The sequence below is a fragment of the Roseibium sp. 10G30-5 genome, assembly GCF_055809635.1.
Genome location: NZ_CM147918.1, coordinates 1,145,903 through 1,203,326 on the forward strand (window position 1 = coordinate 1,145,903; position 57,424 = coordinate 1,203,326).

Annotated in this window: 51 protein-coding genes and 11 pseudogenes (2 of these 62 cut by a window edge); 44 read left to right on the forward strand and 18 right to left on the reverse strand. The window is 55.5% G+C overall.

All coding sequences use genetic code 11. The features are described 5' to 3' along the window. Together AC0L7U_RS05850 and AC0L7U_RS05855 are read right to left on the reverse strand one after the other, a co-directional pair. On the reverse strand, positions 1–218 hold the start of the coding sequence (locus AC0L7U_RS05850) for a MerR family transcriptional regulator (protein ID WP_473694533.1). It extends 226 nt beyond the left edge of the window; only the first 218 of its 444 coding nucleotides appear in the window; its start codon is at positions 216–218; its stop codon lies beyond the left edge, outside the window. Between the two features lie 742 nt (positions 219–960). Next, a complete protein-coding gene (locus AC0L7U_RS05855) occupies positions 961–2,040 on the reverse strand; it encodes a helix-turn-helix transcriptional regulator (protein ID WP_473694535.1) in 1,080 nt (359 codons plus the stop codon). A 538-nt stretch (positions 2,041–2,578) separates the two neighbouring features. Here AC0L7U_RS05855 and carB point away from each other — a divergent pair. Further along, positions 2,579–5,940: pseudogene (carB, locus tag AC0L7U_RS05860) on the forward strand (carbamoyl-phosphate synthase large subunit). 113 nt (positions 5,941–6,053) lie between these two features. Next, the gene (gene greA / locus AC0L7U_RS05865; RefSeq protein ID WP_473694537.1) at positions 6,054–6,527 is read left to right on the forward strand and encodes a transcription elongation factor GreA; all 474 of its coding nucleotides are present in this window, start codon (positions 6,054–6,056) and stop codon (positions 6,525–6,527) included. A gap of 91 nt (positions 6,528–6,618) precedes the next feature. On the opposite strand, the gene AC0L7U_RS05870 is transcribed toward greA, so the two are convergent. Next, the gene (locus AC0L7U_RS05870) at positions 6,619–7,101 is read right to left on the reverse strand and encodes an Lrp/AsnC family transcriptional regulator (protein ID WP_473695679.1); all 483 of its coding nucleotides are present in this window, start codon (positions 7,099–7,101) and stop codon (positions 6,619–6,621) included. Between the two features lie 155 nt (positions 7,102–7,256). Here AC0L7U_RS05870 and AC0L7U_RS05875 point away from each other — a divergent pair, with 155 nt between their 5' ends. Genes AC0L7U_RS05875 through AC0L7U_RS05885 form a run of 3 tightly spaced genes read left to right on the forward strand, consistent with a single transcriptional unit; the run spans position 7,257 to position 10,250 of the window. After that, the gene (locus AC0L7U_RS05875; protein WP_473694539.1) at positions 7,257–8,291 is read left to right on the forward strand and encodes a mitochondrial fission ELM1 family protein; all 1,035 of its coding nucleotides are present in this window, start codon (positions 7,257–7,259) and stop codon (positions 8,289–8,291) included. Between the two features lie 54 nt (positions 8,292–8,345). After that, complete coding sequence (gene trxB / locus AC0L7U_RS05880) at positions 8,346–9,314, forward strand: thioredoxin-disulfide reductase (protein WP_473694541.1); 969 nt, start codon at positions 8,346–8,348, stop codon at positions 9,312–9,314. Positions 9,315–9,353: 39 nt separating this feature from the next. Next, the gene (locus AC0L7U_RS05885) at positions 9,354–10,250 is read left to right on the forward strand and encodes a LysR family transcriptional regulator (protein ID WP_473694543.1); all 897 of its coding nucleotides are present in this window, start codon (positions 9,354–9,356) and stop codon (positions 10,248–10,250) included. 112 nt (positions 10,251–10,362) lie between these two features. Here the strand turns inward: AC0L7U_RS05885 and AC0L7U_RS05890 are convergent, their stop codons facing one another. Together AC0L7U_RS05890 and msrP are read right to left on the reverse strand one after the other, a co-directional pair. Further along, positions 10,363–10,875 carry a GNAT family N-acetyltransferase gene (locus AC0L7U_RS05890; RefSeq protein ID WP_473694545.1) on the reverse strand — a complete coding sequence of 171 codons (513 nt, stop codon included), beginning with the start codon at positions 10,873–10,875 and terminating at the stop codon, positions 10,363–10,365. 630 nt (positions 10,876–11,505) lie between these two features. Then, positions 11,506–12,495, reverse strand: a complete 990-nt coding sequence (gene msrP / locus AC0L7U_RS05895) for a protein-methionine-sulfoxide reductase catalytic subunit MsrP (protein WP_473694547.1) — start codon at positions 12,493–12,495, stop codon at positions 11,506–11,508. 351 nt (positions 12,496–12,846) lie between these two features. On the opposite strand from msrP, the gene AC0L7U_RS05900 reads away from it, so the two are divergent. After that, a complete protein-coding gene (locus AC0L7U_RS05900; RefSeq protein WP_473694549.1) occupies positions 12,847–13,173 on the forward strand; it encodes a hypothetical protein in 327 nt (108 codons plus the stop codon). 119 nt (positions 13,174–13,292) lie between these two features. Here AC0L7U_RS05900 and AC0L7U_RS05905 read toward each other — a convergent pair whose 3' ends face one another. The 4 genes from AC0L7U_RS05905 to AC0L7U_RS05920 form a co-directional block, all read right to left on the reverse strand. Next, positions 13,293–13,778 carry a DUF992 domain-containing protein gene (locus tag AC0L7U_RS05905; RefSeq protein ID WP_473694551.1) on the reverse strand — a complete coding sequence of 162 codons (486 nt, stop codon included), beginning with the start codon at positions 13,776–13,778 and terminating at the stop codon, positions 13,293–13,295. Positions 13,779–14,009: 231 nt separating this feature from the next. Beyond that, positions 14,010–15,209, reverse strand: a complete 1,200-nt coding sequence (locus tag AC0L7U_RS05910) for a pyridoxal phosphate-dependent aminotransferase (RefSeq protein WP_473695681.1) — start codon at positions 15,207–15,209, stop codon at positions 14,010–14,012. Positions 15,210–15,392: 183 nt separating this feature from the next. Then, positions 15,393–16,127, reverse strand: coding sequence for a PAS domain-containing protein (locus AC0L7U_RS05915; protein WP_473694553.1), 735 nt, complete (start codon positions 16,125–16,127; stop codon positions 15,393–15,395). Then, positions 16,049–16,540, reverse strand: coding sequence for a hypothetical protein (locus AC0L7U_RS05920; RefSeq protein WP_473694555.1), 492 nt, complete (start codon positions 16,538–16,540; stop codon positions 16,049–16,051). Before AC0L7U_RS05920 ends, AC0L7U_RS05915 begins: the two co-directional genes overlap by 79 nt. A gap of 559 nt (positions 16,541–17,099) precedes the next feature. On the opposite strand from AC0L7U_RS05920, the gene AC0L7U_RS05925 reads away from it, so the two are divergent. The 4 genes from AC0L7U_RS05925 (at position 17,100) to AC0L7U_RS05940 (ending at position 19,429) form a co-directional block, all read left to right on the forward strand. Further along, positions 17,100–17,387: a hypothetical protein gene (locus AC0L7U_RS05925; protein WP_473694557.1), complete on the forward strand. Its 288-nt coding sequence runs from the start codon at positions 17,100–17,102 to the stop codon at positions 17,385–17,387. Positions 17,388–17,546: 159 nt separating this feature from the next. Then, positions 17,547–17,828 carry a hypothetical protein gene (locus AC0L7U_RS05930; protein WP_473694558.1) on the forward strand — a complete coding sequence of 94 codons (282 nt, stop codon included), beginning with the start codon at positions 17,547–17,549 and terminating at the stop codon, positions 17,826–17,828. Next, positions 17,776–17,970, forward strand: a complete 195-nt coding sequence (locus AC0L7U_RS05935) for a DUF3775 domain-containing protein (RefSeq protein ID WP_473694560.1) — start codon at positions 17,776–17,778, stop codon at positions 17,968–17,970. Before AC0L7U_RS05930 ends, AC0L7U_RS05935 begins: the two co-directional genes overlap by 53 nt. Positions 17,971–18,244: 274 nt before the next feature. After that, positions 18,245–19,429 (forward strand): acetyltransferase domain-containing protein, encoded by a 1,185-nt coding sequence (locus tag AC0L7U_RS05940; protein WP_473694562.1) that lies wholly within the window; start codon positions 18,245–18,247, stop codon positions 19,427–19,429. A gap of 65 nt (positions 19,430–19,494) precedes the next feature. Here the strand turns inward: AC0L7U_RS05940 and AC0L7U_RS05945 are convergent, their stop codons facing one another. Together AC0L7U_RS05945 and AC0L7U_RS05950 are read right to left on the reverse strand one after the other, a co-directional pair. Continuing rightward, positions 19,495–20,436, reverse strand: coding sequence for a phosphotransferase (locus tag AC0L7U_RS05945; RefSeq protein WP_473694564.1), 942 nt, complete (start codon positions 20,434–20,436; stop codon positions 19,495–19,497). A 152-nt stretch (positions 20,437–20,588) separates the two neighbouring features. After that, a pseudogene (locus AC0L7U_RS05950) lies at positions 20,589–21,828 on the reverse strand (MFS transporter). Positions 21,829–22,252: 424 nt separating this feature from the next. Here AC0L7U_RS05950 and AC0L7U_RS05955 point away from each other — a divergent pair. From AC0L7U_RS05955 to AC0L7U_RS05975, 5 genes and pseudogenes are all read left to right on the forward strand, one after another. Beyond that, positions 22,253–22,553 (forward strand): annotated as a pseudogene (locus AC0L7U_RS05955) (Rdx family protein). A 173-nt stretch (positions 22,554–22,726) separates the two neighbouring features. Continuing rightward, positions 22,727–24,244 (forward strand): choline-sulfatase, encoded by a 1,518-nt coding sequence (gene betC / locus AC0L7U_RS05960; protein WP_473694566.1) that lies wholly within the window; start codon positions 22,727–22,729, stop codon positions 24,242–24,244. A gap of 355 nt (positions 24,245–24,599) precedes the next feature. After that, positions 24,600–25,361: an amino acid ABC transporter substrate-binding protein gene (locus AC0L7U_RS05965; protein WP_473694567.1), complete on the forward strand. Its 762-nt coding sequence runs from the start codon at positions 24,600–24,602 to the stop codon at positions 25,359–25,361. Between the two features lie 23 nt (positions 25,362–25,384). Beyond that, on the forward strand, positions 25,385–26,059 hold the full coding sequence (locus tag AC0L7U_RS05970; protein ID WP_473694569.1) for an amino acid ABC transporter permease: 675 nt from the start codon (positions 25,385–25,387) through the stop codon (positions 26,057–26,059). Further along, entirely contained in the window at positions 26,056–26,805 is a 750-nt protein-coding gene (locus AC0L7U_RS05975) for an amino acid ABC transporter ATP-binding protein (RefSeq protein WP_473694571.1), read from the forward strand. The genes AC0L7U_RS05970 and AC0L7U_RS05975 overlap by 4 nt, the downstream gene beginning before the upstream one ends. 33 nt (positions 26,806–26,838) lie before the next feature. Here the strand turns inward: AC0L7U_RS05975 and AC0L7U_RS05980 are convergent, their stop codons facing one another. Then, complete coding sequence (locus AC0L7U_RS05980; RefSeq protein WP_473694573.1) at positions 26,839–27,030, reverse strand: hypothetical protein; 192 nt, start codon at positions 27,028–27,030, stop codon at positions 26,839–26,841. A gap of 694 nt (positions 27,031–27,724) precedes the next feature. Here AC0L7U_RS05980 and AC0L7U_RS05985 point away from each other — a divergent pair. The 8 genes and pseudogenes from AC0L7U_RS05985 to AC0L7U_RS06020 all read left to right on the forward strand — a co-directional run bounded on the left by AC0L7U_RS05985 (position 27,725) and on the right by AC0L7U_RS06020 (position 37,531). Further along, positions 27,725–28,234, forward strand: a complete 510-nt coding sequence (locus AC0L7U_RS05985) for an HNH endonuclease (RefSeq protein WP_473694575.1) — start codon at positions 27,725–27,727, stop codon at positions 28,232–28,234. A gap of 72 nt (positions 28,235–28,306) precedes the next feature. Beyond that, the gene (gene uvrB / locus AC0L7U_RS05990; RefSeq protein ID WP_473694577.1) at positions 28,307–31,369 is read left to right on the forward strand and encodes an excinuclease ABC subunit UvrB; all 3,063 of its coding nucleotides are present in this window, start codon (positions 28,307–28,309) and stop codon (positions 31,367–31,369) included. Between the two features lie 199 nt (positions 31,370–31,568). Continuing rightward, positions 31,569–31,749: pseudogene (locus tag AC0L7U_RS05995) on the forward strand (LacI family DNA-binding transcriptional regulator); the annotation flags it as partial. Positions 31,750–32,120: 371 nt separating this feature from the next. Next, complete coding sequence (gene ytfQ / locus AC0L7U_RS06000) at positions 32,121–33,083, forward strand: galactofuranose ABC transporter, galactofuranose-binding protein YtfQ (RefSeq protein WP_473694579.1); 963 nt, start codon at positions 32,121–32,123, stop codon at positions 33,081–33,083. Between the two features lie 198 nt (positions 33,084–33,281). After that, positions 33,282–34,840: pseudogene (ytfR, locus tag AC0L7U_RS06005) on the forward strand (galactofuranose ABC transporter, ATP-binding protein YtfR). Next, the gene (locus tag AC0L7U_RS06010; protein ID WP_473694581.1) at positions 34,837–35,862 is read left to right on the forward strand and encodes an ABC transporter permease; all 1,026 of its coding nucleotides are present in this window, start codon (positions 34,837–34,839) and stop codon (positions 35,860–35,862) included. Before ytfR ends, AC0L7U_RS06010 begins: the two are co-directional and overlap by 4 nt. After that, positions 35,859–36,836 carry a galactofuranose ABC transporter, permease protein YjfF gene (gene yjfF / locus AC0L7U_RS06015; protein ID WP_473694583.1) on the forward strand — a complete coding sequence of 326 codons (978 nt, stop codon included), beginning with the start codon at positions 35,859–35,861 and terminating at the stop codon, positions 36,834–36,836. The genes AC0L7U_RS06010 and yjfF overlap by 4 nt, the downstream gene beginning before the upstream one ends. Positions 36,837–36,961: 125 nt before the next feature. Beyond that, the gene (locus AC0L7U_RS06020) at positions 36,962–37,531 is read left to right on the forward strand and encodes a chalcone isomerase family protein (RefSeq protein WP_473694585.1); all 570 of its coding nucleotides are present in this window, start codon (positions 36,962–36,964) and stop codon (positions 37,529–37,531) included. Positions 37,532–37,622: 91 nt separating this feature from the next. Here AC0L7U_RS06020 and AC0L7U_RS06025 read toward each other — a convergent pair whose 3' ends face one another. From AC0L7U_RS06025 to AC0L7U_RS06035, 3 genes and pseudogenes are all read right to left on the reverse strand, one after another. Continuing rightward, complete coding sequence (locus tag AC0L7U_RS06025) at positions 37,623–38,087, reverse strand: EamA family transporter (protein ID WP_473694587.1); 465 nt, start codon at positions 38,085–38,087, stop codon at positions 37,623–37,625. A 60-nt stretch (positions 38,088–38,147) separates the two neighbouring features. Beyond that, positions 38,148–38,360 (reverse strand): hypothetical protein, encoded by a 213-nt coding sequence (locus AC0L7U_RS06030; protein ID WP_473695933.1) that lies wholly within the window; start codon positions 38,358–38,360, stop codon positions 38,148–38,150. Between the two features lie 58 nt (positions 38,361–38,418). Beyond that, a pseudogene (locus tag AC0L7U_RS06035) lies at positions 38,419–38,463 on the reverse strand (hypothetical protein); the annotation flags it as partial. A 530-nt stretch (positions 38,464–38,993) separates the two neighbouring features. Here AC0L7U_RS06035 and AC0L7U_RS06040 point away from each other — a divergent pair. After that, positions 38,994–39,923 (forward strand): DUF1402 family protein, encoded by a 930-nt coding sequence (locus tag AC0L7U_RS06040; RefSeq protein ID WP_473695683.1) that lies wholly within the window; start codon positions 38,994–38,996, stop codon positions 39,921–39,923. Between the two features lie 62 nt (positions 39,924–39,985). Here the strand turns inward: AC0L7U_RS06040 and AC0L7U_RS06045 are convergent. Further along, positions 39,986–40,665 (reverse strand): annotated as a pseudogene (locus AC0L7U_RS06045) (MBL fold metallo-hydrolase). A 176-nt stretch (positions 40,666–40,841) separates the two neighbouring features. Here AC0L7U_RS06045 and AC0L7U_RS06050 point away from each other — a divergent pair. The 6 genes and pseudogenes from AC0L7U_RS06050 (at position 40,842) to AC0L7U_RS06075 (ending at position 45,373) form a co-directional block, all read left to right on the forward strand. Next, positions 40,842–41,588, forward strand: coding sequence for a DUF1176 domain-containing protein (locus tag AC0L7U_RS06050; RefSeq protein WP_473694589.1), 747 nt, complete (start codon positions 40,842–40,844; stop codon positions 41,586–41,588). Next, a complete protein-coding gene (locus tag AC0L7U_RS06055) occupies positions 41,470–41,991 on the forward strand; it encodes a DUF1176 domain-containing protein (RefSeq protein WP_473695685.1) in 522 nt (173 codons plus the stop codon). The genes AC0L7U_RS06050 and AC0L7U_RS06055 overlap by 119 nt, the downstream gene beginning before the upstream one ends. A gap of 224 nt (positions 41,992–42,215) precedes the next feature. Next, complete coding sequence (locus AC0L7U_RS06060; protein ID WP_473694591.1) at positions 42,216–42,968, forward strand: cold-shock protein; 753 nt, start codon at positions 42,216–42,218, stop codon at positions 42,966–42,968. 281 nt (positions 42,969–43,249) lie between these two features. Beyond that, complete coding sequence (locus AC0L7U_RS06065) at positions 43,250–43,753, forward strand: GNAT family N-acetyltransferase (RefSeq protein ID WP_473694592.1); 504 nt, start codon at positions 43,250–43,252, stop codon at positions 43,751–43,753. 11 nt (positions 43,754–43,764) lie between these two features. Then, a pseudogene (locus tag AC0L7U_RS06070) lies at positions 43,765–44,613 on the forward strand (23S rRNA (adenine(2030)-N(6))-methyltransferase RlmJ). Between the two features lie 235 nt (positions 44,614–44,848). Next, entirely contained in the window at positions 44,849–45,373 is a 525-nt protein-coding gene (locus AC0L7U_RS06075; RefSeq protein ID WP_473694594.1) for a glutathione S-transferase family protein, read from the forward strand. Between the two features lie 189 nt (positions 45,374–45,562). Here AC0L7U_RS06075 and AC0L7U_RS06080 read toward each other — a convergent pair whose 3' ends face one another. Together AC0L7U_RS06080 and AC0L7U_RS06085 are read right to left on the reverse strand one after the other, a co-directional pair. Beyond that, positions 45,563–45,910, reverse strand: coding sequence for an outer membrane protein (locus tag AC0L7U_RS06080; RefSeq protein ID WP_473694596.1), 348 nt, complete (start codon positions 45,908–45,910; stop codon positions 45,563–45,565). Further along, entirely contained in the window at positions 45,864–46,232 is a 369-nt protein-coding gene (locus AC0L7U_RS06085) for a hypothetical protein (RefSeq protein ID WP_473694598.1), read from the reverse strand. Before AC0L7U_RS06085 ends, AC0L7U_RS06080 begins: the two co-directional genes overlap by 47 nt. Positions 46,233–46,564: 332 nt before the next feature. On the opposite strand from AC0L7U_RS06085, the gene AC0L7U_RS06090 reads away from it, so the two are divergent. The 14 genes and pseudogenes from AC0L7U_RS06090 to AC0L7U_RS06155 form a co-directional block, all read left to right on the forward strand. Further along, the gene (locus AC0L7U_RS06090; protein WP_473694600.1) at positions 46,565–47,257 is read left to right on the forward strand and encodes a sodium:calcium antiporter; all 693 of its coding nucleotides are present in this window, start codon (positions 46,565–46,567) and stop codon (positions 47,255–47,257) included. A 23-nt stretch (positions 47,258–47,280) separates the two neighbouring features. Further along, on the forward strand, positions 47,281–47,586 hold the full coding sequence (locus tag AC0L7U_RS06095) for a sodium:calcium antiporter (protein ID WP_473694602.1): 306 nt from the start codon (positions 47,281–47,283) through the stop codon (positions 47,584–47,586). A 48-nt stretch (positions 47,587–47,634) separates the two neighbouring features. Then, positions 47,635–48,414 (forward strand): SDR family oxidoreductase, encoded by a 780-nt coding sequence (locus AC0L7U_RS06100; protein WP_473694604.1) that lies wholly within the window; start codon positions 47,635–47,637, stop codon positions 48,412–48,414. Between the two features lie 83 nt (positions 48,415–48,497). After that, positions 48,498–50,485 (forward strand): annotated as a pseudogene (uvrC, locus tag AC0L7U_RS06105) (excinuclease ABC subunit UvrC). Between the two features lie 108 nt (positions 50,486–50,593). Next, entirely contained in the window at positions 50,594–51,721 is a 1,128-nt protein-coding gene (locus AC0L7U_RS06110) for an endonuclease/exonuclease/phosphatase family protein (protein ID WP_473694606.1), read from the forward strand. Between the two features lie 191 nt (positions 51,722–51,912). Beyond that, complete coding sequence (locus AC0L7U_RS06115) at positions 51,913–52,494, forward strand: thymidine kinase (RefSeq protein WP_473694608.1); 582 nt, start codon at positions 51,913–51,915, stop codon at positions 52,492–52,494. Positions 52,495–52,617: 123 nt separating this feature from the next. After that, positions 52,618–52,902 carry an HlyU family transcriptional regulator gene (locus tag AC0L7U_RS06120; protein ID WP_473694610.1) on the forward strand — a complete coding sequence of 95 codons (285 nt, stop codon included), beginning with the start codon at positions 52,618–52,620 and terminating at the stop codon, positions 52,900–52,902. A gap of 188 nt (positions 52,903–53,090) precedes the next feature. Beyond that, a pseudogene (gene pgsA / locus AC0L7U_RS06125) lies at positions 53,091–53,662 on the forward strand (CDP-diacylglycerol--glycerol-3-phosphate 3-phosphatidyltransferase). A 40-nt stretch (positions 53,663–53,702) separates the two neighbouring features. Continuing rightward, positions 53,703–53,954, forward strand: a complete 252-nt coding sequence (gene moaD, locus AC0L7U_RS06130) for a molybdopterin converting factor subunit 1 (protein WP_473694612.1) — start codon at positions 53,703–53,705, stop codon at positions 53,952–53,954. Between the two features lie 2 nt (positions 53,955–53,956). Further along, positions 53,957–54,475: a molybdenum cofactor biosynthesis protein MoaE gene (locus AC0L7U_RS06135; RefSeq protein WP_473694613.1), complete on the forward strand. Its 519-nt coding sequence runs from the start codon at positions 53,957–53,959 to the stop codon at positions 54,473–54,475. Between the two features lie 71 nt (positions 54,476–54,546). Beyond that, positions 54,547–55,791, forward strand: a complete 1,245-nt coding sequence (locus tag AC0L7U_RS06140; protein ID WP_473694615.1) for a multidrug effflux MFS transporter — start codon at positions 54,547–54,549, stop codon at positions 55,789–55,791. A 345-nt stretch (positions 55,792–56,136) separates the two neighbouring features. Continuing rightward, complete coding sequence (locus tag AC0L7U_RS06145; protein WP_473694616.1) at positions 56,137–56,520, forward strand: MarR family winged helix-turn-helix transcriptional regulator; 384 nt, start codon at positions 56,137–56,139, stop codon at positions 56,518–56,520. Between the two features lie 11 nt (positions 56,521–56,531). Further along, positions 56,532–57,222 (forward strand): annotated as a pseudogene (locus AC0L7U_RS06150) (response regulator). A gap of 51 nt (positions 57,223–57,273) precedes the next feature. Further along, positions 57,274–57,424: the 5' end (the start) of an ATP-binding protein gene (locus AC0L7U_RS06155; RefSeq protein ID WP_473694617.1), read on the forward strand. 1,244 nt of this gene lie beyond the right edge of the window; only the first 151 of its 1,395 coding nucleotides appear in the window; its start codon is at positions 57,274–57,276; its stop codon lies beyond the right edge, outside the window.

Genomic DNA, 57,424 nt, shown 5'->3' on the forward strand with positions numbered 1-57,424 from the left:
CGCATACGCGCCACATCCCGACTTCTGTAAAAGCGACGTGCGCCACGACGAATAGGGCTCAACAAGCCCTTTTCTTCATAGAAACGCAGCGTCCGCAAGGTCACGCCATACATTTCCGACATTTCGGAAATGGACAACGGCTCGTCTTGAAAATCCGTCACGACTTCCGGTCCCGCAAGATCGGGAACGGCCACCATGTCCGTAGCTAGTTTGTTCATTGGTTATTTGCCCGCAAGTTGTTTTTATTTGTTGGACGCAATCACCCCACAATGCACATCCGGAAAGTCTAGCCACCTCCCCGATCCGAACATCACCGCAGACCACCCAGCACGCTTCAAAACCGAAACGTTCTCGGCAAAATTCGAAAGAAAACGAAAACTGATCACGTAGATGTTATTATGACATCTACGTCAGGCATTATCATTATCCAAACACGCCATTTTTTTATCTTAAGGCGCTACGAGTAATAAAATATCAGGATAGATACAATAAAAATCATGGCCCAATCGACTTCCTGCATAATCCATCTACGGATCCAGTCAGTAAATTAAACGCAAATGCCTTAAAGAAAAAAATGGTTTACGGAGCATATTTCACATCTATTGTATTTATATTCAGAAACAATGCCTGTATTAAATATACTTAAGCGCATCAAATCATATAAACTACAAAATCATAAAGCCAAAAAAACCAATAAACCTTGGCATTTTTCATGAGCACAGCAAGTGATTAAGCGTTAAATCAAACGAAAATTCTGAAACAAAAGTGAAGTTACATCTTCGGTCTGACATAAGTCTTTTAAATCTGACGAATTCATTTAGTGATTAAAATATTAAGCAAACTCGCAAAAGATGGCACTCTGCCATTTTGCAAGATGCCGTGAAGGAATGGAGGTGATTAGCGGCTGACGTCCAGGTCACATCGAAAGGAAACAGTTTTCGAAATAACGAAACCTGTATTTTACAAATCACTACGATCCTGCTGACGCAGCTGACGCGGCGACACACCGAACCAGCGCTTGGCGGCGCGGGTGAAATTACCTACCGCCGAAAAGCCCAGTCGATAAGCAATTTCAGAGATGGAAATATTGGTGTTTTGCAGAAGCTCCAGCGCCAGTGTCTGTCTCGCTCGGTCATGCAATTGCTGAAAACTGGTCAGATGCTCGGCGAGCCGTCTTTGCAGCACACGCCCGCTCAAGCCCAGCTCCTTGGCCGTTCCTTCAAGCGTTAGATCCGGCAAGGACAGCCGGCGCAAGATGGCATTGCGAACAAGATCAACAAATTCCACCGTCTCGACGCGATCCCCCAACCGTCGCTCGCACAACTCCACCAGCGCGTCATGCAAGCCCTGATCCGCCTTCGGATTTGGTTTCATCAAGGCCTCTAGAGAATAGACGATGCTGTTACGGGCGGCATGAAACTCAACATCATCGCCCAGAAGTCGTCGATGCAGCGAGCGGCGCGCTGGGGCGGGACGCCGCAGGCTGACCTGTAACGGTTCAATGCCCAAACCCGGAAAGGCGTAGTGCATCCGCTGCACATACTCACCGGCAAACCTGTCGGTCAGTTGAAAGGGCTCGACCACATAGGGGGAAAACTCCCAGGAATACCGAAATTCGGTTTCACCAAGCTCGAGGTTGCTCTCGTGCAGATTTAAAGCCGATGTCATGAGCCGATTGATAAGTTGCAACGCATCAAACGGCGTGGCGGCAAACTGACAGGCTTGCATCATCTGCGGCAAGCCACGGCCCTGCGTCGCCAGGCTCCACCGCGCGGCAAACAACGGATCATCAAAGAAAATCGCCAGCCTTTCCAAAAAAAGCGAGTAGTCCTGCAACGATAGAAACGTTCCTAGCCAATTTTCCTGCGCGCCGAAGGAAATACCAAAGCCGGACGCAAGCTGTTGCAAATCCTGACCGATGGACTTGAGATAGCTATCAAGCGACAGCAGAACTCTGCCATAGATCTTCAGGTTCTCGGCGCGAAAAGCATCAAAAACCGGCGCGCCAAGGCGCGTATCGATCGGCACGCCGCCGCTCATAATGCCCTCCGCCAGAAAAGAGTGTAGCGAGAACACTGGTCCATGATCCAAACACCCCTTTCGCGTTTCCGGCCCCATTCTCGGCCCTGTTTGGGGTCCGCTGCAAGTTCGGCTCAGATCTCAGGGCCGGACCGAACGAAGCAGAGACCCTCAGGCAGTCCTGCACTCACGCTCGCAGTCCCCGATGCAAGATAACGACAGTATGAGCGAAGACCCTTGCGACAGTTTTTAGAATCAGCCTCTTCAACAGAATTTGTTTCTCACGTGCAGCGTTCACGTCACACCCCTTATCAAATGCCAGAAGGCATGACCTGACAGCGACACCGCGCCTATATTTTTCCATTTTGCGACAAAAATCCGCCAGTTTTTCGCCCTTCAACGCGGAACGACAGGGCAACCTTGAAAATAAACGCGCTACGGGGTTCCTTCTTCCAGCGCTTTTGCTATAAGACGCGCTCAGCCGACATTGTTATTCAAATCAGGAACGAGCCAGCCCGAAGCCCCCTGTGGTCACATCGGATGGCCGCTGCGAGCCCGAATGCCAAAACGTACTGATCTCTCGTCCATCCTCATCATTGGCGCCGGCCCGATCATCATCGGTCAGGCATGTGAGTTTGATTACTCAGGGACACAGGCCTGCAAGGCACTCCGAGAGGAAGGCTACCGCATCATTCTGGTGAATTCCAATCCGGCCACCATCATGACCGACCCGGATCTTGCGGATGCGACCTACATTGAACCGATCACGGCCGAGACAGTCGCCAAGATCATCGAGAAGGAGCGTCCCGACGCTCTGCTGCCAACCATGGGTGGACAGACCGCACTGAACTGCGCTCTCGAACTCGAAGAAATGGGTGTTCTCGAGCAATTTGGTGTCGAGATGATTGGTGCACGCGCCGAGGTCATCGAGAAGGCGGAAGATCGTGAGAAATTCCGCGCGGCCATGGATGCCATCGGGCTGGAAAACCCACGCGCCACAATCGCCTCGTCTCCGGCCATCCGCGACGCCACCGGCCACATCACCGGCTATGACCGCGCAACCGGCTATGCCTCTGCAATGAAGGCACTGGACGACATCGGCCTGCCCGCCATTATCCGCCCTGCTTTCACCATGGGCGGAACCGGCGGAGGCGTGGCCTACAACCGCGAAGAATTCGAAACCATCGTGCGCTCCGGCATCGATGCGTCCCCGGTTGGGCAGGTGCTTATCGATGAAAGCCTGCTCGGCTGGAAGGAATACGAGATGGAAGTTGTCCGCGACACAGCGGACAATTGCATCATCATCTGCTCCATCGAAAACGTCGACCCGATGGGCGTCCACACGGGCGATTCCATCACCGTGGCTCCCGCGCTGACGTTGACTGACAAGGAATACCAGATCATGCGCGACGCCTCGCTGGCTGTCCTGCGCGAGATCGGTGTGGAAACTGGTGGTTCCAACGTGCAGTTTGCCGTTGACCCTGACACGGGCCGTCTCGTCGTTATCGAGATGAATCCGCGCGTATCGCGCTCCTCGGCACTGGCCTCAAAGGCCACCGGCTTCCCGATTGCCAAGGTCGCCGCCAAGCTCGCCGTCGGCTACACTCTCGATGAACTGGAAAACGACATAACGGGCGGCGCGACACCTGCGTCTTTTGAACCATCGATCGACTATGTCGTCACCAAGATCCCTCGCTTCGCCTTTGAAAAATTCCCCGGCTCCGAACCAACGCTGACCACGGCCATGAAGTCGGTCGGCGAAGTGATGGCCGTTGGGCGTACATTCAATGAAAGCCTGCAAAAGGCTCTTCGCGGCCTTGAGACCGGCCTGAGCGGCCTCGACCCGGTTGAAATCCCAGGCCTCGGTCAGGGCAATGACACCAACGCCATTCGCGCCGCGATCTCCACGCCAACCCCGCAGCGCCTGCTGTGTGTGGCCGAGGCCATGCGCAAGGGGATGAGCCTGGAAGAGATCCACTCTGCCAGCGCCATCAACCCCTGGTTCCTGGAACAGATTGCTGCCATCGTTGCCATGGAAGACAAGGTGCGTGAGCACGGCCTGCCGAAAACGCAGAAGATGCTGTCGAAGCTGAAGTCGATGGGCTTTTCAGACTCCCATCTGGCTTCGCTCACAGGGCAAAACGAAGAAGTCGTCACCAAGTTGCGCCAGGATCTGGATGTGCATCCGGTTTATAAGCGCATTGACACGTGTGCGGCGGAATTCGCCTCCCCAACCGCTTACATGTACTCGACTTACGAGACGCCATTCATGGGCGCTCCCGCCTGCGAATCCAACCCGACAGATCGCAACAAGGTCATTATCCTGGTGGTGGACCCAACCGGATCGGCCAGGGCATTGAGTTTGATTACTGCTGCTGTCATGCGGCCTTCGCTTTGGAGGAAGCCGGCTACGAAACCATCATGATCAACTGCAATCCGGAAACGGTCTCAACGGATTACGACACCTCGGATCGTCTGTATTTCGAACCGTTGACGGCAGAAGACGTGCTGGAAATCGTCCGCAAGGAACAGCAAAACGGCACATTGCATGGCGTGATCGTACAGTTTGGCGGACAGACGCCGCTGAAGCTGGCTCAGGCCCTCGTCAAGGCTGGTGTTCCAATCCTGGGCACTTCGCCCGACATGATCGATCTGGCTGAAGACCGCGATCGTTTCCAAAAGCTCTTGACCAAACTTGGTTTGAAGCAGCCGGAAAACGGCATTGCCTATTCCGTTGAACAGGGGCGCCTGATTGCAGGTCGCCTGGGCCTGCCGCTGGTCGTCCGTCCCTCTTATGTGCTGGGTGGCCGGGCCATGCAGATCATCCGGGACGAAGAGGCCCTCAACAACTATCTGCTTGGCACGTTACCGGAGCTGGTCCCCGGCGACATTCGCGCCAAATACCCGAACGACAAAACCGGGCAGATCAACACGCTGCTGGGCACCAACCCGTTGCTGTTCGACCGCTATCTGGACAACGCCATTGAAGTTGATGTCGATGCGCTGTGCGACGGCAAGGACGTTTTTGTCTGCGGCATCATGCAGCACATCGAGGAAGCGGGCATTCACTCCGGCGACAGCGCCTGCTCGCTGCCGCCCTACTCGCTCAGTGACGATGTCCTTGCAGAGTTGAAACGGCAGACCAAAGCCATGGCTCTGGCTCTTGAGGTCGGCGGCCTGATGAACGTTCAGTTCGCCATCAAGGGCGGTGAAATCTACGTGCTGGAAGTCAACCCGCGCGCCTCGCGTACCGTCCCCTTTGTTGCCAAGACCATTGGCGATCCGGTTGCCAAGATCGCTAGCCGCATCATGGCTGGCGAAGCTCTTGCGTCCTTTGGACTAACGGAAAAGAAGCTCAATCACGTAGCTGTGAAAGAAGCTGTCTTCCCATTTGCCCGCTTCCCCGGCGTTGATACCATTCTGGGGCCGGAAATGCGTTCCACCGGCGAAGTCATGGGCTTGAGCGATGCTTTCCCACGAGCCTTTGCCAAGTCGCAGATCGCCTCTGGCACCAATGTGCCAACGTCTGGTACCGTCTTCGTGTCGATGCGTGACGATGACAAGGCTGGTGTTGTTGAAGCTGTCAAGCTTCTGGAAGACAACGGTTTTCGCATTCTGGCGACCGGCGGCACGCACATTTATCTGCGCGAGCAAGGCGTCAAGTCAGAAAAGATCAACAAGGTTCTGGAAGGCCGTCCGCACATTGTCGACGCCATCAAGAACGGTGAAATCCAGCTGCTGTTCAACACGACTGAAGGCGCTCAAGCCATTCTCGACAGCCGTGAAATGCGCCGTGCTGCCTTGCTACAGAAGGTGCCCTATTACACAACCTTGGCGGGTTCCGTCGCGGCTGCAAAGGGTATCGTCGCAAATAAATCAGGTAGACTTGATGTGAGGGCTTTGCAATCTTACTTTAGCTAAGGCTATTATGTTTGGAAACCAGCCGGGAAAGCATCAAGGCTTTCCCGGCTGGCCTTTTTTGTGTCACACGGCCTCCCACGGGAGACTTAAAGAAAGCTGAAGGGCAAAGACCCATGGAAAAAGTTCCGATGACTGGCGCTGGCCATGCGAAGCTGCAGGAAGAACTGAAGCAGCGCACGAGCATTGAGCGCCCCCGTATTGTTGAAGCAATTTCGGAAGCCCGGGCTCATGGCGACCTGTCGGAGAATGCTGAGTACCATGCAGCCAAGGAAGCCCAGAGCCATAACGAGGGCCGAATTGCCGAGCTGGAAGACAAGCTTTCCCGCGCCGAAATCATTGATGTGAGCCGCCTGTCCGGCGACACCATCAAGTTTGGCGCCACAGTGACGCTGATCGACGAAGACACGGAAGCCGAAAAAAAATACATGATCGTTGGCGACGTGGAATCCGACGTCAAACAGAACCGTATTTCCATCTCGTCTCCTATCGCCCGTGCGCTGATCGGCAAGACCATCGGCGAAAGCGTGGAAGTTGCAGCACCTGGCGGTGCGCATTCCTATGAGATCGTCAACGTTCAATTCATCTGAACGATGGCTGCATCGCAGAGCAAATAAAAAAGGCCAGATCCTCGATCTGGCCTTTTTCCAATCAGAACACTCGCAACAATGCTTTTCCAGGTCAGCGCAAGGCTGCCTCTTCGATCGGCACCATTGGCTCGTCTTTATTTTTGCGGATCGTCAGAGAGGTGCGAACACTGTCCACGTTGGTGGTGGCCGTCAATTCACGAATGACGAAATTCTGGAAGCTCTGCAAATCGGGTGTCACGCATTTCAGCAGAAAATCGACTTCGCCCGACAGCATGTAACACTCACGCACGATCGGCCAGGTCCGTACCTTCTCGTCAAAGGCGATCAGGTCGGCTTCCGTCTGGCTGTGCAGCCCAACCATGGCAAAGGCCGTGACATCGTAGCCAAGTTGTTTTTCGTCTAGCAGCGTACGGTAGCCGAGGATCAGACCGGCCTCCTCCAGCGCCCGTACACGACGCAGGCACGGCGGCGCGGAGATCCCCACACGTTTCGCAAGTTCGACGTTGGTCATGCGCCCGTCGTTTTGCAGTTCATAGAGGATTTGCCAGTCAATGGCATCAAGACGCACTTTCAAAAAACTCTCCTTGGCCATGACAGCCCCATTCGTGCCGCACCCGACTGCTTTGTCAGTCGCACCACACCGCAAGATCGTACGCACCTGTTGATCGAAAATTTCAGGCGCAAATATGTTTCTTTGCGTGTTTGTGCAAGACTATAACAAGTTTGCGCATGAATCGAAAAGAAATCGCCTGTGAACCGCTTGAAGGACACAACTTCCTTGGCCAACTCCCCCTTCTCTGCTGGGTCCTGACCGACGGCAAGGCCGGTGACGAAAATCAATGCATGGGGGTTGCCGAGGCCCTTGGGGCACAGATCGAACGTCGTCACGTCAAGCCGCGCAAGATCTTCGCATGGTGGATGCCGCGCGGCCCTATTGATCCCAAAGATGCGCCCAACAAACCGGGCAGCCCGCTGGCGCCACCTTTCCCAGATGTGGTCATTGCGTCAGGCCGCCGGGCCGTGCCGTATCTGCGAGCGCTGAAGAAAGCCTCGCATGGCCGGACCCTCACCGTATTCCTGAAGGATCCCCGCACAGGGCCACGTGCAGCAGATCTCATCTGGGTGCCTGAACATGATGCGCTGCGCGGCGCAAACGTAATGGTTTCCCCCACCGCTCCGCACGCATTTTCACAACAACGGCTAGAGAATCTACGACACGCGCCATTTGCAGAAATTGATACCTTGCCCGGCCCCAAGGTCGCTGTACTAGTAGGGGGCAACAGCCGACACCACACATTTTCGGCGCAGGATATTACTCGCTTTCTGTCAGGCCTGAGAGCCTTCCAGAACAATGCCGGCGCCCACTTCTTGATGACAACATCACGGCGGACGCCAGCGGAGTTGACGCAAGCCCTCTCGGTTTTTGCTCGTGAAAACGGACATTTGCTGTGGGATGGATCCGGTGCCAATCCTTTGCCAATCTATCTGGCGAAGGCAGACGCCCTTGTGGTCAGCGCCGATTCGACCAACATGATTGGCGAGGCCGCAGCCACAGGTCGACCTATCCATGTGTTTCACCCAACCGGTGGGCACGCCAAGATTTCGCGGTTTCTGGGGACTTTACAGGCCTGCGACATTATTCACCCCTTCCCCGGAGACTTGAAAACAACTACCTACGAACCGTTGGATTCAACACCGTGGATTGCAGCGGCGATCAAAACAAGACTGGCAGTTGGCGAAGATACTGCGCTGTCGGACACTTGAAACAGCGGCCCTGTCGGGCTGTCTTTCGAAACGAACGAAACGAGTGAAGATCTCATGACCACCAAGCGGACAAAGCTCCTCATCATCGGCTCTGGTCCGGCAGGCTACACAGCCGCCGTTTACGCTGCGCGTGCCATGGTCCAACCTGTTCTCGTCGCGGGCATCCAGCCCGGTGGCCAGTTAACGATCACCACAGAGGTGGAAAACTACCCGGGCTTCGCCGATCCCATCCAGGGGCCCTGGCTGATGGAGCAGATGCAGAAGCAGGCCGAAAACGTCGGTACGGAAATTCTCTACGACACCATCACCAAGGCTGATCTGTCCAAACGGCCTTTCCGGCTCGAAGCAGACAGCGGCACAGTCTATGAAACTGATGCGCTGATCATTGCCACAGGCGCGCAGGCGCGCTGGCTTGGCCTTCCGAGCGAACAGGACTTCATGGGTGCGGGCGTTTCCGCCTGTGCCACCTGTGACGGCTTCTTCTACCGCGGCAAGGAAGTGGTTGTCGTCGGTGGCGGCAACACGGCTGTCGAAGAAGCGCTTTATCTGGCCAATCTGGCCAGCAAAGTGACGCTGGTTCATCGTCGTGACACTTTGCGCGCCGAAAAGATCCTTCAGGACCGGTTGTTTGCCCATCCGAAGGTCAACGTTGTGTGGGACCATGCCGTGGATGAAATCCTTGGTGGCGGTATTCCAAAGTCAGTTACCGGTGTGCGCCTGAAACACACGGAAACCGGCGAAACGCAAGATCTGGCAACAGATGGGGTGTTCATCGCCATCGGCCACGCGCCGTCGGTGGAGCTGTTCCAGGGGCAACTGGAAATGAAGGCAAACGGGTATTTGCAAACTGCGCCGGATTCCACCAAGACATCAGTACCCGGTGTGTTTGCGGCTGGCGACGTGACCGACGACATCTATCGTCAGGCTGTCACGGCGGCGGGCATGGGCTGCATGGCGGCTTTGGAAGCAGAACGCTATATTTCTGAAATCGAATTAATCGAAACGACGGAACCGGCGGAGTAACCTGCACCGCACCGGGCAAAACAGAACCAGAGGCATGATATGGATTGGGACAAACTGCGTATCTTCCACGCTGCGGCACACGCTGGCAGCTTTACGCATGCCTCCGATGCCTTGAACATGAGCCAGTCGGCTGTCAGCCGTCAGGTCAGCGCTCTGGAACATGAGCTGGGTGTCGCCCTCTTCCACCGTCACGCCCGCGGGCTGCTGTTGACCGAACAGGGCGAACTGCTCTACCGCACCACCCGCGATGTGCTGATGAAACTGGAGGCGGTGCAGGGCCGCCTTACAGACACCAAGGAAAAGCCGTCAGGCGTCTTGCGTGTCACCACCACGGTGGGCCTCGGCTCAACTTGGCTGACCTCACGCATGACTGATTTCATGGGTCTTTATCCAGACGTGGATCTGGAACTGCGCGTCAATGACGATGAACTGGATCTCAACATGCGCGAGGCTGACGTTGCCATCCGTCTGCGGCAACCGACCCAGCCCGACATGATTCAGCGCAAACTTTTCCGCGTGCATTTCCATGTTTATGCCTCGCCCGACTACCTCAAGCGCTATGGCACGCCCGAAGAGCTGGACGAGTTGGACAAGCACCGCATTATCACCTTCGGGGACTATGCGCCTGAATATCTGCGCCAGATGAACTGGCTGGCAACCATCGACCGTCCGAACGTCGAACGTCGACGTTCTTCGCTCAAGATCAACAATCTTGTCGCCATGAAGCGAGCTGTTCAGGCTGGGGCCGGGATTGCCATTCTGCCGACCTACATCATTGAAAAAGGCAATAACCTCGTGCCGATCCTGCAATCGGTGCAGGACGAATTGCCAACCTTCGATACTTTTTTCACCTACCCGGCAGAATTGCGCAACACCGCCAGGATCACCGCGTTTCGCGACTTTCTGGTCAGCAGCGCAGAGAATTGGACGTTCTGACGTCTCGGTTCAAACACATCCAACTCGCGTTGTCTTCCTGTCAGAACGGGTTCTGCGCTCAACAAGACACGGCTCGGTAACGGGGCGGACAGACCGACTTGGCGTCCGCGTGTTATTGAGGCGTCTCTCTGTCATCCAGGCGCAACTGCATGAACACCAGATCCAGCCACTTGCCGAATTTCGCACCGACCTGTGGCAAATGACCGGTTTGTACGAACCCGAGTTTTTCATGCAGCACGATAGAGCCGGTGTTTGAGGCTTCGATCGCCGCGACCATAACGTGCTTGCCCTGCCGCCGCCCAGCTTCCAACAACGCTTCCATAAGCTTGCGCCCGTAGCCATGTCCGCGCTGTGCTTCGTGGACATAGACCGAGTGCTCAATCGTGTGCCGGTAGCCATCGTGCGGCCGATATGGGCCATAGGTGGCATACCCCAGCACCTTGTCTTGTGCGTCAACACCCACAAGGATGGGAAAACCATCCTTCATGCGCTGCGTCATCCAGGCTTCCCGATCGGCGACATCCACCTCGATCTCATTCCAGATTGCCGTCGAATGACGAACCGCATCAATATAAATTTCCCAGATGCCTGGAGCATCCTTGATGGTCGCCTGTCGAATCTGCATGCCTCAACCCCGTTGCTAACGTTTCAAAATCCTCCTAGGACGATTTGGAAGCGCTGTCCATGGCAGGAGAACCTTCCACACAGCAGCTCAAGGGCAAGACATGACGAGAAAACTATCTAGGACTGCTTGGTCTAGACGGCCAAAAAATAAGGCACCTTACTCAGTCGCCGACCGCCGTTGCACTTGCCAGCGTTTCAGACCCGCCTATATTTTAAACACCTAATAGGCATACAAAATTTACACATTGAGAAAAGAAACAATGAGTTTGAATACTGCATTGCAAAAACAGCGTTAAACATCTGGCTGAAAATATAAATTACTTATTAATTTCAATACTTTAATCGAAAAAACACAAGCCATTCCGTTTTTGCATAGCTGAAATGCATAGATGCCTCTTGTATTGGCAGCTTGTGCAACGCATATAGGCATTACTGTTGATGTTCAGGCAGCGCACCTTCCTCCCAGCGCTGTCTTTTCTATCAGCTGTTCCCCTCTGGAAGGTGATTCCACTGCTTTTTTTTGCAGTGAATCAAATAACTGCCGGGTCCTCGGACCCGGCTCTTTTTTTGTCTGGATGGATGCGAAACACGGCTATGGCCGCTCTCGTTCAAGACGGTCCAAGCAACGCCTTTACCGGTACAACTGCTCACCCTTGATGTTCTTGTAGAGCGAAGCAACCTGCTCTTCATAGCCATTGAAAAGCTGCGTCGGCTGGCGCTCCCCTGTCCCCAGAACACGCTCTGTGGCCTGGCTCCAGCGTGGATGCGGCACCTTCGGGTTGACGTTCGCCCAGAAGCCATATTCAGACGGCTGCAAATTCTGCCACATACCGACCGGGCGCTCTTTGACGAAGCTGATCTTGACGATCGACTTGATCGACTTGAAGCCATACTTCCATGGCAAAGCAATACGCAGCGGCGCGCCGAATTGCTTCAATAGCGGCTTGCCGTAAACGCCTGTCACCATAAAGGCCAATTCGTTCATCGCCTCATCCATGGTCAGTCCTTCGACGTAAGGCCAAGGATACCAGCTCTGGCGCTGGCCCGGTGCGATCTTGGGATCTTCAAAGGTCTCGAAACGGACGAACTTAGCGCCTGAGGTGGGCTCTGCCTTCTTGATCAGTTCTGCCAGCGGGAAGCCGGTCCATGGCACAGCCATCGACCAAGCCTCAACACAGCGATGGCGATAGAGGCGCTCTTCCAAGGGCATTTCCTTCAGAAGATCATCAATGGCGATCTTGCGCGGCTTGGCCACGAGCCCGTCGATCTCAACGGTCCAGGGACGGATAGGCAAGGCCTGCGCCGCATCGGCGATTTCCTTGTCAAAACCGAACTCGTAGAAATTGTTGTAATGCGATGTGATTTTTTCAGGCGTGATCTTGCGATCCAGAGTGAAGGCCGGGTTCCGCTTGGCTGGATAAAGACCCACACTTGGGTCTTCTTCTGCGGCCTGCGCTGTGGAGATTGCTTCGCCAGACAAGAACGCGCCGCCAAGGCCCGTGGCAGCAGTCATGCTGCCAATGCCAAGCGCTTGCATAATCCGCCGACGATTTAGAAAGATCTCCTCCGGCGTGACCTCATTCTCTCGAATTTCCCACGACCGTTTGTTCCTGATATGCATTGCGTGCTCCTTAAGCCGCCAGCGTCCCCCGCACATAAGAGTAGCGCTGATTCTCACAGCATCAAGGCGGCACAGCCAGCAAAATCGAGACACATTCTGACCCGGAGTTCAACCTTAATGCTTGAAACATTAGGGTTTCTGCCGAAAACACTCCAAGCGGCAAGAGAACTCATTACTCAACATTAACGAATATTCATGATAAAACCGTGGCGAAATCGCAAAAGCGACGCAAATCTTCCATCACAAAATCTCAATCTCACGCAATCTTCACGATGTCTTGATCGAGCGTCTGAGGCCAGATGACGACAAGTCCCGCTCCCTGTGAGCGCCCTTTTTTCTTATGAGGACATCATGAATCGTTTCGCTTTGAAACACTCCGGCAAATCCATTCTGAAAGCTCTGGCACTGCCGCTCGTTCCGCTCATCGCTCTCTCCGTTGCAGCACCGACATTCGCCGATGCCGCGACGGCCAGCACCAGCACAACTGCATCCACCATGCAGAAGCCGGCTCACAAGCAGGTCGTAAAAAAGACCACGCACAAGAAAGTCGCTGCCACTCATAAGAAGGCAGCTCACAAGATGACCAAAAAGGTCACTCACAAGAAAACAGTTTGCAAGACGGCAGGTCAAAAGAACTGCATTGCTGCGACCAAAAAGCCGATGGCAAAGAAAAGCTGATTTGAAAACATGGACCTTCGCCAAAAACAGAGGTCCATGTCAGATATAAAAAAGGGCCGGCGAAACGCCGGCCCAGTTCAAGACGGTATCATTTAAGGGCTAAAGTAACCCTTGGGATTTCAGCTGGCGCTTTTCAGGGTCAGCTGAGCAATTGCAGCGGTAACGTTCGTGCCATCCTGAGCCTGACCACTAAGCGGATTCAAGGCGAAGGACTTGTGCAGGCCACCGACGAGAGCATTGGCCTTCACGCCAGAGCCGAGCGACGCGCCAGCCTGTACGCCGAGATAGTGACCTGCAAGGGCACCGCGGTTCACGTCAGTTGCCGGAGCGACGACGCCCCAAACAAGCGTGCCTTCCTTGACCGGGCCAAGATCAACACCGATCTTGTTCACTGTGCCTGTGTAGAACTCACGATGACCACCACCTTTTGGCATGTAGGTGCAGGACAGCTTCGACTGAGCGACAACGATGTAGTTGGCGTTTTCAGCAACCTTGCAAACGAGCTTGCCAACCTTGACACCCGGTCCGGAACTGGCGGCGAAAGCCGGCGTTGCGAGGACAGTCAGTGCGAGGGCGGAAGCGGCGTAAGTGGCAAAGCGTTTCATCATTCTGCTCCTAAAATTCTTTTCGGTCGTTGTGTCTGAGTTCAGCCGTCAAAAGTGACCACGACCGGCTCGTTTTCTTCCCTGCTTCGTCTCGGTCAGGGATTGGTGAGACAACAAGGAGGCGGCCTCTTTGGTTCCAAAAAATTCACGAACGCACGTCTCCGGCTTTGCCTCAGGCACAAAAAAAGGGCGGAAGATTCCGCCCTTTTCAGATCATTCGTGCCGTTTGAACTATTTCAGATTTCCGCAGAACCGCTGAATGCGCGTGCAGGCTTCTTCAAGCGCCTCGGTTGAAGTCGCATAGGAAATACGGAAGTTCGGACCCAATCCGAACGCTGACCCATGCACCACTGCAACGCCCTCTGTTTCCAGAAGCTCAGTAACGAAGTCCTCATCGGTCTCAATAACCTTGCCCGATGGAGCGGACTTGCCAATCGTCCCGGCACAGGACGGGAAGACGTAGAACGCCCCTTCCGGAACAGGACAATGCAAACCATTGGCCTGGCTCAGCATGGAGACGACCAGATCACGACGCCCCTTGAAGACTTCATTGTTCGTCTTGATGAACTCCTGCGGCCCGTTCAGTGCTTCCACGGCGGCCCATTGAGCGATTGAGTTCGGGTTCGAGGTGGACTGAGACTGCACCTTTGCCATGGCCTTGATGATTTCGGCCGGGCCACCGGCATAACCAATGCGCCAGCCGGTCATGGCATAGGCCTTGGAAACGCCATTGACGGTCAGCGTGCGCTCCAACAACTGCGGTTCGACCTGCGCAGGCGTGGTGAACTCGAAATCGTCGTAGACGAGATGCTCATACATATCGTCGGTCAAGATCCAGACATGAGGGTGCTTCAACAGAACATCCGTCAAGGCTTTCAACTCATCACGCGAATAGGCCGCACCAGACGGGTTGGACGGCGAATTGAAAATAAACCATTTGGTCCGCGACGTGATCGATGCTTCCAGCGCATCGGCCGTGATCTTAAAGGTTGTCTGATCGGCTTCAACCACAACCGGCTCACCGCCAGCCAGAAGCACCATATCCGGGTAGCTGACCCAATAAGGTGTCGGGATCAGAACTTCATCACCCGGGTTCAGTGTCGCAACCAGCGCATTGTAGAGAACCTGCTTGCCGCCGGTACCGACCGAGATCTGATTCGGCTCGTAAGACAGACCGTTTTCTCTCTTGAACTTGGCGCAGATCGCAGCCTTCAGTTCTGGAATACCGTCGACCGCAGTGTACTTCGTCTTGCCGTCATTGATCGCAGCAATGGCCGCAGCCTTGATGGTTTCTGGCGTATCGAAGTCCGGCTCACCGGCCCCCAGACCGATGATGTCACGGCCTGAAGCTTTCAATTCGCGGGCCTTGTTGGTCACAGCGATGGTGGCAGACGGTTTAACGCGCGCCAGCGAGTCGGCAATAAAGCCCATTAGATCCTCCATGGGATGATAGGGAATTTCCAAGCGGCGAGACCGTAGTCCGCGCAGAAAACCGGCGCAAGTGGGCACCTGCGCATAGCGCGTAAAAAGACGCATTTCACGCTTATCTGAGGCTTGAATGGCAAATTGGTCAGGATCTTCGCCCGCAGCAGCCAATCTCCATAAGATAACAGATCAGGACCGCGCTTCCAGAAGCATATTCTGCGCCTCACCATCATCCAGCAAGGTCACCTTCAACCGCTTCTTCTTGGTCTGGCCGTTGAGGCTATTAACGGCCACCGACACGGGCGCATCTACCCCCTCCTTGGCCGCTTTCAACAGTTCCGCATAACTGCGCGGGTGAAGCAGTGTTTCTGTCACCGGATGATCCGTCATCGCCTGACGGGTAAGGTGATAAGTCTTCATCGCGGCCTTGTTGGCCGCAACGATCATGCGGTCCTTGGTGTTGACCACAACCATCGGCGATCCGCAAATTTCGAAAACACGCCCGAAATCGAAATCACCGCTGATCAACCCGCCAGAAAACAGAGCGCCGCCAAAGCTGCCCGAGATCAGGAAATACATGATGCTGTAATTCATCTCGATACGCTCGCCCGACGCGAGCGTGAATTTGGCACGGCCCGATGCACTGGCACGACGGGCCAGAGATTCCAACACCAGAGACGTCAGAGATCGGCCAACCCGTTGCATGACGTGCGCGATATTGCGCCCCAGAATAAGACTGGCGTCGCGAATTTCAAAGTTCTGCAAGAAGCCTTCGCTGGCAAAGCGCACATAGCCGAAATTGTCGACGAGAAAGACAACCCGGTTCGAATTTGCGACGAAATGCTTCAAGATAGGAGCAAGGCCGAGTGCGATCTGGCCGCCACCGTGGTTCTCACCAATGGAGGGGAAACACATGGCCAGCATGCGTCCGTCGTCCATTTCATAACGATAGGCAACAAACGGGACGCCAGGAATGCGATGATCCGGACTGCCGCCAATATCATATGGTCCGGACCGACCATTGGTAATTGCTCCTGGATCAGACGAAGAACATTCTTGCGATCTTCAGTGCGTAAAAGGCGCAGTGCTTCTGTTGACGAGGCGGACCTCAAACCTTTGACTTCACTGTTGAAAGTCTGGCTACCCACTTCCTGCCAAAGGATGGTCTTGTTGCGGATATCGGCCACAAAGAACTGAAGGCCAGCCAGCGTAAGCGCAGGTTCCTCTGCCACATCCGCAATATCCAGATCATCGTCTGAAGGATTTTCAATCTGGCCTCGAGCAGGACTGTCGTCTGAATTTTTCGTATGCTTTTTGGCGGCCTGTGCGGTCATCATGGGGTCCACTTGAACAACTGGACTTGAAAGCGTCCATTTGGATCACGGTAACTACAGTTTCCAAAAAAGTTATAAAGATCGAGACGTTGTGCGTCATTTTTGCGAGCTGGCGATCATGGTCCAAAAGCACATGGTTAATCAAGTCTGAGCGCCTTCGGCGTCGGTCACAATGAAGCCATGAAATAAAACGCCCCGAGCCGTTTTGTCGTCCAGCGCAAGGCCCAATCAACCTGCACTCTTTGCCTCATCAGAGACGGACACGTCATTGGAGGCAGGTTATGACGTTGTTACAGAGACTATATGAAGCATCGCGGCGGAATCGGTTGTGTTCTCTGAGTACATTTCGCTGGACAGTCAGCGTCGGTTTAACCGGCACCGCCTATGGCTTTGCCCTGATCAACGGACAAAGCCTGCTCTTTCCCACACTGCTCATGGCCTTCTTCATCATGGCCTCGGTTACACGTTCGCTCGCCCGCCATTTGGCGCGCGATCTCACGGCCGCAAACAACGCCCTTTCTCTCAGGCGGCGAGTTTTCCTCCAGACAGAGGACCGGTGGTGATGGTGTCGTCAGACAATTTCCCCAAGCTCAAACGGGAAACCAGCCTGCTGCGCTCCTTGAGCCAATTGATTGGCACCGTGAGCGTTGGCGTAGCGCTTGCGATCGTCTTGATCGCAGTCGCGGCGATCGCTCCAAGTGCCACTGCAGGACAAGAGGCACGCCTCCTGACGCAGGACCATGTGGCAAGCGCCAACTCTGACTGGTTACCGGAAACAGTGCGGCCAGATCACATGACTTTCCACATCGCAGGTTTGACCGGAAAGACCCGAGTTCGGGCAAACGGATAAGCGGCCAGCCGACAAAAATATCAAATGCTCTTCGCAACGAATCTGCTCCCGACAGGTTGCTTTCACATTGGCCAGTGTGACCGGATAGCTGCTTGAGACACCTCTCCAGACTTTCCGCTTGGCCGCGTCTTCGTAATCCTTTTGATGAGGGAGGGCCACATGCCTGCGGAATTGACTATCTCTACTGAAACCGTGCGGTTTGCGGCCGAGAAGGCCCGGAATGTTTCGATGGCTCAAGAAGAAGATTTCGAGACGCAAGACGATGAACATGACACAGTCGACTTCGACGATGACGAGTTGAATGACAATCATGCACACGATGGTCTTGCGGACGAAGAGACTGAAGATTTGTCGGAAGACGAATTGCGCGAGTTGATTACCGACCTCAATGTCGACGAGGCTGCCGAAATGGTCGCCCTCACCTTGGCTTGGGCGTGGTGACTATGAAGTCGCAGAGTTTGACCAGGCCGTCATAGATGCGCGAGAGCGCTCCGAGCAGGATCAGTCCACTGCTGATTATCTTCTCGGCATGCCCCTTTTGGCGGATTATCTGGAAGCGGCCCTCGACGCCCTCGACATGTAAATTCCGGCTGCGGCCAAAAGGGATAAGTGATCGGCCGTTCACATGTGCGGGTGCCCCTAAGGGTGTGTCCTTCGCGGACGCGCCACCCTCACGGCACGATCACGCCCGCAAGGTGCTCCCGGTCTCGGGTGCGCCTTGCGGTGTATTGATGACATGCAACTTTCGCCAGAATGATACGGCGTCCCAAAGTTGACGCAATGGAGTGGTTTAGGCATAGGGTGCCGTGTAACACCGTGCCGATTCCTGATGCTCCTGCGAGATCTGACACCGCTTGATGACTTCCACCCTGCATTTGCCCGCATCTACTCCGGCGAAATCCCGCCGTATTCCACTGATTGACGTGGTGCGCGGCTTGGCCATTCTTGCGATGGTCTCCTATCACCTTTCATGGGATCTCTCGTGGTTCGGGCATGTCAGCTGGCGCGTTTCGTCTGCTCCCGAATGGAAGATGTATGCCGAAAGTATCGCCGGGACCTTCCTCTTCGTTGCGGGGATAAGTCTGTGCCTTAGCTCATGGTCGACAAATCCGTTGGGCCAGCTTCTGGAAACGCGAAGCCATTCTGATCGTCGCCTCCATTGCCGTGTCCGTCGCCACCTGTGGTTTGCCTTCACCGACAACTATGTGCGCTTCGGCATCCTGCACTGCATGGCGGCCGCCAGTCTGATTGCCATTGTTTTTGTGCGGCTGCCCGGTGTTATCGGTCTGCTCGCAGGTGTCTTCCTGTTCACCTTGCCGATCTGGGCCACCAACAGCATGTTCAATGGTCAATTGCTGCTGTGGACGGGCCTTGGTCGACCGGAATACGGCGCGGTTGATTATGTACCGCTCGCGCCTTGGGCCGGGGTTATGATCATTGGCCTCGGATTGACCAAACTGCTTGCGAACGAAAGCCGCCTGGACAGGTTGCGCCGCATTCCGCTCGACGCTTCGGGGTTTCGTTTTCTGGGATTTTGCGGACGTCGCTCGCTCACCATCTATTTGGTCCACCAGCCCCTGCTTTATGGTCTCGTCTGGTCTGTTTCCGCCATGGGTCTGGCACCAGACCGCACGATCGAGCCTTTCGTACACGATTGCACGTTGAGCTGTGATCTGAACATGAACAATCAGCCTTTGTGTCACGAAGCGTGCAGTTGCACGGTCACCCGAATGCAACAACAGGATGAATGGGGCAATCTGGTTGCTCACCCCAACGACATTTCCTTGCGCACAGCGCTCAACGAAACCTATGCCCAGTGTCTTGGCGATGCGACACGCGACTTCAATATCCGGCGCGAAAAAAAGAACCTGAAGCAGGGAGAAGACGCAGGAAACTCCCCAGCAGCGCGAACCACACCCAAGAGCGGTACCGAGATGAGAGCAACGACTGACCCTGCCGACAATGCCTCACATGGGACACCGCAAGATCTGACACTCCAAAGTGATGACGATACAGGCCAAACGCCTGCCCCAACACAATAAACCTGTCGAGGTCAGCTCAGCGAAGCACGCGGGTTGCCTGTATGCTCGCCAGGCGACCAAACAAATTATCGCATGCCGGACACACCCTTGCGGCAAATATCCAGCGCGGCGCTGATACGAATGTCGGCGAAGCGTGTCAGGTCATCGGTCTTTCCGGCCTCTTCGTCCGGCAATTGTGCGGCCTGCACGACAGCCCAGAGCGCCGAGACCACCAGGCAAACAATCTTTGTGTCGGCGATCTGCTCGTGCTCCGGCAAGACGCCGACCGCGCTGCGATAGGCTGATAGAAAGCGCCACACCTGCTCTTCGGAAAAATCCATCTCGACACTGGCATAGGCCAGATCCCAGGCGGCCGGAGCCATCGCCGAATACTCAAAGTCAATCAATTGCGGACCAGCGTCTCCCCAGATCACATTTCCCGGCGACAGATCGGCGTGGCTGGGAACGAAGGTCCCAAAAGGTGCAGATTTGCGATCCGCAATCGCCAGGAGATGATCCGTCACCGGCGCAAGAGTGATCAGACGCCGGGCTGATAGCGCGAACGTTTCCGCGCTCTGCATCATCTCCTGCGCCACGGTCCAGGGATCAAGCCGCGCTTGAAAAGGTTCCTTGATCTGATGCAACTGACCAACCAGGGTTCCAAGTGCCGCCGCCTTGTCCTCTGCAGTCGGGCGAGGGTCTGCCGAGGGAATTTCCTTAGAAATCATCTGGCCTGTAAGCGGATCACAAAACAGCGGCGATTGCGCCAGTCCAGCCTTGCTGGCAAGCGTCAGGTTCACCAATTCGGCCTGCCGATTGATTGTTGCGTTGGTTGCCATGCGCGGCAAGCGCAGAAAGAAATTGCCCGTCGTGGTCGCCACCCGAAACACCTGATTGGTGAGCCCCGGCGACGGCGTCAGGCTGAGGACAGTTCCCAAGGCAGCGTGCACAGAGGCATCTACCAGCCGGATTTGCTCCAGCGCCGCCAATCCCTGCCCTTCCAGTGCACTCTTCTCATCGACGGACATGCCGCCTCCCTTGAAGGCTTTTGATGTCGCAGCACATAGCATAAAAAAGGGCGCTGACGGGAAGAGACAGATCTGCTCCCGGCAACACCCTGTTTTTCGAAGACCCGGATCATCAACCAGACGATCCGGGCATCATCAGCAACAGAACGCGCTCATGTTTTCACGGACGTTCGCCCATCGACAGCACCAAACGTCACATCTCGTTTCTCTCGACCAAAACCTGCCAACAACGCCAGCGCGATGGCAACGACGATAATGACAACCGTTTGTACGAAAGCATAATCGCCATTGAGATGCGCCGCCCACTCGGTTTGAAGGGTCGCATTGCCTGCAGCCAGCAAATTGCCAAGCTGATAGGCAAAGCCGGGGAAAGTACTCCGCACCTCATCAGGCGCCAGCTCGTTCAGATGAACAGGTACAACCCCCAGGCTCCCCGATCAGGAACTGCATGATGAAGGCACCAATCGCCAGGAACACCGGGCCCGGCGCATAAGACCAAAGTAAACTGGCCGGGATTGAAAGCACGACCGCAAGCACGATGGCCTTGCGCCGCCCGATCTTCTGCGACAGAGCGCCAAATACCAACCCGCCGATGATCGCACCGATATTGTAGACGATGGCGATTGCACCGACCGTGTGACTGTCATAACCGCGCTGCGTTTCAAGGAAAGTCGGATAAATATCCTGACTGCCGTGACTGAAGAAGTTGAATCCCGTCATCAGCAACACCACCCACAAAAACAGGGGCAGGTTCTGCCGCAAGACAGTCATAAAGGGCCGTTTCGGCTTCTGTTGCGCCTCCACGAAGGCAGGAGATTCCTGAACATTCCGGCGAATGTAGAACACCAGCAGCGCAGGCAATGCGCCGACAAAGAACATGCCGCGCCAGCCGATCATCGGGAACAGAAAGAAAAACACCAGCGAGGCCATCAGATAACCAAAGGGGTAGCCTGCCTGCAAAAGCCCGGAGACGAGACCGCGGGCCTCTTTAGGAATGGATTCCATCGTCAGTGAGGCGCCAACGCCCCATTCTCCCCCCATGGCGACGCCGTAGCACATGCGCAGAATGATGAACATCGTCAGCCCGGTCGAGAAGCCCGACAGGAACTCGAACAAGGAATAGAGCAACACATCGACCATCAACGTGGTCTTGCGGCCGAACTTCTCAGACGCCAATCCGAAGATGAGCGCGCCAATCGGTCGCATGGCAAGTGTCAGGAAAATGGCGATAGATACGGCAGGAATACTGGTCTTGAAATCGGCTGCAATGTGCTTGATGACGAAGACGAGGATGAAAAAATCAAAAGCATCAAGCGTCCAGCCGAGAAAGCTGGCGATGATGGTCCTGCGCTGCTCCTTGGTCAAAGCGCGCATGGTTTGTACTAACGACATGTCAGGTGACCTCCCAGAAACGGCGGCGAGGCGGGACATCCGGATGCCGTCGAAAGGTTTTTGACTGAGGCCTGAATAAGGCCGGAGGGAATGGCCCGCAGAGACAGTAAAGGCCAAAATACCAGCTCTGCGGGTCATTGAGATGCGCGCGCCAAAGCGTGGCCTCATGTGATTATCTAAGGCTTCAATTTTGCGTGAACAAGATTTGACCTTACACCTGTCAAACTTCACTGTCGCGACATGGTTCCCACACGACCGTTCAGACTCTGGAAGAGCGATCGCTTCAAACAAGTAAAATACTGAAATATTTGGCTTATTTACGAATTAATTTCACGATATGGTCAGTTTCATGGCCACAAGACAGCTCATTACAAATGTGTCATGAACGATAAAAACATTCACGCCAGATCACGGAGACCTGTTCATGAGCGCATTTTCCAGCCCCCATATCGTCATCACCTACTGCCGACAGTGCGGCTGGTTGTTGCGTTCCGCATGGATGGCACAAGAGGTCCTATCGACGTTTTCGGAGGAGGTCGGCGCTGTCACTCTGGTGCCTGGCGACCGGAGGTATTTTTACGATCACCTGTGATGGCTCACTGGTTTGGGATCGAAAGATCGATGGCGGCTTCCCCGATGCCAAGACCCTGAAGCAACGCTTGCGCGACCTTGTCTGGCCCGAGCGTGACCTGGGCCATTCGGACCGCCCTGCCTCTTCATCCTGAGAGTCCGGAGGCGCTGAACTGCGCAGGATACCTCACTTTTCCCCAAGCTGAAGCCGCTCTGGCAGCACTCAACGGGTCCGCTTGATGTCGTGTTTGCGTCATGCGGCTATCTGCGGCTACAAGCAGGCCACAGACCCGCCCTTTTTCCGCTCGCCTCGGCCATGGAGACCGCCATGACCAAACCCCAGAATATTCTCATCCTGATGGTTGACCAGCTCAACGGCACCCTGTTCCCTGATGGCCCTGCGGATTTCCTGCATGCGCCTAACTTGAAGAAACTGGCCGCCCGCTCCACACGCTTCAAGAACACCTACACCGGATCGCCTTTGTGCGCACCGGGACGCGCCAGCTTCATGTCGGGCCAGCTTCCACGCCGCACCCGTGTTTATGACAATGCAGCCGAGTTTGCCTCCGACATTCCGACCTATGCGCATCATCTGCGCCGCGCGGGCTACACCACCTGCCTCTCAGGCAAGATGCATTTCGTCGGCCCGGACCAGATGCACGGCTTTGAAGAACGCCTGACCACCGACATCTATCCCGCTGACTTTGGCTGGACGCCGGATTACCGCAAGCCGGGGGAGCGCATCGACTGGTGGTATCACAATATGGGTTCAGTCACCGGAGCTGGCGTCGCAGAGATTTCCAATCAGATGGAATATGACGACGACGTTGCCTTTCAGGCCATCCGGCAGATCCATGACTATGGACGTGGCAAATACGACCGTCCCTTCTGCATGACCGTCAGTTTCACCCACCCGCATGACCCCTATGTGGCTCGCAAGAAATACTGGGACCTCTACGAAGACTGCGAGCACTTGCTGCCGAGCGTGCCGTCCATGGCCTATGATGATCATGACCCGCATGCACAGCGCATTTTCGACGCCAACGACTGGCGCAAATTCAACATCACTGAAGACAACATCCGTCGTTCCCGCCGGGCCTATTTCGCCAATATCTCCTATCTGGACGACAAGATCGGCGAAATCCTGCATGCGCTGGGCGCCATGGACCTGGCAGAGGACACGACCATCCTGTTTGTCTCCGATCATGGAGACATGCTGGGCGAACGCGGCCTCTGGTTCAAGATGACATTCTTCGAAGGATCCGGCCGCGTTCCGCTGATGGTCGCCTCGCCCAAGATGCCCGCCGGTCTTATCGAAACGCCCGTCAGCACCATGGATGTGTTGCCAACAGTGGCGGATCTGGCAGGCATCGACATGAGCGAGATCATGCCCTGGACCGACGGCGAAAGTCTTGTTGCCCTGGCCAATGGCACCGAGCGCATCACTCCGGTCAGAATGGAATACGCCGCAGAAGGCTCCTACGCGCCGCTCGTCGGCCTGCGCCGTGGCCCGTATAAGTACATCCATTGCGAGATGGACCCCCCGCTACTGTACAATCTTGACACAGATCCGCACGAGTTGACCAATCTCGCCGAAGACCCGGACCACCGCGAAATCGCAGCGGAAATGGCACGGGAGGTTGACCAGACCTGGGACATGGCAGCCTACGATGCCGAAGTGCGCCAGAGTCAGGCGCGGCGCTGGATCGTTTATGAAGCACTGCGCAATGGCTCTTACTTTCCATGGGATTATCAGCCACTGCAAAAGGCATCTGAGCGCTATATGCGCAACCACATGGATCTGAACACGGTGGAAGAGAGCCAGCGTTTCCCGCGCGGTGATTGAGTTCGCCACAGCTTCATAAAAGGTCCGGGTAGGAAAAGACCCACTGATGCTCAGAGGGTCGGATGTCAAATCGCGTCTTTTTCTTGAAACTGCTTGCACAATGACTGGCAAACGCACAGATAAGGGCGAAGGCAACCGATGATTGTGCTTGAAGAAATGGCATGAAAGTCTAGTCTTGCGCCATTATCAAGAACAGTCTGGCAGGATTGGACCTGATTTTGGAATAATACTCCTCGCAGGCCGTCCGTTTTGGCCATAGGTTCGCCGCTCAGAACACTGAAACAGGCCTCTGGCGCCGCATCGCAAGAGACCTGTTGCCATTTACCGACTGCATCGTTCAGGAAAGCAGATACCCATGTTCAAGAAGATCTCTCTTGCGCTCGCCACCGCCGCCCTTATCGGTGTCAGCGCCCAGGCACAAGCCGCAGAAACCCTGCGTGTTGGCATGTCTGGCGGCTACTTCCCCTTCACCTTCACCCGCTCCGGCAAATTGCAGGGCTTCGAAGTTGATCTGATGAATGCGGTTGGCAAGGAAACCGGCATGAAGATCAAATTCGTGACCATGTCCTTCTCCGGCCTGATCGGTGCGCTTCAGTCCAACCGTCTGGACACGGTTGCCAACCAGATCACCATCACACCAGAGCGCAAGGCAAAGTTCGACTTTACCCAGCCTTACGTCATCGACGGCGCCCAGATTGTGGTCAAGAAGGGCAATCCAAAGAACATTCAAAGCACCAACGATCTGAGCGGCAAGACGGTTGCCGTCAACCTCGGCTCCAACTTCGAATCTCTGCTGAACAGCCTGCCGAACGCGAAGAAGATCACCATCAAGACCTACGACAGCGGCTTTGAGCAGGATGTGGCACTTGGCCGTGTTGATGCCTTTGTCATGGACCGCGTGTCCTCTGCGCAGGTGATCAAGAAGAGTCATCTGCCGCTTGAACTGGCTGGCAAACCATTCTTCAGGATTGAGAACGCCCTGCCATTCCGCAAGGACGCCAAGGACGAAAAGCTGCGCAAGACGGTGAATGCCGCTTTGACCAAGCTGAAGGCCAATGGCACGCTGAAGAAGATCTCGATGAAGTGGTTCAACGCCGACATCACGACTGACCAGTAAGCACCACCCCTTCGGGACACACCATGCAGACGCTCGATTTTCACTACATGCTGGACCTGTTTCCGGTCCTGCTGAAGAACCTGCCGCTGACGCTTTTCATGGCGGTGATCGGCATGGCCTTCGCCTTGGTGCTCGCCTCCATTCTGGCGGTCATCCGGATCGTGCGTCTGCCCATTCTGGATCGGCTGGTGGCTCTGTTCATCAGCTTTTTCCGTGGTACACCGCTGCTGGTGCAGCTGTTTCTGTTTTATTACGGCCTGCCGCAAGTCTTCTCTTTCCTGACTCAGATCAACGGCGTAACAGCGACCATCATGGGTCTGACGTTGCATTTTTCCGCTTATATGGCTGAAAGCATTCGTGCTGCCATTCTCGGAGTTGATCGCAGTCAGTGGGAAGCTGCCGAATCCATCGGCATGACCCGCATGCAGATGATGCGGCGTATCGTTCTGCCACAAGCGGGCCGCATAGCCGCGCCGACGCTCGTGAATTACTTCATCGACATGATCAAGTCGACGTCGCTGGCCTTCACCCTCGGCGTGACCGAAATGATGGGCTCCGCCAACAAGGAAGCCGCTGGCAGCTTCAACTATTTCGAAGCGTTCCTGGATGTGGCCCTGATCTATTGGGTCGTCGTCGAGATCCTGTCCTTCCTGCAACGGCGTCTCGAAGTGCGCCTCAACAAGGCCTATGCACGATGAGCAAGTCTCAAGGCATTTCCGTCAAGGGGCTGACCAAGGCCTTTGGCGACGCGACCATTCTCGATGGCATTGATCTTGAGATTGCTCCCGGTGAGCGCATCGTTGTGATCGGACCATCTGGCACAGGCAAATCGACCCTGCTGCGCTGCCTGAACTTTCTCGACCGCCCGGAAGCCGGCACCATTCGTGTTGGAGATCTGAGCGTTGATGTAGCCAAGGCAGACAAGACCCAGATCCTGTCCCTGCGTCGGCGGACCAGTTTTGTCTTCCAGAACTATGCTCTGTTTGCCAACAAGACGGCCAAGCAGAACATCATGGAAGCCCTGGTGGTCGTCAAAAAAATGCCGCGTCAGCAGGCGGACGATCGTGCAGTGGCGATTCTGAAGGAAATTGGCCTGTCTGACAAGGCAGACGCCTACCCCGCCAGCCTTTCAGGCGGTCAGCAACAACGTGTCGGCATCGGCCGCGCCATGGCGCTGGATGCCGATCTGATGCTGTTTGACGAACCCACGTCGGCGCTTGATCCGGAATGGGTGGGCGAAGTGCTGGAGTTGATGCGGCGTGTTGCCGAGCAACACCAAACCATGCTGATAGTCACGCACGAAATGAGCTTCGCCCGTGAAATCGCCGACCGTGTCATTTTCATGGAAGGCGGCCGCATCGTGGAACAGGGCAAGCCCGAACAGATCTTCGATACGCCAACAGATCCACGCACCAAGGAATTCCTGCGCCGCGTTGGGGCCTGACCTGACAGCCTGCTCAATCAGGAGTTCCGCTGATCAGCGCAGGATCCACCATCCGATCAGCAGCACAATCGCAATCAGAACAGCCTGCAGGATCCCCTTGCGACGCGGATCACGCGCGTCCGCTTTCGCAGTCCTCTTCGCCTCATCCTGCTTCTGCTTGCGAAAGGCACTCAGGTTGACAACACCGTCATCCTGCGGCTCCTCAGGCTTGTTCCACTTCCTCAAAATCGCGTCCACTCACTCGAAAATTCAATAACTGGTTCATAGCATATTGGACCGCTCCACATGTAGCAGACGTTTATGTAAGGCCACCCTATCTCTGAAACTGCTAAAATGCGCGCGCCCCTTTAACCAATGGCAACTTAAACTCTTTGCATGTTTGGTTTGACAAACCACAAGCAGGTTCTAGGGTTATTTTATCATTTAAATCATGAACCTAGTTGACCCATGGCAAACGCAGTCTTTTATCATAAGCCCAATAGCATTTACGATGACGATCCTGCTACCCGCTATCACTTCCCAAAGCAATATCTGTCGCGCGTTGAACAAACCGTTTCAGACTGGATAATTTACGATGGGCCAGCTATCGGGCTCGAAAGAGGCCGTTACTACTCAGCCGTCGCTCAGGTTTTGAATATAAGGCAAGATAAACAAAAGCCAGATCACTATTATGCTGAACTTGGTAATTTCCTGAATTTTGACGCTCCAGTTGACTGCAAACTAGACGGAGGCTTCGAACCTTAGCTTCATTACAAGTTCAGGCCAAATAAATTCTGGCTACAGAGTCCAAGCGGTCCGCATCATTACAGCTGATGTCTTCGCCGTGATTTGCACCGCGGGCCTCTCAGAAGCAGAAAGATGGCCAAATCGGCGAGATGAAGAAGAAAACGTCTCAGATTATATTTCTCATATAGGAGAGATGGATGACACATCTGCGGCATTTATTCACGATCAACCCAACTCGGCGAACCTTGATATCTACGAAGCTGGTCTTCCAGAGACCCGCATCACAACATCTCAACTAGTTAATCGAAAATTCCGGGATATTCGCTTCCGGAAGCACATTCGTGAACTATATGATCGTCGATGTGCGTTCACAGGTCTCAGGCTTATCAACGGTCGTGGTCGACCGGAAGTAGAGGCAGCTCATATCCGCCCCGTAGCAGAGGGTGGAAACGATTCAATTCAAAACGGAATTGCACTCTCCGGCACAGTCCATTGGATGTTTGATAGAGGGCTTTTATCACTTTCTGATGATTATAAAATCCTCGCCTCTAGGCATCTCAATTACGACGTTGGTCATCTTCTAACGGCTGACAGAAAGGCAATCGTGCCTTTCAACCCTGCGCATAGACCTCACCCGGAATATATGCGCTGGCATAGGCAAAACATCTTCAAGTCCTGGCCAAACGAGATAGCCGACGGCTAATTCTCTTTCTAAAAAGAACAAACCAGCAACCAGCCTCTTTCAAAAAAGCCGCTTTCGCCCCATATTGACGAAATGAGCAAGCCGAGCAAATCTGACACGTCCAAGACACCCTCTAACGCACAGGAAGACGGGTTCGGCGAAGCGCCACAAGCGCCTCTGTCGGGCACCCCTGTGGCCGGCAGTATTTCCGAATGGGCCAAAGAGCTTGAAACGGATGCCGAGCCAAAAGCGCGCGTTGCCAAGGATCAGGCGGACACCACTGAACGCAACACCAAAACGCCCAGCAAGGACAATGCCAGGGCGGCTTCCCCTAAGAAAACGACCAATGCCCGCTCGGCACGCGGTACCAGCATGGGAAGCTCGCAAGATCCGCGCGAACGAGCCGCTGGTGGCCTGAACCCCGTGGCCGGGCTGGATATCTCGTTGGAAGACGCGGAAAAGCTGTTCGCCAAACAGGGCAAGCCCAATGCGAAGCGCGGTTCTGCGAAGACAGACGTCGCCCAGGAACAGACGGATCGTGACTCTGGCGCAGAGACGTCAAAGAAGACGTCGGCTGCAACCAATGGCAAGCTCTCCAAGCATCTGAAAGACAACAAGAAGCGTAACACCAACAAGCTGGGCGAACTGAGCGGCAATCAGGGCGCCACTGCCACGGTAGAAGCTTTGTCTGCGTTGATCGAGAGCGGCAACCCGCTTCACAAGAACGGTGAGATCTGGCAGCCGCACCGCCCGGAGAGACCGGAGAAATCCGAAGGCGGCGTCCCGCTCAAACTGATGTCGGAATATGAGCCGCGCGGCGATCAGCCCAGCGCGATTGCTGAGCTTGTCGGTGGCATCGACGGCAAGGAACAAACGCAGGTTCTGTTGGGTGTGACAGGCTCCGGCAAGACCTACACCATGGCACAGGTCATCGAACGTACCCAACGTCCGGCTCTCATCCTTGCGCCTAACAAGACTTTGGCGGCGCAGCTCTATGGTGAGTTCAAAAGCTTCTTTCCTGAAAACGCGGTCGAGTATTTCGTTTCCTACTACGATTACTATCAGCCGGAAGCCTATGTTCCGCGCACGGATACGTATATCGAGAAGGAAAGCTCGATCAACGAACAGATCGACCGAATGCGCCACTCGGCCACCCGCGCTCTGCTGGAGCGCGACGATTGTATCATTGTGGCATCTGTATCGTGCATCTATGGTATCGGCTCGGTCGAGACCTATACTGCCATGACCTTCGCACTGGAAGTCGGCGAACGCATCGACCAGCGCCAGATCATCGCCGACCTCGTTGCCCTGCAATACAAGCGCAATGATGCGGCTTTCCAGCGCGGCACTTTCCGTGTTCGCGGCGACACTATCGAACTGTTTCCCGCTCACCTGGACGACACCGCCTGGCGCATTTCGCTGTTTGGTGATGAAATTGAAGCGATTACCGAATTCGATCCGCTGACTGGTCGCAAGTCTGCCGATCTCAAGCAGGTCAAGGTCTATGCAAACTCGCACTATGTAACGCCCAAGCCAACGTTGCAGCAGGCAATCAAATCCATCAAGACGGAATTGAAGCAGCGACTGGCTGAATTGAACGACCATGGCCGCCTGCTGGAAGCCCAAAGACTGGAACAGCGCACCCATTTTGATCTGGAAATGCTGGAAGCCACAGGATCCTGCCAGGGCATCGAGAACTATTCACGCTATCTGACCGGACGCGCGCCCGGCGAGCCACCCCCGACCCTCTTCGAGTATCTGCCGGACAACGCCATCGTCTTCGCTGATGAAAGCCACGTCACTGTTCCGCAAATCGGTGGCATGTACCGAGGCGATTTCCGCCGCAAGGCCACCCTTGCGGAATACGGCTTTCGTTTGCCCTCCTGTATGGATAACCGACCGCTGCGCTTCGAAGAATGGGACGCCATGCGCCCTCAAACGGTGTGCGTATCTGCCACACCGGGGTCCTGGGAGATGGAGGCATCCGGCGGCGTCTTCGCAGAGCAGGTCATTCGGCCAACCGGACTGGTTGATCCAGTCATCGACATTCGTCCCGCCACCTCACAGGTGGATGATCTTCTGGGCGAAGTGCGCGAAACAGCGGCCAAGGGCTATCGCACGCTGGTGACCACACTGACCAAGCGCATGTCGGAGGACCTGACCGAATATCTGCATGAGAATGGCGTGCGTGTGCGCTACATGCACTCGGATATTGATACGCTGGAACGCATTGAGATCATTCGTGATCTTCGCCTTGGTGCCTTTGACGTTCTGGTCGGCATCAACCTGCTGCGCGAAGGTCTGGATATTCCCGAGTGCGCGCTGGTGGCTATTCTCGACGCCGACAAGGAGGGGTTCCTGCGGTCTGAAACCTCACTTGTACAAACCATCGGTCGCGCGGCACGGAACGTCGATGGCAAGGTAGTGCTCTACGCCGACCGAATGACCGGCTCGATGGAGCGTGCAATTGCAGAAACCAATCGGCGTCGTGAGAAACAAGTTGCCTATAATGTCGAACACAATATCACGCCAGAGAGCGTCAAACGCTCTATCGGCGATATCGTCAATAGTGTCTATGAACAGGATCATGTGACGGTAGACACCGGCTTTGCCGATCCGGGTTCGCTTGTTGGGCACAATCTGTCGGCCCATATTGACGATCTCGAACGCCAGATGCGCGAAGCTGCGGCCGATCTGGACTTTGAAACAGCGGCGCGCCTGCGTGATGAAGTCAAACGCCTCCGCGATACCGAGCTGGCCGTCTCCGACGATCCCTTGTCCCGGCAATCCAGTCTGGAGGCCTCGACCGGGGGCTATCAGGGCGACAAGTCATTCGGGGCCGGCGGCACCAAAGCTGGGGCTTCGGGAAAGAAGAAAGAGACCGCAGCAGACCGTGCGCGCAATGCCAAAACCAAGGCGACCCCGGCCCCAAGCGCCAAGGTGCGCAAGAACACGCTTGATGAAATGACGGTAGGGCGTACCGAGGTTCCCCTCTCCGACCGAGCAGTCCCAAAAAAGGCATCGCCCCCTGGATTACATGAAGATCCGGTCAAGCCGCTCGTTCGGGGCAAGATCGGCGCCGGATCCTATGAAGATCCAGCCGATGAAAAGCGTCGCGGCGGACGCAAGAAGAAAAGCGGTCGACCGGGGCAGTAAACAGGGTCTTTCTCAGTCCCGCCTGCGTGTCGAGACCGCATTAGCCCCGTTTCGTGTTCTGGGGCATAATGACAAGGCGATCGAGAGGCTTCGGAGATCGTGATAAAGATCTAATGCGCGTTAGCCGCTGAGACCCAGGACCGTCCATGCAAGAAGATAAAAAAGCCCGGCGCAAACGGGCTTTGTCAGTGCCCAACATGTGGCGCGCAAAGCCGGAGTGTCACGGTCGGCTGTGTCTCGCACACTCACGCCGGGACCAGCGCGGCACCGGCAACTCGCGGAGAAGTGCTGAAGGCTGCCGATGAGCTTGGCTATTACGTCAATGATCTGGCGCACAGCCTTCTCTGACCAATGAAAGTCGGCTTGTCGGCATGACGGCAGTACTGGAAGCGCGCCAAACCGACCCAGAGGCTGTCGTTCCCCAGAAGACGGCACCGCTCGATCTGATGGTACGCGGCAGCTTCATCCCGAAGCGCTGACCTCTATCGCCACAGCCTCCCCGGCTCCAACCCGACTGCTTCAGTATTTTTCTGCGTATTTTTACAAGCTTTTTGAATGGTCGGTGAACTTCAGAAAAAATCATACTTTTCAATTCTTTAAATAATAATATCACGTTTAATTAATACAATAACGCAAAGTAATTTCATATATAGTCTCAAATAGCGAGACAAGCTGATTTTTTACTCCCTTTACAAAAGTAAATCCTTATGGACATCATGACTTCCCATCCACATTGTTCTGGGAGGAAACAATGAAATTCAAGAAATTCATGGCCGGAGTCTCGATTCTGGCAGCAATGACGTGCGCTTCCACTGCAGCAAATGCGCTGACGGTCGGCTTTTCGCAGATCGGCTCTGAATCCGGCTGGCGGGCCGCAGAAACGACCCTCACCAAGCAACAGGCCAAGGAGCGCGGCATTACCCTGAAGTTTGCTGACGCGCAGCAAAAACAGGAAAACCAGATCAAGGCTATCCGATCCTTCATCGCCCAGGGCGTTGATGCGATTCTGCTGGCTCCGGTGGTGTCCACCGGCTGGGACAATGTGCTCAAAGAAGCCAAGGATGCCGAAATTCCGGTCATTCTTCTGGATCGTATGGTCGACAGCCCCAAGGATCTCTATCTGACTGCCGTTGGATCGGATCTGGTTCATGAAGGCAACGTCGCCGGTGACTGGCTGGTCAAGGCCGAAGACGGCAAGAAGTGCAATGTGGTCGAGCTGCAAGGCACGACAGGCTCTTCGCCTGCCATCGACCGCAAGAAAGGCTTCGAGCAGGCCATCGCTGATCATGACAACATCAAGATCATCCGCAGCCAGACAGGCGACTTCACCCGCACCAAGGGTAAGGAAGTCATGGAAAGCTTCCTGAAGGCCGAAGATGGCGGCAAGAACATCTGTGCGCTTTACGCTCACAACGACGATATGGCCGTGGGTGCAATTCAAGCCATCAAGGAAGCAGGGCTGAAGCCGGGCACTGACATCAAGGTCGTGTCCATCGATTCCGTGCCGGATATTTTCCTGGCCATGTCGAAGGGCGAAAGCAATGCGACCGTTGAACTGACCCCGAACATGGCGGGCCCGGCCTTTGACGCCCTTGCCGCCTATATGAAGGACGGCAAGCAACCGCCGAAATTCATCCAGACAGACTCCAAGCTCTACACTCAAGCAGACGACCCGATGAAGGTCTACGAACGCAAAAAAGATCTCGGATACTAATCCGAACTGGTCTTCCGGGCGGCTTCTCTTGCAGGGATCGCCCGGAATTTTCTGATGATTTGTTTTGAAGACGAACTTGCGCAATGACATGAGCACAGATGCAATGTCCCTATGCAGATCACCTGCACACCTTGGGATAGGGTCCAGCCAGGATCACTGCCGTGTCTACACACTGTCTTCACACCGGTAGAGGCCCCAATGTCCCACTCCGCTCTTTTACAGGCCACCGGAATCGTAAAGTCCTTTCCCGGCGCTCTTGCGCTTGATGACGTCGATTTCACGTTGCACCACGGCTCCGTCCACGCACTCCTGGGCGAAAATGGCGCGGGCAAGTCCACCTTGATCAAATGCCTCACCGGAGCCTATCGGCGAGACCGGGGCGACATGCGGGTCGATGGCCAGTTGGTCAATCCCGGCAGCACGCTGGAAGCGCAGGATCTGGGCATTGGCACTGTGTACCAGGAGGTCAATCTCCTCGCGAACCTCTCCGTTGCCGACAATCTGTTTTTAGGCCGGCAACCTCGTCGTTTCGGAATGACGGACACGCGCCGCATGACCGTGCAGGCGCAGAAGCTGCTCGATGGCTACGGCCTGCATCTGGATGTCACCCGAGAACTCGGCTCCTATTCCGTCGCTATTCAGCAGCTTATTGCCGTTGCCCGCGCAGTTGATCTGTCCGGCAAGGTTCTGATCCTTGATGAACCAACTGCCAGCCTGGATGCTCACGAGGTCAACATGCTGTTCCGGGTGGTGCGCCAATTGCGCGAACGCGGTCTCGGCATCATCTTCATTTCGCATTTCCTCGATCAGGTTTACGAGATTGCCGACACGCTGACCGTTTTGCGTAATGGCCGCAGCGTCGGCACCCGCTCGGTAGAAGCGACAAGCCGTCTTGAACTCGTTTCGCTGATGCTTGGACGCGACCTTGAAGACACAGAAGCACATGCCACACGCGCGGACAGATCCTCTGGCGCGCCCTTTATTACCTTCAACGAACTGGGGCGGAGCGGCATGATCGAGCCGTTCTCGCTTGATGTTCACAGAGGAGAGGTGATCGGCATGGCCGGACTGCTGGGAGCCGGGCGAACGGAAACCGCAGAAACCATCTTCGGAATTTTTCCCGCCGACAAGGGGCACAGCGTCATCAACGGCCGAAAGATCCGCATTTCCTCACCGCGCCAAGTGCCATTGCCAATGGCTATGGCTTTTGCCCGGAGGACCGCAAGGTCGATGGCATCGTGGCCGATCTGTCCGTGCGTGAAAACATCATTCTGGCCTTGCAGGCACGACGTGGTTGGATGAAGCCTCTGCCCCGCAAGGAGCAGGACGCGTTGAGCGACAAATACATCAAAGCGCTGGATATTCGCACCAGCGACCGAGACAAACCCATCGGCCAATTGTCCGGAGGCAATCAGCAGAAGGTCATTCTGGCGCGCTGGCTGGCGACCAATCCGGAGTTCCTGATCCTTGATGAGCCGACCCGTGGCATTGACGTTGGCGCTCATGCGGAAATCATCCGCCTGATCGAGGATCTTTGCGATCAGGGCATGTCACTTCTGGTGATTTCGTCGGAACTTGAAGAACTCACCGCCTATAGCCACCGCGTTATCGTGGTGCGCGATCACCAGCATGTCGCAGAGTTGACCGGCGAGGCCATCACCACTGGCAATATTGTTGCCGCGATTGCCGCCTCTCCCGAGACAGACATCGCTCGACCGACATCCATGACCCGCGCAAGGGAGGGCGTCTCGTCATGAGCCTGAAACACGGCAGCTCTTTGCTGCGCCTCACCCCGCAGTTGGTCACGCTGGCCTGTGTTCTGGCGCTTGATGCAATTCTGTTCCCCGGCTTCTTCGACATCAAGATGTCCAACGGACATCTGTATGGCAGCATCATCGACGTGTTCAACCGTGGTGCGCCCGTTGGTCTTCTTGCCATTGGCATGACCCTGGTTATCGCCACACGCGGCATTGATCTGTCCGTGGGCGCTGTCATGGCCATTGCAGGCGCTGTCGCGGCCCAGGCGGCCGTCGGCGGTCATAGCGCCGATGAAGCCATCCTGCTGGCGCTGGGTGCAGGTCTTGCCTGCGGCTTTTGGAATGGTATCCTCGTTGCGGTTTGCGGCATTCAGCCCATCGTGGCCACGTTGATCCTGATGGTTGCAGGTCGCGGCATTGCCCAGTTGATCACATCTGGCACCATTCTCACCTTCACCAACCCCGGCCTGGTCTTCATGGGCAGCGGGTCGGTCCTCAGCATTCCCACACCCATCGTTCTATGGCTTGCCGCCGCCGCAATCGCCGCCCTTCTGGTACGACGAACGGCCCTCGGCCTGATGATCGAAGCCATCGGCATCAACCGCCGTGCCAGCAATCTGGCTGGTGTCAACACACTGGTGCTGCTGCTTGCAGTCTACATGGTCTCCGGCATCTGTGCAGGGATCTCCGGTGTGGTCGTTGCCGCCGATATCAAGGGAGCGGATGCCAACAACGCCGGGCTTTGGCTGGAACTGGACGCCATTCTGGCGGTCGTCATCGGTGGCACATCTCTGCTTGGCGGACGCTTTACCCTGATGGGCTCCATATTGGGGGCGCTGATCATTCAGGCCATCAACACCGGCATCCTGATTTCGGGTTTTCCGCCAGAGTTCAATCTGGTCATCAAGGCCCTGATCATCATTCTCATCCTGCTGATCCAGTCGCCCTCGCTGCGACACCGCCTCATGCGCTCCCACCAAAGACGCACAAGCCTTGCAACAGGAAAGGTGGCCAAGTCATGAAAACACGGCATTTACCCCTTCTCGCCACGGTTGCGGTCTTCGTCATTGCCTATGCCCTGAGCTTTGCGCAGTATCCCAATATTCTCTCAACGCGCGTTGTTGGCAACCTGCTGACAGACAATGCCTTTCTCGGCATTACTGCGGTCGGCATGACCTTTGTCATCATTTCTGGCGGCATTGATCTGTCGGTCGGCTCAGTGATTGCCTTCACCGGCGTGTTCATTGCAGTGATGCTGCAAAACACCGGCCTGCACCCGCTCGTGGTCTTTGGCCTTGCCCTCATTCTCTCCACCGCCTTTGGCGCCCTCATGGGTGGCATCATCTACACGCTCGAAATGCCGCCTTTCATCGTTACATTGGCGGGCATGTTTCTGGCGCGCGGGATGGCCTTCGTGCTGTCCACGGATTCCATTCCCATCAAACATCCCTTCTATGACACGCTCCAGGACATGTATCTGAAAGTGCCGGGCGGTGGGCGCCTCACCCTCATCGGGGTCATCATGCTCCTGACCGTGGCCGTTGGTATGGTGATTGCCCACCGCACCCGCTTCGGGGCCAACGTCTATGCCCTTGGCGGAGGCGAACAGACCGCCAAACTCATGGGTGTTCCGATCGGCAAAACCTATGTTGCCGTCTATGCGTTTTCTGGTTTTCTGGCCGGATTGTCGGGCATCGTATTTTCGCTTTACACCTCTGCGGGATATTCACTGTCCACGGTTGGGGTCGAACTGGATGCCATTGCGGCGGTCGTCATTGGCGGCACGCTTTTAACCGGCGGCAGCGGCTTCATCATCGGCACTTTCATTGGTGTCATGATCATGGGTCTGATCCAGACCTATCTGATCTTTGACGGCAGCCTGTCGAGTTGGTGGACAAAGATCATCATCGGTCTGTTATTGCTTGGCTTTATTCTGCTGCAACGTGTCATTCTGTGGCTAACCGGAAATCGCAAGGCCAGCGCAGCGCTGGCCTGAAAGAACACCCACAATCACATCAAACCTCCAGAAATCCGGGCGGTCGATGGATCCATGCCGCTTCGTCGCGCGTATCCTTCACAAGGCTTAGAAGAAGCCACCACCCTGAGGAGGATACGAAAATCATGAACAGCACGACATTTACCCGCCCGCTGACGCATGCTGCAAAGGGTGTGGCCATTGCCGCTCTGGTTTTCGCCAGCCTCAGCCTTGCTGAAGAACCCGCCGCCGCGCAGGACCTGCCATCGGGGGCACAATCCATCGTCCCCTCCGCCAAAGTGGTTGGCAAAGGTCGCTTGCGGTACCTTGGCTTCAGCGTCTTCGATGCTACGCTTTACGCACCGCAGGGCAAATATTCACCCTCGCAGCCGTTCGCGCTGAAATTGAGCTACCTGCGCGATTTCAAATCGGATTCCATTGTCGATAAATCGATCAGTGAGATCCGCAGCCAAGGCTATAAGAACAACGCCAATCTGAAGAAATGGAAGAGCGAGATGAGCGCAATCTTCCCCAATGTGTCCTCCGGCCAGTCCATCATTGGCGTGCGCGACAGCAAGGGAAATGCAGTTTTCTTCTCCAAAGGCCAGAAGCTTGGCACCATCGCAGATGCCAAATTCAGCCGTGCCTTTTTCGATATCTGGCTTGGCTCGCATACGGATGAGCCAGCCCTGCGCAACAAACTCGTCGGCCACTGACAGTCACAACGCCGAGATCTGAGAAGAAGGCGGGCACACTTGCCCGTCTCACTGCGGCTGCGATGCCACTGTACATACGATCCCGCTGAGATCAAACGCCCGCGCGGCGCCGAGCCGCACGGTCCCCGCGCAAGGGGACGATCTGGACCGCCAAAATGGCCGTCATGATCAATCCGCAACCGACAAGACCAAGCACACCCGGCCGCTCTCCCAGAAGCACGATCCCGAACAGACTGCCAAAAAGCGCCTCCGCCGACAGCAGAACAGCCGCTTCACCCGCGCGGGTGTGGGGTTGAGCGATGGCCTGAAGCGAGAACGCAAGCCCGCCAGAAACGAACCCGGTATAAAGCAGTTCAGGCGCTCCTTGCAGGATCGCTGCCCAATTCAGGTCTTCCGTCGCAACCGCCAACCCAAGAGCGATCACGGCAACAACGGAAAACTGCACCAGCGACAAGGTCAAAGGACGAGCCGAGACACGCGCCATATGGCCAAGCAGCACGACCTGAAGCGCCCAGAAAACCGAGCAGACGATTGTCAGAATGTCGCCCTTGCTCAAGGCTGCGAAATCACCGCCACCCAGAAGCCAGGTGCCGCCAAGTGCCAGAAGACACGCTGGTCAGGTAATCACGTGAGGCACTTCACGATATAAGAGCAGCGCAAGAACCGGCACCAAAACGACATAAAGTGCTGTCAAGAAAGCTGCATTGGTAACGGTCGTCGTCAGCAGACCCACCTGTTGCAACCCCATCCCCAGAAAGAACACGACACCGACCCAGATGAAGCCGCGCACCTGACGTGGCCGCAAGGGCATGACGCCCGGGGCCCGCATTTCCCGCCAAGGCAAAAGGCGCGACGGCAAGAGAGGCAAGAACGAACCGCAGGCCGGTAAACGTCATCGGCCCCATGTGAGACATTGCGGTCGATTGCGCCACAAAGGCAGACCCCCACAGGGCCGCCGCAAGCAGCAGACACAGATTAGCCGAAATGCGGGTCAAAACGCCTCACGCTCTTCAAGGTTTTGCAGACGCAAATATCCGAAGATTCAAAGCGCCCACCACAGAAAACCGGACTTATAGCGCTGGTCCTGGAAACGCAACCGGCACCTACGGAAACAAAACCCACCGTAGCGGCAGGTCAAGACAGACCGCCTCTTCAAAACCTCGGGAAGACCGCCTGTTTTCCGACCGCCCCCACTTGCAACTGAGACACTGGAATGTTTTGTAAAAGCACGCTGGTCTTCTGCCTCATAAATGACAGAAAGCCGGTAGAGCGTCCGGTCGGCAAGATGCGATTCTGCCCAAGCTTGGCGGGCATCATTGCCCCCTGCCCTGACATCACTGACAATAGTTCGCCTGGAGGACAAGGCGTGGACGGACGCTTGAAACGATTTGGTTCCCTTTTCATCACGGCTGTATCTGCCGGAGGGCTTTTCAGCGTCTCCGCAGGCTTTTTAACGGCCGCAGTGACCGTGACGACGCTGACCCAGGTCGGCATTACGTCGGCACAGGCTGCTTCCATGCGGATGGACCCTCCGGGAAATCGCATGTCATCGCAACCAACCATTCCATATTCGTCAAAGCGGCGCACACAAGCGGCTCACAAGACGTATAATGAGAAATTCAAGAAGATTGTTGACGTTCTCGATGACGACCGCGGCCTGATGCGCTCTATCAAAACAGCAGCCGGACGCTACAATATCGACCCGATCCATATGATAGGGGCCATTGTGGGCGAGCATACCTACAATTACAGCACCCTCGATGATGCCCAATCTTACTATATGAAAGCGCTGACCTATTCCGGGCTCAACATCGAGTTCGAATATGACGGCGTTCATGTGTTGGATTTTGTCAAGAAGACGCAATTCGACAGCTGCCGCGCACCCTCTGTTGTGAACAACAGCGAACGCCGCTGGACGTGCTATGAACGCATCTGGAACACGCGTTTTCGTGGTCACCGTGTTGATGGCGAACGCTATCCCAACACCAATTTCAACGAAACGTTTTTTCAGCCACTGTTTTCCGGCCAGAGTTTCGGCCTCGGTCAGCTCAGCCCACTGACCATTCTCAAGATGAGCGACATGGTCCACCGGGTCAGTGGCTATCCAAAGCTGGATGCAAACGACGCTTCATCCGTGTATCGCGCCACGATGGACCCCAACAAGTCGCTGGATTACATGGCCGCGATCATTCGCGATTCCATCAATGCGTATAAAAGTGTCGCCCACGTCGATATTTCCAAGAACCTGGGCATCACCGCCACGCTTTATAATCTTGGCAATCCGTGGGAGCGGGCCGCCGCCTTTCGCCGCAGTGGCCACCGCTGGCCACGCGAGAATTATTACGGCTGGCTGATCAATGACCGTTTGGCAGATCTGGAGAAAATTCTCTGACAGACCGCTGCCCCTGCGAAACACGCTGCGCCACGATCTAACGGCGCAGTGCTCTGTTTCGCTCAATCCTGCAAGAAAGGATTGGTCAGTCGCTCTTGTCCGATTGTCGATGACGGACCGTGCCCCGGCAGAAACGTGACATCATCTCCCATGGGCAGCATCTTGTCACGAATAGAGCGCAACAAGGTTGCATGGTCGCCACCGGGCAAATCTGTGCGACCAACCGACCCCGCAAAGAGCACGTCACCCGAAATCGCCAGACGCAAATCCTTGTCGAAAAACACCACATGCCCCGGCGCATGACCCGGACAATGCAACACCTCAAAGGTCCGCCCCGCCATCTCCAGCGTGTCACCGTCTTCAAGCCAACGATCCGGCACAAAGGACCGGACCTCTTCCACGCCGAATTGACGCGCCTGATCAGCAACACGTGCAAGCAATGGCTCGTCGGCCAGATGCGGCCCGACGATCTTTACGCCCAGGTCTTGCGCAAGCACGGCAGCGCCGCCGACATGGTCGATATGCGCATGGGTGATAACGATCTGATCAATGGTCAGACCAAGCTGCGCAATTGCCTGGCGCAGGACCGGCACATCTCCCCTGGATCGACAACAACTCCGTGTTTCGTTTCCTTGTCCCAGATCAGCGAACAGTTCTGCTGAAAAGGCGTGACGGGAATCACTGCAATTTCAATCGGAAGCGCGTGCGAGCCACGGGCGCCGGGGTGGGTATCATCTGCCAAGAAAGCCTCCTGATCGCCATTTAAGCCCTGAAACAGGGAATTGATGGGTAAAGCTGTCCCGATCGCACCGTTGGCGTCGATCTTTGCTTCACCTTCTGCAAGTGTTTTCGTACAAGAAGATTGAATTGCATGATAGTTTGCCTTGCGCTTTTTCTCATTTAGGGTTCAAGAACACGATGCTCCGCTGGGTCGCCGGTTTTCTCACCATCCTTCTGATTGGGGTTTCCGCTGCCAATGCACAAGCGGGACGCACGGCCCCTTCCTGGCGGGAATGGACGGCGGACTGCAACAACTCAGGCATGTGCTTCGCCTCGACCTTCGTGCGCGAACAATCGACATGGCTCGACATCCGCATCTTGCGCAATTGGCAAGCAGACTCCATGCCGCTGCTGCGCATCACGGCAAATGCCTCATTCGACCCGAAAGGCACGATCACATTCCTGATAGACGGCAAGCAGGTGGATGCCCTCAAGATTCCGGAACTGCTTGACGCTCAGAAGAACATCCCGTCGCCCGCTGGCTTCCGCCCTCTCGGCGGCGGTGGCTTCTGGTATCCGACCGGCACGGCCACCCGCACCTTCATGGACGCCCTCCTGCAGGGGCGCAATCTGACCGTCATCCTGCCTGTTCTCGACAAGCCGAAAACAAAAGCCGATGCCGATGACACATCGGACAAGACCACAGACAAGATACCGGTCAAAGACAATGAAATCCGGATTGATGTGTCTCTGCTTGGCATGACCTCGGCTCTAACCTTGGCTGGACAAGCGGCAGCAACGGGACGGGACGGCTTCGGCCCTGATCCTGAAGGGCGACGCACCGGCAAGCGACGCCCCACACGCCTACCCGATCCAGAATTTCAAGACTTTGCCCGAGCCGGTTTCCAAGATATGGGCAGACAACCGTTTCTGCACGGACATTGACCCGACAGTTTTGCCAAGCCTTGACGCGGTGGCCGCCCCTCTCAAAGACAAGAAGCAACTTTACCTGCTGCCTTGCGGTGCCCCAACACCTTATAATACTGCCTATATTGCAGTTCTTCTGACTGGAGACAGCCACGCCCAGCAAGTGATGGTCGCACGCATGTCCAAGGTGGGACCGGTCGCAACCGATCTGATTTACAACGCCAAGTGGAACACATTGACGCATGAGCTCGACGGCGTTTTCCTTGGCGCAGGTAGCACAGACTGCGGCATCTGGGATCGCTGGACCTGGATCGGCAACAACTTTGCGTTGCTGGAAGAGGCGACGCAGAAAAGCTGCGATGCTAAAAACAGTAAAATTGACGATTGGCCAACCACATGGCCAGTCACAGAAAAGAAATAATAGTATTACCACTCATGTTTCACTTGCAGTCGTCGTTCTGCCAGTCTTATGATGCTTGCGCGGCGGACAGGATCGGGGGCGCAGGTCGCCAATTCCATATCCCGAAAGTGGCAAGAAGTGGTGAGAACCACAATCAGCGAGTGCATGTCTTTCTTTATATGGAAGACAGCAAATTGTGTTACGTGCCGATTGAGAGACAGGCACACAATTAAGGTGACTATGTAATGCACGATGGCGATTCGGACCGGCGTTCGCGTGGACGGCGCGGTGGCAAACGCGATTTTGGCGGTCCGCAAGACTTCGGCAATCCTTACGAAGGCGATTTCGGCGGCGGTGATCGCGGTTATTTTTCAGACAACGGTCCAAGTGATCGTGACCAGGGCTACGGCGGGCGTCGTGACTTTGGCGGCGGCGGAGACCGTCAGGACAGTGGCGGATACCGTGGCGGCGGTCGCCGCGAAGGTGGTTACGGCGGTACTGGAAACCGTGAAGGCGGCTATGGCAATCGCAGCGCTGGCGGCAACCGCGAAGGTGGCGGTTACGGCGGTGGCAACCGTGACGGCGGAGGCTACGGCGGCGGAAATCGCGAAGGCGGTTACGGCAATCGTGGTGCAGGCGGCTACGGCGGCGGCAACCGTGAAGGCGGCGGCTACGGCGGCGGTGGGAATCGCGATGGCGGTGAAGGTGGCTTTCGGCCACAACGCCCTGCAGCTCCGATGGAACGTGGCCCGCGTCAGTCTGGCACAGTGAAGTTCTTCAAGTCCGACAAGGGCTTCGGGTTCATCACTCCGGACAACGGCGATGCGGATGTTTTCGTTCACATCTCCGCAGTTGAGCGTTCCGGCTTGACCACCGTGGACAGCGGCCAGCGGATTTCGTTCGAAACCGAACCGGACCGTCGTGGCAAAGGCCCCAAGGCTGTTGATCTGGTGCTGGAAGAAGCCGGAGCCGAAGGCTCCGCCGACGATCAGGCCTGAGACAGGCTCTCTTGAAAAATTCAGATGGCCTGAACATCGGGCCATCTGCTTGTTCTGGCTTTTAAACAGCAGAACGGCGCAAGCCGTCTGCTGTTTTTCGTTGTGGCGAGCCAAACGCGCTTTTCCTCTTTTTCTGACGTACCTGCTGCGGTACACGGAAGCACTAGACTTATGACAAACCGCTTTTAAAAATATAGCACTCGCTTTTTTGCCGCAGACCTATCCAGTTCGACAGACATGCGTCTCTTTTCAACGCCTGCTGCCAAAAAACTGAAGAGACCATGACAGACACACTGACCCTCCGCTCCGTTCAGCCAAAAGACCTCCCTGTTCTTCTGGACATCAACAACGCCGCCGTTCCGGCCGTTAACAATCTCACCTTGGAAGAGCTGGAAAATCAGATCGAAAATGGCTTGTGCTGTCTCGTCGCGGCTGACGAAAGTGGGCCGCAAGGCTTTATCCTCTGCTTCGCAGAAGGCGCCGACTACAGTAGCCGAAATTATGCTTGGCTAATGGAAACGCTGGACCGCTTTGTTTATACTGACCGCATTTGCGTATCGTCCCGGGCACGAGGCGAAGGCATTGGTGCCAAGCTATATGAAGCCGTTTTCGACCATGAGGCTTGCCAGAACCGCCCATTGACCTGTGAGGTCAACACACGACCGGCCAACCCCGGAAGCTTGCGCTTTCACAAGCGACTTGGCTTTAAAGAAATCGGCGAATTAGATCACGGCGACAAGGCCGTCGTCTTTCTCAAGAAGGATGCGCTAGCGCGCGCAGGATAAACACCTCCACCATGAATTACAGACATGCCTATCACGCTGGCAACCTTGGCGATGTGCTCAAGCACACAGTGCTTGCCCGGCTCATCACCTACCTTCAGCGCAAGGACAAGCCCTTTCGCATCCTGGATACCCATGCAGGGATTGGCTATTACGATGTCAGCTCCGAGGAAATGCAGAAGACCGGCGAGTGGCAAAACGGCATCGCCAAAGTTCTTGCGGCCCCCAGGTCAGCGCACATCGAAGAGCTGCTCAAGCCCTGGCTGGACGTGGTGCATGCGGAAAATCCAGACGGCGATCTGAGACGCTATCCAGGGTCACCCTTGCTGGCGCGACGCATGTTGCGTGACATGGATCGCCTGACGCTGACCGAATTGCATCCGCAGGACTTCAAAACGCTCGAAGCACGCTTCGGCGGCGATTATCATGTCAAGACGATCCATCTCGATGGCTGGCTGGCCCTTGGCGGATTCGTGCCGCCGAAAGAAAAACGTGGTCTCGCACTGATCGATCCAGCCTTTGAAGTCACCGACGAGTTTCAACAGATGGCACAGGCCATCAGCAAGGCCTAGCGCAAGTGGTCAACGGGAACCTATGCGGTCTGGTATCCGCTAAAGGACATTCTCGGGCTGTTCCACTTTCATAATACGCTGCGCGAAGCTGGCATCCGTGACGTCCTGACACTTGAATTGACCGCAGGCCGCAGCGGCCCTGATACGGCTATGCTCGGCTCCGGCATGACCATCATCAATCCGCCTTTTACATTGGCGACGGAGATGCAGGACCTGCTGCCCTGGATGTGCACCACTCTCAGCCAAGGCGATGGCGCAAGCTGGCGCGTGGACCAGTTAATTCCCGAGTAAGTCATTCATGCAGTGAGGGAATTTTTGAACGCCCGCCTGCTATTCATGTCAGCGCGGTATATTCATTTGAGGCCTTTGGCCTTGCCAGTTCTGCCACAGTGTGATCAGCTATAAGGCTTACAAAAGCTTTTTCACAAGGATTTTTCATGCTTGTCTTGTACTCGTCACCAGCCTCCCCTTCGGCCGCAAGGCCAAGATCGCGGCAGACGTTCTCGGGCTGAAAAGCCGACTTGTTGTGGAGACAAGCAACACAAATGACCCGGACGACCCGATCCGCCAGACCAATCCGCTTGGCAAGATCCCGGCACTTGTGTTGGAAGACGGAACGGCGCTTTACGACAGCCGTGTCATTGTCGAATACCTTGATCACCGCGCCGGTGGTGGCAAGATCCTGCCCATTGGGGAAGCCCGGTTTCCCGTCCTGCGGTTGCAGGCACTGGCGGATGGCATCACCGATGCCGCCATTCTTCAGGTCTATGAGAAGCGCATGCGTCCCGAAGAAAAACAGTCGGAAGACTGGATGTCCTATCAGAATGACAAGATCGAACGTGCCCTCACCTCTCTTGAACGCGCCTGTCCGTCTCCGGTGACACGTCACCATGATGCTGATGCCGGCACCATTGCGCTGGCCTGTGCCCTCGGCTACCTTGATCTGCGTTTTGAAGGTGCTTGGCGCACCCGTTATCCCAACCTCGTGTCCTGGCTTGCAACCTTCGAGGACAATATCGAGAGCTTCCGCAACACCAAGATGCCCACCTGATACAGGCGCTTCTGCGATAATGTGATCTCAGGCACTGACAGGCAGCGGACCCTATTGAAGGAGCCGCTGCTTTTTTTTATCTCGATCCGCGCCTCAATCCGGCAGCCTTGCCTTGCCCCGGACGCAATGAAACCCGGGCAGTTTCCTGCGCCGGGTTTCTCACTCAAGCAAAGCTCGAAGTCGATTGGCTTAGAACTTGTAGTTCACGCCAACACGAACTGCGTCGCTGTCCATGTCGGACTTGACGTTTGAGCCGCTGACGTTGAAGTCCTCGGAACCGAAGTCCTGGTGAACATACTCGATCTTGGCGGTCAGGTGATCCGTGATAGCGCTTTCGATACCACCACCTGCAGTCCAGCCCACAGCAGTCGTGCTGTCGCTGTCGCCGTTCAGCTTGACCTTCTGGTCGGCAATGGCGACACCGCCCGTACCAAAGAGCAGGAAGCGATCCCATGTATAGCCAAGACGGCCACGCAGGCTCGAGTTCCAGTCAGAAGACGTCTGAACGGTACCGAGACCGTTGGTACCCGAGATCATCGCGGTCGCTGACCTGAAAGTCAGCTTCTGCACCAAGAAGGATGTTCGGCATGATCATGTAATTGTAGCCAGCGCTGACACCACCCTCAATGCCATTGGCATTGGTATCGGCAGCTGCACCGTTGTCAAACTGACTCCAACCCCAACCAGCATCAGCACCGATATACGCACCAGACCAGTTGAATGCCGGCGACGGAGCCGGGGAGTTGTCATAGTACTGCGGAGCAGTCTGCGTCGGCTGTGGGAGGTCGGCAGCGAACGCCGGTGCCGTAAGACCCGTAACTGCGACAGCTGTCAAACCTGCAAATGCAAGACGCTTCATTGTTTATACTCCAGGTTACCCTTGTTTATATGAAGTGCGGACAGCGTTTCTTGCATGTCCCCAACCTCACCCACTTTTCAATATGGGCGGTCTTTATGGTTTTTCATCAGGGTAAATTAGGCGATTTAGTGAAGATTTGAGGCGTCATTCTGACATGGTGAAAGACTGGTTAACGTCCGCATCACCAAAGGTTTTTTTTAGATTTTCAAGGGAACCTTTTCGTGTTTGGCTCATGTGCTTATAAGCGACTGACAACACTCGCAGTCCACTCTGCGCTTTCCTATATGTAGGGTCAAGAGACCCAAATTCCTCGAACGCGGATCCTTTTTTCCATGCTGATCGATATTCTGAGCCTCATCGGTGGCCTTGTCGCACTTGTTTTGGCGGGCGACGTTCTGGTTCGCGGGGCGGTTGGCATTGCTGGACGCCTCGGGATACCCCGCATTGTCATCGGGTTGACGGTCGTAGCCTTCGGAACCTCTGCGCCGGAACTGGTCATTTCTCTGCAAGCTGCGCTCGACAACGCTGGCGGCATTTCAGTTGGCAACGTTGTGGGATCCAACATTGCCAACGTGCTATTGGTGCTCGGCGTGCCCGCGATGATCGCCGCCACCCCTTGCGGTCAGAAAGGTGCGACACACACCTCGGTCTTCATGGTCGCCGTCACACTTGCCTTTATTGTCCTGTGCTACGTCGTGCAACCACTGAACATCATTGCCGGACTGATCCTGCTCGCCCTTTTGGCGCTGTTTCTCTATGATTCAGTTCGCACCACGCGCAATCATCGCAAGGAACGCAAGTGCTTCGTCCCAACGCCATGCGATGTTTCGGCAGAGGATGAGGAAGACGCGACGGCAGGCGACGAAATGGATGAGGTTGACGGTGTTCCAGAGCGGATCTGGGTCGCGGCGCTCTACCTGATCATCGGTCTCATTGCTTTGCCAATTGCCGCACATTTCACCATCATGGGCGCCACAGGCATGGCGCGTGCCTGCAGGGTGTCAGCGATTCCGTCATTGCCCTGACAGTCGTGGCCCTTGGCACATCCTTGCCTGAACTGGCCACCAGCGTCATGGCCGCCCTGCGACAGCAAGGCTCTGTTGCCATCGGCAATGTCATCGGCTCCAACGTGTTCAACCTTTTGGCCATCATGGGCATTACCACCGTAGTGACACCAGTACATGTGCCCGCGTCGATCATGAACTTTGACGTCTGGGTCATGCTGGCTTGCGCCTTGCTGCTTATGGTTCTGGCCGCACGTCGCATCTGCCTCGGCAAAGGCTTCGGCATTCTGATGACGCTTGCGTATTTCGGCTACATTGCCCTTGTTTATCTGACGAGCGCCCCTAGCTGACGTGTCACACACTGCGCAACCTGTTCGTGACACAAAGGCGATCATTTCATGTCGACAGCCACTCTTCTTGCGTTGATCACCGGCGCGTCCAGCCGCATCGGGCAAGCAATCGCTCGCGACCTTGCTGCCCATGGCTGGTCACTGGCGCTTCATGCCAATAAGAATTCGAAAAAAGTGACCCGGCTGATTGAGGATCTCGAAGAACAGGCCACACAAACAACCGCCCGTTTTTTGCCTTTCACTGCGGATCTGACAGATCCCAATGCGCTTCTGGGGCTGATGCCAAAGGTGATCGAACAGGCAGGTGTGCCCAACGTGTTGATCAACAACGCCTCGATCTTCGAAGATGATGCCATCGGCGCGTTGGAGATCGACCGTTTCGATGCGCATTTCAACATCCACGCCCGCGCGCCGCTTTTTCTCAGCGATGCCTTTACCGCCTGCCAACTGGATGATGGCAGCAGCAGCCTGATCGTCAACCTGATTGATCAGCGCGTCTGGAAGCCAACGCCTTGCGCGCTGTCCTACTCCATGTCGAAACACGCTCTCTGGTCGGCAACGCAAATGCTCGCTCAAGCTCTGGCGCCTCGCATCCGTGTCAATGGAATTGGCCCCGGGCCCAGCTTCAAAAATCCACGCCAATCGGATGCAGAGTTCGAACGGCAGCAAAAATCAGTACCGCTCCAGATAGGCCCTCGACCCGAGGATTTTGGCCGCACTGTGCGCTATCTGTGGGACATGCCCATCATAACCGGTCAGATGATTGCTCTGGACGGCGGCCAGCATCTGGCCTGGCAGACGCCGGATGTTGTTGGCGTGGGAGAATAAATTTCTCCACATACACGACAGCACTCAGTCGCTCCTGACAGAGGATGTCGTTTGCGATTGGACCGGTTGCAAGATAGAAACAAATGATGAACGAAGACTCAGAACACTCTGCCCCCTCCACTCCGGATAACGCTGACGATAGTCCCTCTGCCCCTATCGCAAAGGGGGTCGATGTGATTGCCGATCAGGTCAAGCGCCTGCCGCTTGGCCCTGGCTGTTTACCGCATGCTGGATGAAGATGGCACTGTTCTTTATGTCGGCAAGGCCCGCAGTCTGAAAAAGCGGGTCAGCAATTACACCCGGTTGCAAGGTCAATCGAACCGTATCATGCGGATGATCATGTCAACGGCGGCCATGGAATTCGTTCTGACCCGGACGGAAGCCGAAGCCCTGCTGCTGGAAGCCAATCTGATCAAACGTCTGCGGCCACGCTTCAACGTGTTGCTGCGCGACGACAAGTCTTTTCCCTACATTCTCTTGAGTGGTGATCATGCGTCGCCGGCCATCGTCAAGCACCGGGGAGCGCGTAAGCGCAAAGGCGATTATTTTGGTCCCTTCGCCTCAGCCGGTGCAGTGGATCGCACCATCAATGCCATGCAGAAGGCCTTTTTGATCCGCACCTGCTCCGACAGCTATTATGAAAACCGCTCGCGTCCCTGCTTGCTGTTTCAAATCAAGCGCTGCTCCGGCCCCTGCACCGGCGAGATAGACGAAACAGACTACAAGGGACTTGTGGCAGAAGCGAAATCCTTCCTGTCTGGTCGCAGCCAGATGATCAAAACCGATCTGGCAAAGCAGATGGAAGCCGCGTCGCAAGACCTCGATTTCGAGCGAGCAGCCATTTATCGCGACAGACTGTCAGCGCTGTCACACATCCAGTCACATCAGGGCATCAATCCGCAATCGGTCGAAGAAGCCGATGTGTTTGCGATCCATCAGGAAGGCGGTCAAACCTGCGTTCAGGTGTTCTTTTTCCGCACCGGCCAGAACTGGGGCAACCGGGCCTATTTCCCCAAGGCGGACAAGCATATGGAAGAGAACGAGGTTCTGGAAAGTTTCCTCGCCCAGTTCTACGACGACAAGCCGGCTCCTCGTTTGGTGCTGCTGTCACACAAGCTGGAAGAGCAGGACTTGCTGTCACTGGCGCTGAGTGAACGCAGCGAACGCAAGGTCGACATTCAGGTTCCCCAACGCGGTGAGAAGAAAGACCTTGTCGATCATGCCATCACCAATGCGCGCGAAGCTCTTGGGCGCCGTCTGGCGGAAACATCAAGTCAGACACGACTTTTGAAAGGCATGGCCGAAGCCTTTGATCTGCCGTTCGCCCCGCGCCGCGTCGAGGTTTATGATAACTCGCACATTATGGGCACCAACGCCGTTGGCGGCATGATCGTTGCTGGGCCGGAAGGCTTCAACAAGAACCAGTATCGCAAGTTCAACATCAAATCTGAGGATCTCGTCCCCGGCGATGATTATGGCATGATGCGCGAGGTCCTGACCCGGCGTTTTGCCCGATTACTGAAAGAACACAAGCGCGAGGCGGTCCCCGATGTCACGACATCTGACGAGACCCCGGACAGCCCGCCGCAGGATCCGGACACAGGAACGCCCATCGACATGCCAGCCTTGGCCTGATCTGTTGCTGATCGATGGAGGGCTTGGGCAACTGAGCGTCGCCCGCGAAACCCTGAAAGACCTCGGGATTACCGACGTGCCGCTAATCGGCATTGCCAAGGGCCCGGACCGCGACGCCGGACGCGAGCAGTTTTTCATTCCGGGTCGCGCCGCCTTCATGCTGCCGGACCGGGATCCCGTGCTCTACTTTGTTCAGCGCCTGCGCGACGAGGCCCACCGCTTTGCCATTGGCTCTCACCGTGCCCGCCGTGCCAAAGAGATCACCAAGAACCCGTTGGATGACATTGCCGGAATTGGCCCGACCCGCAAGCGCGCCCTGCTGCGCCATTTTGGCTCCGCAAAGGCCGTGTCCAAAGCCGGTGTTGATGACCTGCGCAAGGTGCAAGGAATTTCAGAGGCCACAGCCAAGCTGGTTTACGACCATTTCCATGAGTGACCCGCTGTAACAGGCCCAGAAAATCCAGATCTAACCATGGTTTAAGTTTCTTTTGCGGGACGCTCAGTCTAGGGTGCGCCAGCCTTTTGCGAGTTCAAGACCAATACCATGCGTAAAACTGACCCCCAGCTTCCCCCGACCAAAACGCCGAGCACCGTACCTTTGACCGGCAAGCAGATGGCAATGCTTGTCATAGCCCTTGCAGGTCTTCTGGTGACGGTTGTCACCTCATTGCTGGGGTTGTCAGCCTTTACTTTCCCGCAGGTCTGGGTTTTCGACAATATGAGTTTTTTCCTGCGCCAACTCCTCGGCGCAGGTCTGATCGGTCTTGTCATTGCGGTCCCTGCCCTGCTGTGGCTCCCTCGTTTCAGAGGACTACTGCGACGCAGCGCAATTGTCGCCTTTCTCAGTTTCGCTTTTCTGATCGGCTCGCTCGTCAAGGACACGCTTGAGATCACCAACCGACCGGAAGGTCTCCAGCAAGCCTTCTCGCAGGGGCGTCAATCGATCCGTCTGGTCACGATGAACATCGCCCAACATGCCCTGACGCGGAAACGCCTGAGCGCCTTCATCAAGGCAGAAAAGCCGGATGTTGTGGTGATCGAAGAAGCCAATTGGCCTAAACAGACACGTATCGCGCAATCCACCTTCAGTGGCGCGCCCCTGTCCAACGTCCTGCCCTATACTGCCAAGGTTGCCAGCGGTCGCATCGGCGATGTTGTCATCCTGTCACGCTTTCCCATCAGCGCCTCCAGCTCAACATTTATCAGCGGTCCGAAAGACAAGTGGATCGACACTTCCCGCGAGTTCATCACGGCCAGGCTCGATGTCAACGGCACGCCCTTGCAGATTTTTGCCATTCACCCGGACACACCACGCGATGAACCCCGTTGGCAGGGACGGCAGAATTATTTCTTCCAGCTCAACAACGCCATTGCGCGGTCGCGGGAAACCGCGGCCTTGCCGACGATCGTGGTTGGTGACTGGAACATGTCGCCTTGGTCAACCCACTTCAAGGAGCTCTTGAAAGCACAGGGTCTCTACACCGCCTTTGCCGATGGCATCCCGCAGACAACGCGGTTTTTCGTTGACTACAAGCTGCACTGGCTGCTCGGCGCAATCGTCGACAATATCGTCGCCTCGCCAGACATAAACTTTACGCAGCTCAGGATCGGCCCCGATGTCGGATCAGATCATGTGCCTGTTGTTGCAGATATCAGTCTGCCCGCCAAATAAGCGGTCCCTCACAGCCGCAAGCAAGACACTGACGTTAGCGCTGATGACGCAGGGACATGCGACATTGAACAAATCACAATCCCCATGTTCCATGCCGTCGCGCGGTTGAGATGCCGGGAAAAAGCGGATCATCTGAGGGCAACTGAGACAGCGATTCGTCGCAAGACACCAAAAGTAAGAAAACCAGAGCAATGGCGAAGCTCTATTTCAATTATTCGGCGATGAACGCGGGAAAATCGACCGTTCTCCTCCAGGCTGATTACAACTACAAGGAGCGCGGCATGAATACGCTGCTCCTGATCGCCGAATTTGATGACCGCGCCGGAAAAGGTCGCATCGCATCACGCATCGGACTGGATGCAGAAGCCGACACTTTCACAAATGACCTCGACCTGTATGCTCACATCACCACCAGGCTGAAAATGCAGCCACTACACGCTGTTCTCGTTGATGAGGCTCAGTTTCTAACCGAAACACAGGTTTGGCAGCTTGCACGCATTACAGATGAGCTGAAAATTCCGATCATGTGCTTTGGCCTGCGCACAGATTTTCAGGCAAAACTGTTCCCCGGCAGCGCCGCTCTTCTGGCCATTGCAGACAACATCAAGGAGATCAAGACGATCTGTTGGTGTGGGCGCAAGGCCACCATGGTGGCCCGTCTCGATCAAGACGGCCGTTTTGCCGAAGAGGGCGAGCAGATTGTGATCGGTGGCGACGAAACCTATGTATCCCTCTGCAGGTCTCATTGGTCCAAACGACAGTTGTCCGTGTAACGAAACACCGGGTGAAAGCCGAATAATTGCGGCTGAACGTGTCTGCTCCCTTGCTGCGGAGAGCAAACTCGCGGTAAATGCCTGCAGTCATGGATTGGTTCAAGCGTTAAACGAGGTGACAGAATGCTCGGAAAACTGTTCAAGGGTTTCATGGGATCGAAAACCCCAAGTGAGCCGGAAGCCGCGCCTTCGGTCAGCTACAAAGACTTTGAGATCATTGCAGAGCCGCGGCAGATCAACAGCCAGTGGCAAGTGGCCGGACGCATCGTCCTCACGGAGGGCGACACTGTCAAAGAGCACACGCTCATCCGCGCCGACACGATGGCCTCCCGCGATGAAGCCATTGAACACACCGTACGCAAGGCCAAGCTGGTCATTGACCAGCAGGGCAAGACGATTTTTAATTAAGCATCCGGTCCTTCAGACTGGCCCCACTCTATTTGCATGCTTTTCGCTGTCGGCCCCTGCAAAACCTGTTGGCAATCACCAAATAGCCATCAGAATGCCCGACAGAGTTTTCCTGCTCCGTGGTCACAAGTCCAGATCACGAATTCAGGACAGCATCTGACAGAACCGCTCGAACTGCAGACAGTCGCATGAAAAAAAACGTCGCCTTCAATCTGCCCAATATTCTGACCTACATCCGGATCCTTGCGGTTCCGGCTATGGCTGGGACTTTTTATTTTGATGGAAATGCGGCCCGCTGGACGGCTCTGGCAATCTTTGCCTTTGCAGCAATTACCGACTTCTTTGATGGCTATCTGGCACGGGCGTGGCAGCAACAGTCATCCCTTGGACGGATGCTCGATCCGATCGCCGATAAGTTGCTCGTTTCCGTTTCACTGCTGATGTTGAGTGCTGACGGTACCATTGGTGCATGGTCGCTGGTGGCTGCGATCATCATCCTGTGCCGCGAGATCCTTGTCTCTGGCCTGCGTGAATATCTTGCAGAATTGCAGGTCAGCGTCCCGGTCACCAAACTTGCCAAATGGAAGACAACCGTTCAGCTTGTCTCTATCGGGTTGTTGCTGGCGGGACCCGCCGGAGAAGCGCTTCTGCTCGAACCATTCTGGCAGGCCTGATCGCTTTGTGGTTGGCCGCCCTGCTGACACTCTATACCGGATATGACTATTTCCGCGCAGGCATCGGCCATCTGATCAAGGAGTGACGCATGGTCGAGACAACCGCCAAAACGGCCACACGTCCTCTTGAGCTCATCTATTTTGCCTGTAGTCCGCGAAACCATTGGCATTGAGCAGGAAACTCGTCAGGTGCCGCAAACCCTTGAAACGGTCACGGATTTAGTAACCTGGCTGAAACAGCAAGGCCCGCAGTACGATACCGCGTTTGCCGATGAGGAAGCCATTCGGGTGGCGATTGATCAAGAGCACGTTGATCATGACACGCGACTTTCTGACCACACTGAAATTGCCTTTTTTCCGCCCATGACGGGGGGCTAATCATGGCCGCCAATGCTGCCTCCATAACCGTTTGCGTGCAGGCCGAAGACTTTGACATCGCCGCTGAGACGCGAAAACTGGGCGCACAAAGCCCGGATATTGGTGCAATCACCTCGTTTGTTGGCCTGTGCCGGGACGAAGGCGGAACGCTCGATTATCTGGAGCTTGAGCATTATCCCGGCATGGCTGAAAAACAACTCCACGAGATCAGCGCTCAAGCGCTTGCTCGCTGGCCGCTCATGGGTCTGACAGTCATTCATCGCGTCGGAAAGATTGCTCCAGGTGATCAGATCGTCCTTGTGCTTTGTGCCGCCAAGCATCGAGGCGATGCCTTCAATGCGACAGAATTCATGATGGACTTTCTCAAATCCAGAGCGCCCTTCTGGAAGAAAGAGCATCTGCGCTCGGGCAAAAAAACTGGATCAATTCCAGTTCGGAGGATGAAAAATCCTTGTCCCGCTGGCAAAATGAAAATAAGTAGAAACTATTACTGTAAAAGATGGTCTGAACGATTCACCTGACGATGCCTTGCGTCCGGGTGCTTGTTCGCTTGTTTGCCTCACCTCATCGCCAAGCAATTTCAGGATGTCTCATGTCCGCGGTCCCGCCCACTGCTTCCAACTCACGACCGAGAGTTGTCGGCCTCCCCTTCGTTGAGTTCATCATCATCATTGCTGCTCTGATGGCCTTGAATGCGCTGGCCATCGACGTGATGCTCCCTGCGTTGCCGAATATCGGAGCGGATCTGCACATCGCGAATGAAAATGATCGCCAACAAATTCTCATCGCCTATCTGATCGGATTTGGGGCCACTCAGCTCATTTACGGTCCGGTTTCGGATGCGCTTGGACGGAAGAAAGTCTTGCTTTTCGGCCTTGGCCTTTATGTCATCGCCAGCATCTTCTCGCTCATTTCGACGTCCCTTGACCAACTGTTACTGGCGCGTCTTGTACAAGGTATCGGCTGCGCCGCTCCGCGTGTCATTGCCATTTCCATCGTACGGGACTGTTTCAGCGGTCGCAAAATGGGTGGCGTCATGTCGTTGGTCATGATGGTTTTCATGGCTGTGCCGATCATCGCCCCGTCGATTGGTCAGCTCATCATGCTGTTTTCAAGTTGGCACTGGATCTTTGCTATGCTGCTGACAGGCGGCGCCGGTATGTTCATCTGGTGCTTGGTACGCCTGCCGGAAACACTGCCGAAAGAAGACCGCGTAGCACCTCGCATCGGATCTCTTCTGGGGGCTTACAAAACCACGCTGACAACACGCGAGAGCATCGGCTACATTCTGGCGATGACCTTCATGCTGTCCAGCATGTTTTCCATGATTACCATGGCACAGCAGATCTTTGTTGAAATCTATGGTCTTGGAAAACTGTTTCCGCTGGCCTTTGCCGGGATCGGCGCCTGCATGTCAATCGCCTCATTCACGAACTCTCGTCTGGTGGAAACCGTCGGCATGCGCCGCATAGCACACAGCGCCGCCATCGTGTTTATTGGCGCAGGTGCTGTCATGCTCCTCCTGTCACTGCAAGGACGAATTCCCTTCGTGCTTTTCTATGTCATCATGACAGTTCTAACCGCCGCCTCCGGCTTGATTGTCGCGAACTACAATGCAATGGCGATGGAGCCTCTGGGCAAGATTGCCGGCACAGGGTCCTCAGTGCTCGGTATGATCTCAACCTTGGGAGGGGCGTTGCTGGGAGCCTTCGCCGGACACAATTTCGATGGCACCACCATGCCGCTTGCAGCCGCCTACACAGGCTACGGACTCATCTCGCTATGTTGTGTTCTAGTTGCGGAACGCGGCCGTCTGTTTCAGCCGCAATATGATTAAGGTGTTCGAAAGCCCCATATCACAGTAAAGTTTCCGTGAAAATTTTAGCGTATTGAGAGGTCCATCAGGACCAACTTGTTCAAAATCTTCGCGGAAACGTCAATTTATTGCGCCGATGACTCCAAATCGGCGCCTATCCCTTTCATAATCGTGAATTATGACGAAGGGCGAAAACCCGGATCAGGCCAAGGGTGATGCAGTGCAGGGTTCCGACACGAACGAGCAGCCAACGCAATACGAACTGATTGAACTTTTCTTTTTGCGTATCGCGATTTTACGGCCGACCCGGACCATGAACTGGAGCAATATGACTTTGGTCGGGCACACCATCGCGTCCTGCATTTCGTGGATCGCAACCCCGGCATCATGGTCACGGATCTTCTGGGCATCCTGCAAATCACCAAGCAAAGCCTCGGACGTGTCCTCAAGCAGTTGGTTGACGAAGGCTTCATCGAGCAAAGCCCCGGTTCGATAGACCGACGCCAGCGGCTACTGTATACCTCTGACAAGGGGCACCAATTGGCCAAAGCCATGGTCTCCTTGCAGTCCGACCGCTTCAATCGTGCACTCGAAGGGCAGTCGGAGGAAAATATCGAGCTTCTGAAGACGATCCTTTTTCAGATCATCGATGAAGACAAGCGTCATGATGTGGCCCGCTTGGTTGGCAAAACCAACCCGGCGATGCCGGTTTTAAAACCGGGGAGACCCACTACGAGATCGGGTATGTAACGGTGAGCACAATGCGTCTGGATGATAACGCCCGCCATCTTCTGCTGGTGGATGACGACAATCGCATCCGGGAGCTTCTGTCGCGCGTTCTAATCGAAAACGGCTATCGGGTCACGGCAGCAGACAACGCGCAAGAGGCCCGGCGCTATCTCAAAGGCCTGAGTTTCGACCTTTTGATTCTAGACATCATGATGCCTGTACGAAACAGGCCTTGAACTCGCGACCTCCCTGCGCGAACGCTCCGATATTCCTATCCTGATGCTCACAGCACGCTCAGAGGCCTCTGACCGCATTGCCGGTCTGGAAGCGGGTGCCGACGATTATCTCATCAAGCCATTTGAACCGCGTGAAATGCTGCTTCGCGTTTCCGCTATTTTGCGTCGCGGTGCGCCTCGGGATACCAGCGGCCCACGCGAAATTCAGTTTGGCCCCTTCGTTTATTCCCCCAGTCGGGGCGAATTGAAGAAGGAAGGCAGTCCGGTGCGTCTAACCGACCGAGAAAAACAGATCCTGTCTATTTTCGCCGAGCAGCCCGGAGCCACCGTTCCACGCCACCGCATTGTCGGCGACGACAGTGGACTGGGGGAACGCACCGTCGACGTGCAAATCAACCGCTTGCGCCGCAAGATCGAAGTGGATCCGGGCAACCCGATTTACCTGCAAACCGTTCGCGGCATCGGCTACCGGCTCGCCTGCGATTGACGCCGCTCTGCTCTCTTTTGCATTTTCTGTCCCCTTAGGCGACCGCAACGCATGATCACATTTCAGCAGATCCTCAAGAACACCAGAATTCTGCTGGTCCTGCGCCCGCTTCTGCTGATCTATGCGCGCATTGCCCGCGTGCTGTATCGGATCATGCCCAAAGGTCTCTACACGCGCGTCATTCTGATCATCATCCTGCCCA

Excerpts from the sequence above, each read along its gene's own strand:
- AC0L7U_RS05855 (WP_473694535.1), bottom strand. The coding sequence starts at position 2,040 with ATGAGCGGCGGCGTGCCGATCGATACGCGCCTTGGCGCGCCGGTTTTT.
- greA (WP_473694537.1), top strand. The coding sequence starts at position 6,054 with ATGGAAAAAGTTCCGATGACTGGCGCTGGCCATGCGAAGCTGCAGGAA.
- AC0L7U_RS05875 (WP_473694539.1), top strand. The coding sequence starts at position 7,257 with ATGAATCGAAAAGAAATCGCCTGTGAACCGCTTGAAGGACACAACTTC.
- trxB (WP_473694541.1), top strand. The coding sequence starts at position 8,346 with ATGACCACCAAGCGGACAAAGCTCCTCATCATCGGCTCTGGTCCGGCA.
- AC0L7U_RS05885 (WP_473694543.1), top strand. The coding sequence starts at position 9,354 with ATGGATTGGGACAAACTGCGTATCTTCCACGCTGCGGCACACGCTGGC.
- AC0L7U_RS05890 (WP_473694545.1), bottom strand. The coding sequence starts at position 10,875 with ATGCAGATTCGACAGGCGACCATCAAGGATGCTCCAGGCATCTGGGAA.
- msrP (WP_473694547.1), bottom strand. The coding sequence starts at position 12,495 with ATGCATATCAGGAACAAACGGTCGTGGGAAATTCGAGAGAATGAGGTC.
- AC0L7U_RS05900 (WP_473694549.1), top strand. The coding sequence starts at position 12,847 with ATGAATCGTTTCGCTTTGAAACACTCCGGCAAATCCATTCTGAAAGCT.
- AC0L7U_RS05905 (WP_473694551.1), bottom strand. The coding sequence starts at position 13,778 with ATGAAACGCTTTGCCACTTACGCCGCTTCCGCCCTCGCACTGACTGTC.
- AC0L7U_RS05910 (WP_473695681.1), bottom strand. The coding sequence starts at position 15,209 with ATGGGCTTTATTGCCGACTCGCTGGCGCGCGTTAAACCGTCTGCCACC.
- AC0L7U_RS05915 (WP_473694553.1), bottom strand. The coding sequence starts at position 16,127 with ATGCTGGCCATGTGTTTCCCCTCCATTGGTGAGAACCACGGTGGCGGC.
- AC0L7U_RS05920 (WP_473694555.1), bottom strand. The coding sequence starts at position 16,540 with ATGATGACCGCACAGGCCGCCAAAAAGCATACGAAAAATTCAGACGAC.
- AC0L7U_RS05925 (WP_473694557.1), top strand. The coding sequence starts at position 17,100 with ATGGTGTCGTCAGACAATTTCCCCAAGCTCAAACGGGAAACCAGCCTG.
- AC0L7U_RS05930 (WP_473694558.1), top strand. The coding sequence starts at position 17,547 with ATGCCTGCGGAATTGACTATCTCTACTGAAACCGTGCGGTTTGCGGCC.
- AC0L7U_RS05935 (WP_473694560.1), top strand. The coding sequence starts at position 17,776 with ATGTCGACGAGGCTGCCGAAATGGTCGCCCTCACCTTGGCTTGGGCGT.
- AC0L7U_RS05940 (WP_473694562.1), top strand. The coding sequence starts at position 18,245 with ATGACTTCCACCCTGCATTTGCCCGCATCTACTCCGGCGAAATCCCGC.
- AC0L7U_RS05945 (WP_473694564.1), bottom strand. The coding sequence starts at position 20,436 with ATGTCCGTCGATGAGAAGAGTGCACTGGAAGGGCAGGGATTGGCGGCG.
- betC (WP_473694566.1), top strand. The coding sequence starts at position 22,727 with ATGACCAAACCCCAGAATATTCTCATCCTGATGGTTGACCAGCTCAAC.
- AC0L7U_RS05965 (WP_473694567.1), top strand. The coding sequence starts at position 24,600 with ATGTTCAAGAAGATCTCTCTTGCGCTCGCCACCGCCGCCCTTATCGGT.
- AC0L7U_RS05970 (WP_473694569.1), top strand. The coding sequence starts at position 25,385 with ATGCAGACGCTCGATTTTCACTACATGCTGGACCTGTTTCCGGTCCTG.
- AC0L7U_RS05975 (WP_473694571.1), top strand. The coding sequence starts at position 26,056 with ATGAGCAAGTCTCAAGGCATTTCCGTCAAGGGGCTGACCAAGGCCTTT.
- AC0L7U_RS05985 (WP_473694575.1), top strand. The coding sequence starts at position 27,725 with ATGGATGACACATCTGCGGCATTTATTCACGATCAACCCAACTCGGCG.
- uvrB (WP_473694577.1), top strand. The coding sequence starts at position 28,307 with ATGAGCAAGCCGAGCAAATCTGACACGTCCAAGACACCCTCTAACGCA.
- ytfQ (WP_473694579.1), top strand. The coding sequence starts at position 32,121 with ATGAAATTCAAGAAATTCATGGCCGGAGTCTCGATTCTGGCAGCAATG.
- AC0L7U_RS06010 (WP_473694581.1), top strand. The coding sequence starts at position 34,837 with ATGAGCCTGAAACACGGCAGCTCTTTGCTGCGCCTCACCCCGCAGTTG.
- yjfF (WP_473694583.1), top strand. The coding sequence starts at position 35,859 with ATGAAAACACGGCATTTACCCCTTCTCGCCACGGTTGCGGTCTTCGTC.
- AC0L7U_RS06020 (WP_473694585.1), top strand. The coding sequence starts at position 36,962 with ATGAACAGCACGACATTTACCCGCCCGCTGACGCATGCTGCAAAGGGT.
- AC0L7U_RS06030 (WP_473695933.1), bottom strand. The coding sequence starts at position 38,360 with ATGCGGGCCCCGGGCGTCATGCCCTTGCGGCCACGTCAGGTGCGCGGC.
- AC0L7U_RS06050 (WP_473694589.1), top strand. The coding sequence starts at position 40,842 with ATGCTCCGCTGGGTCGCCGGTTTTCTCACCATCCTTCTGATTGGGGTT.
- AC0L7U_RS06060 (WP_473694591.1), top strand. The coding sequence starts at position 42,216 with ATGCACGATGGCGATTCGGACCGGCGTTCGCGTGGACGGCGCGGTGGC.
- AC0L7U_RS06065 (WP_473694592.1), top strand. The coding sequence starts at position 43,250 with ATGACAGACACACTGACCCTCCGCTCCGTTCAGCCAAAAGACCTCCCT.
- AC0L7U_RS06080 (WP_473694596.1), bottom strand. The coding sequence starts at position 45,910 with ATGATCTCGGGTACCAACGGTCTCGGTACCGTTCAGACGTCTTCTGAC.
- AC0L7U_RS06085 (WP_473694598.1), bottom strand. The coding sequence starts at position 46,232 with ATGAAGCGTCTTGCATTTGCAGGTTTGACAGCTGTCGCAGTTACGGGT.
- AC0L7U_RS06090 (WP_473694600.1), top strand. The coding sequence starts at position 46,565 with ATGCTGATCGATATTCTGAGCCTCATCGGTGGCCTTGTCGCACTTGTT.
- AC0L7U_RS06100 (WP_473694604.1), top strand. The coding sequence starts at position 47,635 with ATGTCGACAGCCACTCTTCTTGCGTTGATCACCGGCGCGTCCAGCCGC.
- AC0L7U_RS06110 (WP_473694606.1), top strand. The coding sequence starts at position 50,594 with ATGCGTAAAACTGACCCCCAGCTTCCCCCGACCAAAACGCCGAGCACC.
- AC0L7U_RS06115 (WP_473694608.1), top strand. The coding sequence starts at position 51,913 with ATGGCGAAGCTCTATTTCAATTATTCGGCGATGAACGCGGGAAAATCG.
- AC0L7U_RS06120 (WP_473694610.1), top strand. The coding sequence starts at position 52,618 with ATGCTCGGAAAACTGTTCAAGGGTTTCATGGGATCGAAAACCCCAAGT.
- AC0L7U_RS06135 (WP_473694613.1), top strand. The coding sequence starts at position 53,957 with ATGGCCGCCAATGCTGCCTCCATAACCGTTTGCGTGCAGGCCGAAGAC.
- AC0L7U_RS06140 (WP_473694615.1), top strand. The coding sequence starts at position 54,547 with ATGTCCGCGGTCCCGCCCACTGCTTCCAACTCACGACCGAGAGTTGTC.